Genomic DNA, 57,671 nt, shown 5'->3' on the forward strand with positions numbered 1-57,671 from the left:
GAAGGTGCCAGATCTGCCGAGCCGCCCATGAATTCAGGCAGGATTTTGCCGAAGGCTTCCAGCGCGTTCTGAGAAGCTTTACGGGAAGCGATGTTGGCCGGGTTGGCCTGCAGATCGGCAATGGTCTGGCTGGTTGCTTTTTCCCACTGTGCCGGCAGTTCACCGTTCACACGGCGTTTGAACTCCGCAGCCAGTTCCGGATGTGCAGCTTCATACGCGGCCAGTTTTTCATTCCATGCGGCTTCTTTGGCGGCACCTGCTTCTTTGGCGTCCCACTCAGCGTAAACGTCGGCAGGGACTTCGAACGGACCGTGCTGCCAGCCCAGGAATTCACGGGCTGCTGCGATTTCATCGTGACCCAGCGGGGCACCGTGGCAGTCGTGAGAACCGGCTTTATTCGGCGAACCGAAACCAATGATGGTTTTGGTACAAATCAGGGTTGGGCGTGGGTCGGCTTTTGCCGCTTCGATAGCCGCGTTGATGGCGGCCGCATCGTGGCCGTCAACCGCAGGGATCACGTGCCAGCCGTACGCTTCAAAACGTTTTGGCGTATCGTCGGAGAACCAGCCTTCCACGTGACCGTCAATTGAGATGCCGTTGTCATCCCAGAAGGCGATCAGCTTGCCCAGGCCTAGCGTACCGGCCAGCGAGCAGGCTTCGTGAGAAATACCTTCCATCAGGCAGCCGTCGCCCAGGAATGCATAGGTGTAGTGGTCAACCACATCGTGGCCGTCACGGTTAAACTGTGCGGCCAGTGATTTCTCAGCAATCGCCATACCTACAGCATTGGTGATGCCCTGACCCAGCGGGCCTGTGGTGGTTTCGATGCCCGGCGCGTAGCCGTACTCCGGGTGACCCGGTGTTTTTGAGTGCAGCTGACGGAAGTTTTTCAGATCGTCAATTGCCAGCTCGTAGCCGCTCAGGTGCAGCAGGGAGTAAATCAGCATAGAGCCGTGGCCGTTGGACAGCACGAAGCGGTCACGGTCAGCCCAGTTCGGGTTTTGCGGGTTGTGATTGAGGTGGTCGCGCCACAGCACTTCCGCGATGTCCGCCATCCCCATCGGGGCGCCCGGGTGGCCGGAGTTGGCCTGTTGTACACCGTCCATACTCAGGGCACGGATAGCATTCGCTAATACTTTACGATCCATAATAAATTCTTCTTACTCAATACAGGTTGGTCATAAAACGAGTGAGAGCAGCTCAGTTGCTGCTCTCAAATAGAAACGGGATTACAGACGCGCTTCGATCATGGTTTCCAGCTTACCCTGGTCGATCGCGAAGTTACGGATCCCTTCCGCCAGCTTCTCAATCGCCATTGGATCCTGGTTGTGATCCCACAGGAACTCCGCGTGGGTCATAGGCGCCGGACGCACTTCAGAAGCCACATCAGCAGAGAGCTTCTGTACCACTTCGCCTTGTGCTTCAGACAGCTCCTGCAGCAGCTGCGGGCTGATGGTCAGGCGGTCACAGCCGGCCAGCTCCAGGATTTCACCGGTGTTACGGAAGCTTGCGCCCATCACCACAGTGTTGTAGCCCAGGGCTTTGTAGTAGTTGTAGATAGCCGTGACTGACAGCACGCCCGGATCTTCAGACGCTTCGAAGTCACGGCCTTCTTTGGCTTTGTACCAGTCCATGATGCGGCCAACGAAAGGCGAAATCAGGAACACACCGGCTTCGGCACAGGCGCGGGCCTGAGCAAAAGAGAACAGCAGAGTCAGGTTACAGTTGATGCCTTCTTTTTCCAGCACTTCAGCCGCGCGGATCCCTTCCCAGGTCGAGGCCAGTTTGATCAGGATGCGGTCGTTGCTGATACCGGCATCATTGTACATTTTGATCAGCTTGTGGGCTTTGGCCACGCTGGCTTGGGTGTCGTAGGACAGACGAGCGTCCACTTCAGTGGAGATACGGCCCGGTACCACATTCAGGATTTCTTTACCGATGTTGACCGCCAGCTTGTCGCCCGCGTCTTGGATTTGTTGTGCTTTATCGTTGCTTTGTGCTTTGGCATACGCAATGGCATCGTCGATGAGCGGCGCATACTGTTCAATTTCAGCAGCTTTCAGGATCAGGGAAGGGTTGGTGGTGGCATCTTGCGGTTGATACTTCTTAATCGCTTCGATGTCGCCGGTATCGGCAACAACAGTAGTAAGCGCGCGCAGCTGTTCCAGTTTGGTGCTCATATCTCTTGTCCTTTGCTGTGTTTATGCAAACGTTAAGTTTGGCCTGTTGACTGTTCTTTTGAAGCCATGTCCGGTGCTCTGAACATATGGATCGAAGCAAAATATTTGATGTCCCGATGATTAAATTTTTCTGTGTCGATGTCAATCGCGAAGCCCAATTCGAGCGGTTTTGTCAAACATTTTTTCGGTCACTTAGCTCAAGGATAAAGCGAGCATAGAAATGTACGCTGTAGTGGCTCAAGAAAACAGGTGTGGGCATATGTTTCCCTGTCGTTTTGTTGCTTGTTTGCCCGCTGCGCAGGTGTGGTGAGAATGTGGCGATCATTCAGGATGAGACTGTAAGACTTTGATCAATATAAAGTCATTACTCGATATCGACAGTTTGCTGCTGGCGGCGAATTTCGTCACAAAGAGCAGATAAGGCTTGTGAAACCGCATCAAGCGCAGATTCTGATGGGATTTGCGCAGCTTTCAATTGCATTTCGATTATCTTGGCACTGTGGCTGACCTGCTTTGCACAAAGACTGGCGGAGGCCCCTTTCAGGGTATGACTGAGTAACATTGCCTGCTCCAAATCGTTTTCCTCGATGGCATTGCGGATCTTCTGGTCGTAGTCATGGTGATCATCTGCGAAAATGGTAAGAAAGTACGTAATCATTTCTTTATCTTGATCAAGCATTTCCAGCAGTTCTTCCATGTCAATTTGTGTGATCTGATTTAAATCGAATGCTGCATGACTTGACGGTAACTCAGCTTGGTTAAGAGATGATAAAGAGTCGTGCAGGATAGACTGATCCCGAAAATCGGGTTGTTTAAATGTGTGTTGGCGCAGATAGGCCATGTAGTCTATACGGTGGCGAAAGCGTTGAAGTGCATCCAGTAATTTTCGTTCGTCGAGAGGTTTGGTGATAACACAGTCGACCCCTGCATCCAGCATATTCTTCTGTGTTTCCTCAAACGCATCTGCGGTACAAGCGAAAATCGGGACAATGCAGAAAGGTTCGGGCAGGGAACGAATTCGCCGGGTCGATTCCAGGCCGTCCATCACCGGCATGTGATTATCCATAAGGATCAAATCGTAGGGTTGGCGCTGCATCATTTCCAATGCTTCCAGTCCGTTTTCCGCAGTGTGGGTATGAAATCCCCATTGTTGAAGAAAACTTTCCATGATCAGGACGTTGAGGTGGTTATCTTCAACAACCAGTACGTGCAGACCGGCAAAGGCTTCTCTGTCGATCTCGATGTTTTCGATTAACTCTTCCTGAGGGATCCCCGTATCAAGGCAGAGGTTGACGGTAACAGATGTTCCAGCGCCAGGCTCACTGCTAAGTTCGACATTGCCGCCCATTAATTCTGCCAGCTGTTTGACAATACTCAACCCGAGCCCGGTGCCGCCATAGCGCCGGCTGGTAGAGACTTCGGCCTGAGCAAATGGATCAAAGATGTGGGCCGTTCGCTCTGGCTCTATGCCAATGCCTGTATCTTCGGCCACAATCGTCAGTTGTTGTTGTTGCCCTCCGGTGAGCAGAGCCCGCCTCATACGCACTCTGACATGGCCTTTGTCTGTGAATTTAATGGCGTTGCTGATCAGGTTAAACAGAATCTGGCGAATACGGGATTTGTCGGCGTAGAACCAGGTTTCCTGATCAAAGCCACAATCAATATTGAAAGCCAGGCCTTTCTCTTTCGCCAACGAGTAATAGGTGCTTTCAATAGTGCCGACCAGATCAGTAAAGCAGAAATGAGTTTTATCCAGTTTCAGCTTGCCTTGCTCAATTTTAGAGAAATCCAGAATATCGTTCAGCAATGACATCATATGCTTACCTGAATCGAGCAGAGTGTTCAGGTGATGTTCTTGTTCTTCCGTTAATTTGGTTTTCAGCAACAGTTGCGACAACCCCAGCATCCCGTTCATGGGTGTGCGTATTTCATGGGACAAGTTAGCCAGAAAGGCAGACTTGGCTTTATCCGCCGATTTGGCTTTTTCCAGCGCCTGATTGAGCCGCTTGGTATCAGCTGAAATTTTATCAGCTCCTTGATTAAGCGCATCATTGAGTAACTGAAATTCATACGGACCCTCAAAGGAGGGATTGGGCTGATAATCCCCTAAACGGAACTGAGAGGCAAAGCGAGTCAGCTTTGCTATAGGCCCGGTAATGCGTTTGGTGAGGGCGATGGCAAGTAAGAGGATTAATACACTGATCATAGCCAGCGCAAGCAGGAAAAAATGGTGCAGTTCATCAATAGTACCGATGACGCTATCTTGTGAGGTCACAGTGATCAGCGACCAGACGGGCATGCCTTCAGCATCATTGATCTGCGATGGTACAACAGCTGCGATCATCGCTTTATCTTCATCATCGTTGTAATTGTTGATGCCGGATATGAACGGTGAGAAAGAGGACATTGCTCCTGATCCTGCAACTAAACTGGCTTTGTAGAATTGCCTGAAATGATGCAGAGACTGTTCAGTGGCATGACTGCTGAGTAGCAGCTTGCCATCAATATCGGTCAGATAAACATTGTCGGTTGGGGCGACTTCATTGCCCAGTTGTTTAAGCTGCTGTTTGATGTCATCCATTTTGTATTCGATCAGCAGGAATCCATCAGGCTGGTGTTCGATTTTTTTTGCCAGAAAGACAATGGCCTCACCATTTTTGATCTGGGGACGGGAGATGTAGGTATTATCCTTGGCCAGCGTTTTTTCGATATTCTCTAAAGCCGGGGTATCAATGTTATTAATGGTCAACCCTGCATCTGAGCTCGCATTAAGATAATAATGACCGCCTTTCTCACGCACCTGATGCATAGCTGCAAAGGAAGGGTCGGTTTGCCCGAAATTATGAAAAAACTGGCTAATTTGTTCAGGAGGACGGGAAAAAATAGGGGAGTGACTTAATAAATCCAGATTTTTCAGTCGCAGATTGTGTGTCTGATCCAGGCTCTGGGCCACGATATTATTGCGGGCATTAATGCCGGCTGCAATTCTGTCCAGCGCGACTTCATTGAGTTTTTCACTGCTGATCCAGCCATAGATGTAAGCAGGAAGAATACCGACCGCAAGCATGCTGACTAACAAAATGGGCTTGATTCGATTGGGGACTATCCTTATCACCACAATACCTCAGAGTTTTTATGTAACTTGTTAATAAAGATTACGTACTGAGATTATATGCCAAAGTGAGATGGGTGAGTGAAGCTGAGCTAACAAAAATGATCTTTTTGCATGGTCTGTTTGCCGTTTCAACAGAAAAAGCGGGCTGAGTTAGTTAAGCAATTGTTCCAGCGTTAATGGCGAAGCCATGATTCCCAGCTGTTGAGCGGGTGTTAAGCCATTGCGATCTTGTCGGCACAGGTTATGCCAAGCCCGGTAAATATCCAGCAAAGGAAGTAACCCCCCCGGCCGGGCTTTTCTTCTGGGTTCATCAACCAACTGCGCAAATTGCTGATAAAATCGCTGCTGATACTCATCCACTTCGCGGTGAGTCGCAAGTTGCAGCCATCTGGCTTCATTGTTTTTTTCGCCGCCTAAATGGCAGATACCTTTGCCGACCTGATCAAACCGGGTAAATGCCCACCGGTCTCGCCACCATCCCAGTAAAACGATGTCGATACGTCCTGCGGCATTGCCCTGCGGCCAATCCGGATCTTCTTCTACATAGACAGGCTCAATAGTGCCGGAGCGAATTCTGTTCAGAAACACAGACAGACAAGCTGAACGTAACAGAGGCTCTTGCGGCATGAACAGCATGAGCTGAGTGTTATCACTCACTTGTTCATTAAGCTGTAGAAAATGCGCGTAAACCGCATACTGAGGCCTGATCAGATTACCTTTGGCCGGGAAATGTTCAATGTTCTGGTCACTGCTTGGATCTTCCAAATGCGGCCTTGATAGCACTTCTCGGTATTTTGCATCGACTTTCGCCAGTAAGCCCTGAGGGGCAGCCTGCGCTGCTGTCGGTGCGCTATTTTCCTGTCTGGCTAGGAAGCGGGCATTAGGGCTGTAAGGATCATGCAGCGTATCGGGTGTGCCTGTCTGTTCCGGGTGATAGTTAATGTGCTGGCTGAGTACATAGCCGGAATTTGCTTCGCAACTGGCAATCCAGTAAACGCCATTAGCAGCATGTGGCTGAAGCGGGTTGAGTGTACAGGCCAATGCCAGTTGTGATTTGTGTTGTAACAAACGGGCATCAAACACCGAAAGTTGCCGACGGCAGCGGCTGGCAATGTGGTTCAGTTGGTCGTAAAACGTTTTTGGATTCATACCAAGCCGCCGGCAGATATCCCGAATGGGGTGACCGGTAAACAGCAGGGCGAGCAGCTTTTGCTGAATCTGGTGTTTGGGATTAAAGCCAGACCATCTGTCGACAAACGTCGTCTGACAATTTTTACAGCGATAACGCTGACGATCACCACTGTAGCCAAAGGCATGATAAAGGTGGCGATGTGTCAGTACGGGTAAACCCAGATTGTCACAGTCCAGATTATTGCAGGCAGGTAAGCCGTTACTTTGCTGTAATTTCAGGTAACGCCACTCTGCAATGACATTTTTATTGCTGATAAGGGGAGGAAAGGCGCCGCATTCTTTGCAAATGAATGCAGGACGGTTTGGATTCGTCCTCTGAATGATATAGTCGTCTGGGTTCCGGGAACCGAAGTTTTGGCAACGTACGGTTTTGCAATGATTCAACTGCCAGTGTCCGCTGGCTGGCGGCAAGGTTGCAGAGTGTTTTTGATTTGTCATCATGCTTGCCACCCTCCTCGTGTACGGACTATAGCGAAAACATGCCTGGAAAAAGGTGCCGAGTCATTACTGCATACGATGACCCGACACCCATTAGTTGGCCCAAACTGCCAGGTATAGCATTGCCGCCCGGGTAAACCCGCTTCAAATTGTGTAAGACGCCACATTTTACCAATTTTTGAGCTGCGACAGGCAAATTCCCTGATTGAGCTGACTAATCCTTTACTAAGGCGGAGCAATGGCGCCGGCCTTATAAGCGCAATCCGGCCTGTATATGACAAACCGGATCAGATGCATCAGATAGTGATCGCTGTTTCCAGCGCAACTTGCATCATGGAGTGGAATGATTTCTGACGATCTTCAGAACTCAGGTGCTCGCCACGGGTAATGTGGTCAGACACAGTCAGAATGGTCAGCGCTTTCGCACCCAGCTCTGCTGCAACACCGTAAATACCGGCGGCTTCCATGTCGACACCCAGAATATTCAGCTTGTTCATCTTGTCGAACAGGTCGGCTTCAGGGCTGTAGAACAAATCGGCAGAGAACACGTTGCCGACACGTACCGGCACGTTTTGCTCACGCGCCTGGTTTACCGCTGTTTCCAGCAGGTGGAAATCGGCAATGGCGGCAAAGTCATGGTTGTTAAAACGGATGCGGTTTACTTTGGAGTCGGTGGACGCACCCATAGCAATCACGATATCCATCAGTTTGATGTCATCGCTCACTGTACCGCAGCTGCCGATACGGATGACGTTCTTAACACCGAAGTCTTTAATGAGTTCGTGAACATAGATAGAGCAGGACGGGATACCCATACCATGGCCCATCACAGACACTTTCTTGCCTTTATAGGTGCCTGTGTATCCAAACATGTTGCGTACATTGCAGACTTCTTTGGCATCTTCCAGATACGTTTCTGCGATCAGTTTCGCACGCAGCGGGTCACCTGGCATCAGTACTGTTTCTGCGAAATCACCAAATTCGGCATTGATATGCGGGGTAGCCATAGCGGACTCCTGACAAGTTATTCGTTTTAAAAAATTATGAGAAGAAACGTTCAACCACTGCTTGGTATGCCATACCACCCAGATAAACACCCACAATCCCCATGATGCCAGACAGTACTGGCGGAGCGGGTAGTGGCAGTTTTACTGCACTGAAAAAGAGACCGACAACGACTCCTGCAATAGTTGCAAGCAGAATCTCGTTCATGTGTTTACCCTCTGTCTGTATGTCGTACTCAAGTGGTACGTCTTATCTGAAAAAACATCAGCACAGCAGTGGCAGAAACTCAATGAGAGCCAGTTAAGAACTGTTGCTGAATCAGGGGGCCAGTCTAGTGAAGTTACCAAGAGCAACTTTTGAAGTTAGTCACATTTTATTGATTGTTCAGCCATCGATCCAGAGTTATTTACCAAATCTGTTGAAAACAGGAGGTTAATCGTTTGCGTTTTATTGTGGCACTGAGTTATTCAACATGATGAATAAAACCGTATTTATTAGTATAAACATAGATGTAACAGCACCTTGAGTGAGTTTTTCTTACTTTTGAGGAGTAGGATAAGGTTGTTTAATTCATGAAACGGGTAAAAATGGATGTAATCGATATCATTGCTTTGCGTAATTATTTCAGGCGTGTGAGGCAGGAAAGAAATTCACAGGCAGAGATAACTATCTGCTTGTTTTTAAGATGTGTTTAGTTGGCGAAAATAAGGATATGGGCTATTGATTAATTGGGCACAGTCTGCAACGACAGTTTTCACTCTTTTGCTACGAAGGAACGTTAATATGAAGAAATTGATGCTATCAGCGGCGCTTGCATTGTTAAGCCTGCCAGCCAGCGCTGAAATTTTAGGTTTATCTGTCGGGGCCAATGCCGGTGCATCCCGCCTGGAGTATGACGGTAACTCTGATTATGGCTATGAATACGGGGTTAATGCGTCTTATCAGGTCACCAGTATTTTTAGTGTCAATGCCGGGTTAGCCATTGGTAGTGCGGAAGTGGATTCATCGTTGTCATCGGCAAAAAATGATATTGATTATACCTCTGTGCCGCTGACACTTCAGGCCGATATTCCACTGTTGGTGGGTAGTGTTTATGCCAGAGCCGGCACTAACTATTACGATGTTGATCGTAAATTGTCCGGTGTGACACACAAGGATGATGGCTGGGGATTTGCCGGCGGGGCCGGTTTCGTGTTGGGTATTATACCTTTGCTGGATTTGACACTCGGCTATGAATACCGGGATATGGGAGATGTTGACAGTAACGCTATCCTGTTGAGCGTAGGATTCGGATTGTAACCGTCATTGAGTGCTAAAAAAGCGCGAAAACAGTAGCGAGATCAACACCTGTTCAGCCCGCAACCCGTATGGTGTTCTGTTTATGGGGTTGTTTATCCGGGGAGCAGTCAGGATAAGCAACGCCCGATCGCGGTGGAGGCATTCATGACCAATTTTGAACGATATGAGAAAACCAGTCAGGCTGTTTTTCTGGCGCTGTCGGAATGTGGTCCGGTGCAGGATTACTGGCGAACTAATCAGGTACGGCCGGATTGCCAGGCGTTCATTTTGCGAGGTCTGTCCCGCTTGTTACCGCTGCGACAGAATGTTTTCAGAGATGCCATTGCTCCCTGGCTTGAAAATGCACAGCAGGCGCTGCAGTCTCCGGGCATGCCAGTTTCCCAATTATTGAAGAATGTCACTTATCCTTTTCCGTGCCGAGTCGACATTCAGGGTAATTTTCTGCCCTGCTGGGTGTGGGGAGAGTCAAAACATCTATTGGTGATCAGTATCATTGAACCCAGAACCGGGCAGTTTGGTTCTCCGCGAAATGTACCCGCTGAACGTTTAGTTGACAGACACAGATGGTTTGATGCCCAGGTGATAGACGGAGAGCAGGATTGTATCAGCGCAGGGCAAACCCATTTTCATCAGTTCGTTCAGCCTGACATGAAAAGCGATGAGCCAAGCGTCATCGATGCGATACGTCACCCCAATAGGCGTACCCTGAATCCGATCCTCAGTGTGACTTTAATCGCGATGATCGTTGTTGTATTTACCTGGGTGGTGACATCTCACCTTGGTTTTTGATCTGAGACAGGCAGATTTTCAGCGCCTTGAGGCTATCGGGGTAGCGTAAGCAGGACTTCACTTTAACGCTGAATTCGTTACTATGTCGCCAGATCGACAGACCCAAGCGTTTACTCCGTAATTGTAAGGAAAACCATGCATAATCTTTCTTTGTTATCGGCTTCCGAGAAAAACAGTATTGAACTTGATAAGCAGGCGGCTTACGCCGTTTGGCAGTTAAAAAACGGCAAAGCCGGGCCTGAAGTGTTCTTTAATCAGGCGGAAAGCATTTCCGATGATGACGAACGTGCTTTCTATGAAAAAGCCGTTGAGAAATACAAAAACCAGATGGGCATGGCCTGACAGCGCCTCAATTTAACGCATGGCTTTTTTCACTATCTTACTTTTGTTGATGGGGATCGGCATGACTTCGCTGGCCGTGAGCGCGCCGATCACAATCAACGCCATAGCGATCATTGTTTGCCCGGTGAGGGGTTCGGAAAAGAGTGGAATCGCCATCAGTGCTGCTAACACTGGCGTAAATGCCCCCAATGCGGCACTCATTTCCGCCCCCAGCCGTGAAATGGCTAGGGTATAACACAGGCTGGAAACTATCCCTACGCCGACTCCCTGAACCAGAAAATGGTACATCACTTCCTGAGAATCCACCGACAGCAAATTAAACGTCATTGTCTGGCTGAGAAAGCCTGTCAGTAGCAGACCACACCCTGATATTGCAATCACAGCCGCCCCTTCTGTTGCCGACAGGCCAGAGACGCGCATGGCTATAGTAAACCAGGCCCAGCTAAAACTCGCCAGTAACAAAATGGCATAGCCAATCAGCATGCCGGGCTGCCCGCCAGCCAGCGATTTGGCGACAAAGCACACCACCCCCAATGCGATAAACACTAAACCAGCCCGGCGCATAGGTGAGAGAGGTTCGCCAAAGCAGACGACGGCAATACCTGACACAAGAAGCGGTAAGATGCCCGGAATCAAAGAAGCACCATCCGCAACAGGAACATAATGTAAACCGTACCCGGCAAGAAGCAGGTAGGGTAGCCCGGCTCCCCAGCATATCAGCGCTAAGTATCGCTTTGGGGTCTGAAAAATGTGCCTGACTTTATGCCGGCACAACCAGCCAAACAGCAGGGCAGCAGGAACAAAGCGTATCAGGGCAATATCGGCAATCGTCAGATCTGACTGGCTGGAGGCCCGTAGTGAAATGAAAAAACCTGACCAGATCATTAAAGTGACCGTCATGGCTAACAGTCCGGTCAGCATAGCGGGCGTGTTCTTTTGCATCAGCGTAATCCTTGCGATTGAAGTGACTTCAGTATCCGCAAAAGCACGCGATAATAGTTGGCAAACTTAACTACCCATTTCTTCTATATTGGTTAATTTTTCCAATTTTATTTAAATTAGTGATTTATTTTACTAACTTGTTCTTAGTGATGAGTAACAAACAGACGGGATGCGGGCGTGATGGATAAAAAAGATAAGCAGATTCTGACTGAAATACAGCGCGATGCACGTCAAAGCACCGCTGAGATCGCCGATAAGGTTGGCCTGTCGGTGTCACCTTGTGCCAGACGGATAAAGAAGCTGGAATCCGATGGCATTATCGCGGGATACCAGGCCACCCTCAACAGACAGAAGCTGGGACTGATGATGACTTTTTTTGTCAATGTCAGCCTGAATAATCACAGGGATCAACCCATTGATGAGTTTGAACTGGTGATGTCCGGTATGCCTGAAGTGATCAGCGCGCATGTTATATCCGGAGCACACGATTATCTGTTAGAAGTGGTCGCCAGAGATTTACCCCATTACGAAGCTTTCATTCGCAAACTGCAGACCCTGACCATGGTTAAAGATATCCATACCAACCTGGCTATCCGAACAGTCAAAACCGGTCAGCAACTACCGATCTAGCAGCGCTTTTCAGTCAATAATGTCAATCTTTTGTACGAATTTCTTAAGTTTTCCTTAAGAAACGCGAGTCATATTGTATCTTTAAACTTGATGTAAAGGTTTTTTCTGAATTGGTGATGACAAAAAAGTGCTTAACCTCACAGATTGAAATACTTGATCGCTTGTAAGCGGAAGCAACATCATAACTGGGTTTTTGCAGATTGTAGGCAGAGCAATATTTCACTATTTTCGGCCGTCTTAATGACTAAGCAAGGAACACTATGAAACCGGGTAACACTGGGTTGGTGCGCATCGTGAAAGCGGCGGGCTATTCGGTACAGGGACTGAAAGCCGCCTGGCAGCATGAAGCGGCTATCAGACAGGAAATTATTTTGCTTGTTGTCTTAACAACCATTTCATTTTTCCTGCCTGTCACTTTTATCGAGCACATTTTGCTCGTTGCCAGTTTATTTCTGGTTGTGATCGTTGAGCTGCTGAATTCAGCGATTGAGGCTGTGGTAGACCGAATTGGCAGTGAAATTCATGAGTTAAGTGGCCGCGCTAAAGACATAGGCTCTGCGGCGGTATTTATTTCTTTGCTGCTGGCCGGCGGCATCTGGCTGGCGATCATCCTCAAGCTGTTTTGGTAATCCTTTGGTGATACCAAATATTTGGATCTCTTTGTAATGCAAAAACTTAAACCTATAACCGGGGTGATGTTTCCCATCGCCCTGTTTGCTCTGCTGTCACTTATTCTGCTCAGTGTGTCCCGCGTTGTGCTCACCCTCTGGCAAATTGACCACATTACCGGTTGGCAAGACTGGGCTTCGATCCTGTTACAAGGCGTCAGAGTGGATGTCTCTACGCTTTGCTGGTTGTTGATTCTTCCTTCGCTGTTATTGGCACTGTTGCCAACCCAAGGCTTTCTGGGCCAGATATGGTTGTTCATTCTCCGGCTATGGCTGGTGGCGGGCTTGTGGATTCTGGTTTATATGGAACTGGCGACCCCAAGTTTTATTAGCGAATATAATTTGCGCCCGAACCGCCTGTTCATTGAGTATCTGGTTTATCCGAAAGAAGTCTTCAGCATGTTGTGGGTGGGTTATAAGCTGGAGCTGGCTGTCGGGCTGATTGGTTCGGTATTAACCCTGTACCTTGGTTGGTTGCTCAGCGGCTATGCTGTGCGTGATCTGGATGCTCCCCGCTGGTACTGGCGTCCAGTGCTGGCTATTTCTGTCGTGGCCCTTGGTGTGATGGGCGCGCGTTCAACATTCCAGCACCGGCCGCTGAATCCGGCCATGGTGGCGTTTTCTACCGATCCGCTGTTGAACGATCTGACACTGAATTCTTCTTATTCTGTTATTTTTGCTGCCAAGAACATGGCCTCTGAAAAGAACGCGGAAGCGTTTTACGGAACAATGCCGTTGGATGACATTATTGAAACCGTGCGTGCGTCTTCTGGTCGTCCGGAAAGTTTCATGCCCGGCGATATTCTCACTCTCAATACCAATGCGCCAACCGTTGAAGGTAAGAAAAATCTGGTGATCCTGCTTCAGGAAAGCCTGGGGGCACGTTTTGTCGGCGGTTTAGGCGGCCTGCCGCTCACGCCGAATCTGGATGCCCTGATGCAAGAAGGCTGGAACTTCACTCAGGTGTATGCCACAGGAACACGCTCAGTACGTGGTATTGAAGCCATGACAACCGGTTTTACGCCAACGCCTTCCCGTGCCGTTGTGAAGTTAAGTAAAAGCCAGACCGGGTTTTATACCATCGCAGGGTTGCTGGGCCGCCAGGGATACCACACCCAGTTTATTTATGGCGGGGAAAGTCATTTTGACAATATGAAGTCTTTCTTCCTGGGCAATGGTTTTGAAGATATTGTTGATTTACCTGATTTCGTCAATCCTAAGTTCGTGGGCTCCTGGGGCGCGTCGGATCAGGATTTGTATCAGATGGCAGATAAACAGTTTACTAAGCTGCATCAAACCGGTCAGCCTTTCTTCAGCCTGGTATTCACCAGTAGTAATCACTCACCGTACGAATTCCCCGATGGTGAAATCGAGCTGTATGAACAACCTGAACATACCCGTAATAATGCGGTGAAGTATTCCGATAAAGCCTTAGGTGAGTTTTTCGCCAAAGCCAGGCAATCTGAATACTGGAAAGACACGGTTTTCATTGTCATTGCCGACCATGATGCCCGTGCTGAAGGTAATGTACCGGTTCCGGTTGACCGCTTCCACATTCCGGCGGTCATTCTGGGCGAGGATATTCAGCCTCGTCAGGACGATCGCCTGGCCAGCAATATTGATATGGCCCCTACTTTGTTGTCGCTGATCGGTGCTGATAACACATCACCTATGATTGGTCATGATTTGACCAAAGAGGTCGCGCCGGAATATCAGCGGGCAATGATGCAGTTTGATAAGAACTTCGGCTATCTGACCAGAGACAAACTGGTCGTGCTGCAGCCGGGCAAAGCCGCCATCGGCTACCAGTACGATTTTAGCCGGCAGACACTAACGCCATCGGGCATTTCTGAGCAGGAATCTCAGCGTGCGCTGGCCCATGCCTTGTTGGGTGGCAAGCTCTACAGGGAAGGGCGTTATCGTCTGCCGCCGCAGACGGATCAACAGCAAGCGATGGCAGTGAGCCACTAAATGACTGAGCCGCCTTTGAACAGGCGGCTTTTTCTTTTTGGTGATTGTGTGTCACAAGGAGTAGATTGGACACTACGGCTGAGCATCAAATTGGTGCTACGCTGAACCTGAAATGCGATTATCGGCATTAAGATAAGGGAGTATTTATGACAGCGGTTTGGATTATCGCCATCATTTTTGGTGCGCTTATTGTCCAGCAATACCTTCGCCTTCAGGCGAAACAGAAGGACAGGGATCGACTGGCCAGCCAGGAAGCGGAAGCCTTGAGAGCGGAAATGACTGAACTCAGAGAACGGCTATCCGTACTGGAAAAAATAGTGACCGACAAGGGTTATCAGATTAAAGAAGACATAGAAAAACTGCCTTAGCAGATTAAATGATCACGTGCGCCCCGACCATGGACTGGCTCAGGTTATGTTCCAGTTTGTCCAGTAACGGGCCGGATCGCATCAATATCAACTCCGCTTCTTCCGAGTGAACAAATTGCCCCTGAGATGCAGCGTTGCCTAGCTTAACGATCTCGAGCAAGGCATCGGCTAAGTGTTGATTGATAACGTTTTCTTTTGCCAGCCTGTGCAGCCGCGCGGTCAGAGAATAACGGCTTGAGCGCAGATCTGGCTGATACCTGCGAACGATTTTTTCTATTTCTACCCGTAAGGCGGTAAAGGCAAGGGCTGCATCCACACCCTGATACCCACTGGGTTGCTCTGAGTCATCTATTTCCGCGGCAGCCTGCTCAACTTTTTCCAGCACGTTTTTCATTTCAACTTTGATTCCCCCCGGCAGTTCCAGCGATTTCAGGTAAGGAAATACCCAGGGCAGAGTGGCTAATACCATGAGTACAATCGTGATGGCATCGACATCGACGGTGTCGACAAACACATGGGTATATGCCAGAACCAGAAAGACGAGGGAAAACGCGGATGCAATGATCATAACAGCCTTCCTTGCTAATAAAGTTCTCACTATCTAGTGGTTTATCACCACGTTAAATGAATGGATAGGGTGAGAAAAGGTGTAAATTGGTCAGCGATGTTTACAAATGTAGCAGGAAAAGGCTCATTACACGTGTTTCATATAACGGCCGGGTGTGATGCCCATTGCACTTTTGAAATGGCGGTGAAAATGGCTCTGGTCGTGAAATCCAGCCTCTGCGGCGGCATCTTTAATCGAGAGTCCGCGTTTGAGCATGTGTCTGGCCAGTCTGAGCCTGGCCTGTATCTGATAGGCGTGCGGCGGTAAACCAAATTGGCGTTTGAAGGCCCGTACCAGACTGAAAGGCGTCATGCAGGCCAGCGCCGCCAGTTCTGTCAGGCTGATCGGCCATTGCGGGTACTCATCCAGAAATTCTTTCACCAGATACAACGATTGTGCTGAACTTTTGGCAGGTTGGATATTCAGCCGGGAACCGCCATGTTTGAGTACCAGTTGCGTCAGTGTGGTGTAGATCAGGGTTTCTCTGAGCAGGGTATCCTCAGAATGGTCCAGCGTATTGAACAAATGACGTAAACTGGCGGCTAATTTATCGTCTTTCACCACAGACTGCCGAAAGTAAGGCGCGCCGTATTCAGGTTGCCCTAAATCCTGACTGATTTGCTCAAAATGCTGGGGTAACGGATACAGGGCGCGATAACTCCAGCCCGTTTCTGTGGCGGAATAGCCAGTGTGGATCTCGTCTGCGTTCACCAGAATAATGGTGTTTTGTGGGGCCAGATGCTCGGCGCCGTTGTGGTAAAAACCTTGGGCACCTTCGCTGATCACACCGATACAATACCCTTCGTGAGAATGGCGGGAGAAAGTCTGCTCAATATAATCAGCGTTCAGATATTCCAGGCCATCCAGTTCATCCACCTGCCCGTATGTGATCTTCGCTTTCTGCCTGCCCATTATTCTGTCCTTGAATACCCCATGTTACCCGGCACTTTATCTCAATTGCCCGCTGAGTGTTTTGTACGAAATTGTCTTTTTCCTTATCAGCTGGTGTGAGCAAGGCTGCCTAAACTCTGTCTACCGCTATGCCTTTTTCGGCGAAATCATGCAGGCTGCTTTCTGACAGGGCTTTGTCAGTGATGACTTTGTCAAAGCTGCTGATGTCGAGTGCATGGAAGGTCGCGACTTTACCGTATTTTGACGCGTCTGTGACCAGATAATTGATTTTGGCTGTCGCGACGATAGCCCGTTTCACCGTCACTTTATCTTCATTGGGGGTCGATATCCCGCGTTGATTCCAGGATGACGATGAGATGAAGGCCATATCCACATTCATTTCCCTTAACAGGGACACCGCTTTGTCTCCCACACAGGATTGGTTATGGCGATCCACTTTGCCGCCGGTGTGATAAAGCATGCAATCTGAGTGCGCCATCAGATACGCGGCGATGGCGAAATCATTGGTGATCACGGTCAGATCATCCCCGTGGTTCAACTGGTGCGCGATTTCCAGCGTTGTGGTTCCAGCATCCAGATAGATTGTACTGTGTGGCTTGATATAGCTGGCCGCATGCTGTCCGATTCTGGCTTTCTCATCCCGTTGCCGGGCAATTTTATCGTCGTGGGGCAGCTCGATGTGAATCGACTCTGACAACTGTACGCCACCAGAGACTGACATTACCCGGCCATCGGCCTCCAGTTTGGCAATATCACGACGGATGGTCATGTGAGACACATCCAGTTGTTGGGTCAGCTCACTGATGCTGATGACTTGTTGGTTTCCTAATAAGGCCAGGATGGCGCGTTGACGTTCAGCAGGAATCATAGGGGTTTTTCGCTCACACTGATCAATAACGGCATCAAGTCTAACACGTTAACGTGTTACTGATGTGAATTTTTGTTAGGCATGGTGAGAATGTGTGAAACATAACATGCTGATTCTTATGAGGTAGGTGTGAAATTACTGATTTTTTCACCTGGAAGATCAGATCGGAGGTGTTTGTTGGTGTTAATTTTTGTGACAAGCTTGGCAGAATGATCCTGGGTCAGCACCTAGAATCACAAACATGAACATTAATTCACAAAATATAACAAAAGGGCCTGCACAATGAGCGAAATGCATTCTGTTGCGGTTATCGGACTGGGTTCTATGGGGATGGGCGTTGCAAAGTCCTGTATCCGGGCCGGTTTTGATGTTTACGGTATTGATCTGAGTGATGCGGCCCGTCAGGCACTGGCTGATGCGGGTGCAAAGGGCACGTCTCATCAATGCACCGATTTTGCAGCTCAGCTTGATGCTGTGATTGTGCTGGTGGTCAATGCAAAGCAGGTGAAATCTGTGTTGTTTGATTCGGGTCTGGCTGTAAGGTTAAAAGCCGGTACGCCTGTGATGGTGTGCGCCACTATCTCTGCCGATGACGCAAAAGCTATCGAAGCCGGACTGGCGCAATACGACTTACGCATGCTGGATGCGCCTGTGTCGGGCGGTGCTGTGAAAGCGGCCAGCGGGGATCTGACCGTGATGGCATCCGGTGAAGCGGGTGTGTTTGACCAACTGGAACCTGTGCTGAATGCGGTTGCGGCCAGGGTCTACAACGTGGGGCCGGAGATTGGTAAAGGCTCGACGGTGAAAATTATTCATCAGCTGTTGGCTGGCGTTCACATTGCGGTGGGCGCCGAAGCCATGGCCATGGCGGCCCGTGCTGATATTCCGCTGGATATGATGTATGACGTGGTCACCAATGCAGCCGGCAATTCCTGGATGTTCGAAAACCGCATGAAGCATGTGGTGGAGGGGGATTACACCCCGACTTCTATGGTTGATATTTTTGTCAAAGACCTGGGTTTGGTGGCCGACAGCGCGAAAGCGATGCACTTCCCGCTGCCGCTTGCCAGTACCGCGCTCAATATGTTTACCGAGGCCAGCAATGCCGGCTTTGGTAAAGAAGACGACAGCGCCGTCATCAAGATTTTCTCGGGCATCGAACTGCCGAAAAAGGAGCGTTAATTATGTTACTCGGAGTCATCGCCGACGATTTTACCGGCGCCACCGACATCGCAGGTTTTCTGGTTGCCAATGGCATGAAGACCATTCAGCTCAACGGCGTGCCTGCCGACTTGCTGAGTGCAGACGCTGATGCTGTGGTCATCAGCCTGAAATCTCGTTCTTGCCCTGTGGATCAGGCCGTCAGCGATTCTGTGGCGGCATTACGCTGGCTGCAGGCCGCAGGTTGTCAGCAGTTTTACTTTAAATACTGTTCCACCTTTGACAGCACAGCCGAGGGCAATATCGGGCCGGTCACCGATGCGTTACTGGCGGAACTGAATGAATCTTTTACTGTGATTTGCCCATCGCTTCCGGTTAATGGCCGTACCGTCTGCCATGGCAACCTGTTTGTCAACGGAGAGTTGCTGAGCGAATCCGGCATGCGTCACCACCCTGTGACCCCTATGACGGATGCCAACCTGGTGCGTCTGATGAATGCCCAGGCGCAGGGCGTGAGCGGCCTGGTGGATTACCAGACCCTGGATCAAGGGACAGACGCTGTAGTGACGGCCTTTGACCAGCTGCGTGCTCAGGGCGTGCAGTACGCCGTGCTTGATACGCTCAACGATCAGCATCTGGTGACTATCGGCGAGGCATGCAAAAACCTCAAGCTGGTCACTGGTGGCTCAGGGCTGGCGGTCGGCATCGCCCGAAACTGGGTGACTGCGCAGGCTAAGCAGGCCGAAGCATTGTCAGCCGGTCATCCGAAAGCCGGTAAAACGGTTGTGCTGTCGGGATCGTGTTCTGTAATGACTAACAAGCAGGTGGGGCAGTATCAGCGTGTTGCGCCGCACTTTGCTTTGGATGTCAAGGCTTGCCTGACCGATGACAATTACGGCAACGTCGTGTGTGACTGGGTGATGGAGAACCTGGAAAGCAGCTTCGCACCTATGGTGTTTGCGACCGCTAATCCAGAGATGCTGAAAGTCATACAGGCTGAATACGGTGCGCAGGCATCCAGCCAGGCCGTTGAACAGTTCTTCAGCCAACTGGCACACCGGTTGCGCGAGCAGGGTGTCCGTAATTTCATTGTGGCTGGCGGCGAAACATCCGGGGTTGTGACCCAGAGTCTCGGCGTGAAAGGTTTCCATATCGGCCCGCAAATCGCACCGGGTGTGCCTTGGGTAACAGCGATCGATCAGGATCTGTCGCTGGCACTGAAATCCGGCAACTTTGGTGACGAATCATTTTTTACGACTGCACAAGGATTTTTCCATGACTGAACAAGCGTTAAGAGAAGAAATGGTGACGCTTGCCCGCTCGATGTTTGAGCGGGGCTATGCCACCGGTGGGGCAGGTAATCTGTCTCTAAAACTCCCTGACGGCAATTTTCTGACCACGCCAACAGGCTCTTCCTTCGGACGTTTGGTGGCTGAACGTTTGTCGGTGGTGGATATCGACGGCAATCATTTGTCGGGTGATCGCCCTTCAAAAGAGATTGCGTTCCATCTGGCGATTTACCGTAACAGCCCGGATTGTAACGCCATTGTGCACTTACACTCCACATACCTGACGGCCCTGTCGTGCCTGGAAGGACTGGACTCAGACAATGCGATTAAGCCCTTCACACCGTATTACGTGATGCGGGTCGGTCAGCTGCCGGTGATCCCGTATCTGCGTCCGGGCGATCCGCAAATTGCGACTGAACTGGCCAATCGTGCGGCCGACTACCGCGCGTTCCTGCTGGCCAATCACGGCCCGGTCATTACCGGTACAGACCTGCGTGATGCGGTTGATAACGCCGAAGAGCTGGAAGAAACCGCCAAACTGGCATTGATGCTCGATGGCAAAGCCATTCGTTACCTGACAGATGCAGAAGTCAGCGACCTGGAAGGGAGAGGAAAATAATGGCCAGATTTGCAGCCAACCTCACCATGCTGTTCACTGAAGTGCCTTTTATTGAGCGCTTCGGTCAGGCCAGCAAAGCCGGTTTCAAAGCGGTCGAGTTTCTGTTTCCTTATGACTATGAAGCCGGTCTGCTGGCAGAGCAGCTTAGTTCACACCAGCTTGAACAGGCGCTCTTTAATATGCCGCCGGGCGACTGGGCGGCCGGCGAGCGCGGTATTGCGGCCCTGCCGGATCGTATTGAAGAGTTTGAGCAAAGCGTTGACGTCGCCCTTCACTACGCGCAGGCACTGAGCTGTAAGAAGGTGCATGCCATGGCAGGTATTCTCAGCCCCGACTTCTCGGTTGAGGCGCACAGAGAAACCTTTATCCGTAATTTGCGCTATGCCGCTGATCGCTTTGCTGTACACGGTATCTGCGTGATGATTGAACCGCTGAACAGCCGTGATGTGCCGAATTATTTCGTGGCCCATCAGCGTGACGCTGTTGAGCTGATCAAAGCCATCGACCGACCGAATGTGAAACTGCAGTTCGATGTGTATCACGCGCAAATCATGGACGGAGATCTGTCTGTCCTGATCAAAGAGGTCGCGGATTACATCGGCCATGTGCAGATAGCATCTGTTCCCAGCCGTCATGAACCCTGTGAGGGAGAAGTGAATTATCCCTTCCTGTTCGGCGAGCTGGACAAGTCAGGCTATCAGGACTGGATTGGGTGCGAGTACAACCCGCAGCAAGGCACACTAGAAGGCCTGGGCTGGGTAACACCTTATTTGTAAACGGCGCCATATATAAACGGACCTGTTTGTAAACGGAAGCAGACATCGACAATTTCGTCAACAGACTTAAGACAAGATAGAAGAGAGCAAGGACATCCCCTATGAAAATTATTATTACAGGTGGGGCAGGCTTTTTAGGAGCCATGCTTACCGACACCCTGCTACAACGTTATGACAACATCGAGCGCATCAAGATAGTTGATCGTATCGCCCCGGATATGAGTCAGTTCGACAGCCGTGTCAGCGCGGTTGTGGGCGACATTACTCACCCGGCTGATATCGATTCGCTGATCGATGCCGACACCACTCATGTTTTCCATTTGGCGGCGATTGTGTCGAGCCATGCCGAAGAAGATTTTGATCTCGGCATGAAAGTGAATTTGCTGGCCACCCAGTTGTTGCTGGAAAAATGCCGTCAGGTGAATCCGGCGATCCGCTTCGTGTTCTCCAGTTCGCTGGCGGTGTTCGGTGGCGAACTGCCGGATCTGATCGAGCCTATGACAGCCACTCAGCCGAGTTCTTCTTACGGTACGCAAAAAGCCATCGGTGAGCTGCTGGTCAATGATTACGGCCGCAAAGGGTTTGTGGATGCCATCACTGTGCGTCTGCCGACCATCTGTATTCGCCCTGGCGCGCCGAACAAAGCCGCGTCGTCTTTTGTCAGCGGGATCATCCGTGAGCCGCTGAAAGGCGAAACGTCAAACTGTACGGTTGAGCCAACGCTGCCGCTGTGGATTTCCAGTCCGGAAACAGTGATCGATAACATTATCCATGCCAGCCAGTTACCGGCTGAGGCCATCAAGGGTTATCGCACCTTTAATCTGCCCGGCATTCAGGTGACACCTGCTGAGATGATCGCTGCAATGACAGAGACAGTGGGGGCAGGGTTTGCTGAGCGAGTGAGCTACGACGAGGATGCTGCGGTTGCCCGTATCGTCAGCAGCTGGCCGAAAGCGTTCAATAATGCGTCAGAACTGACGCTGGGATTTAAAGCGGATAAGGATTTCCAGTCGGTACTTAAGGCGTATTTAGCTAAGTATCCGGTACGCGAAGAGGAGGCGATCTAATGTTACCCATTTCTGTTATAGGCTTAATTATTGCGGTTTTTGTACTGATCTTCCTGGTACTGAGAACCCGTGTTCATGTCTTGATTGCGATGCTGGCTGCGGCCTGTATTGCCGGTTTGATCGGCGGACTGAGTGTGGATGACACCATGTCGGCGATCAGCAAGGGCTTCGGCGGTACGCTGGGCGGTATTGGGATCGTGATTGGTCTGGGTGTCATGATGGGCGCCATTCTGGAAACTTCCGGTGCCGGTGAGTCCATTGCCTATCACTTCATCAAGTGGCTGGGCAAGAAGAAAGAAGAGATGGCACTGGCAATTACCGGTTATATCGTCAGTATCCCTGTGTTCGTCGACAGCGCACTGATCATCCTGTATCCGATTGCTAAGTCACTGTCTAAAACCTCTGGCCGTTCCATTCTGACACTGACTGTTGCTCTGGCTGGTGGTCTGGTGGTGGCGCACCACTGTATTCCGCCGACACCCGGCCCGCTGGGCGTCGCCAGTATTTTCGGTGTTGATATTGCCTCTATGCTGGGTTTGGGTCTGGTGATTGCACTGCCGTCTATCTACGGTATTGTGATGTACGCCCGCTGGTTAGAAAAGCATTTCCCGGAATACGCGACACCTGTCTCTCTGCCGCAGGAATCTGATGATCTTAAGAAAGTGCATGACGAGTACATGGCGTCTAAAGCCACCAAAAATCTCCCTTCACTGACCAAGTCCATCATGCCGATAGCGGTGCCGATTCTGCTGATTCTGGTGAAATCGCTGGCCAGCCTGCTGGAAAAACAGCTGGGATTTGAAGGACTGTCGGAAAGCGCGCTGGGCGCGGTGATCAACTTTGTCGGGCACCCTGTGATTGCCTTGTCTATCAGTACGCTGCTGGCGGTGTATACCCTGACACCTTACCTGGACAAAGAAACCACTACCCGCAAGCTGGAAGAAGGGATTTCCACCTCAGGAATTATCCTGCTGGTGACAGGTGCAGGTGGTGCACTGGGCAGTGTACTGCGTGAGTCTGGCGCGGGTACTGAAATCGCCAACCAGATTGCGGCACTGTCCATCTCACCTATCATGATCCCCTTCATCATCGCGACACTGGTACGTGTGATTCAGGGCAGCGGCACAGTTTCAATGATTACCGCAGCGTCTATCTCTGCACCGGTACTGGCTGAAATGGAAGGCATCAACATGCTGTTTGCCGCATCTGCTGCGACCATGGGTAGCTTGTTTGCCGGTTACTTCAACGACAGCCTGTTCCACATAGTGAACCGTCTGATGGGTGTTACCGAAGTGCGTAAACAACTGGTGATCTGGACGGTACCGACTACTATCGCCTGGTCAATCGGCGGCTCACTGGTGATGATCCTGAACCTGATCTTTGGTAGCCAGGGAAGCGTGTTCGACCCGGTTATGCCACTACTGTTCCTGGCAGGTTGCATCTACTTCGTAAAGTCGCAAAGTAAACCTGCAGCAGAGGTCGCTGCTGGTCACTGATCATCAATTATATGATGTGTTTTTTTGACGTATCTCTTTACGTGCTACAGCCCCCGGTTCCGGGGGCTTTTTTGTTACCTCCAAAACCACCGCCTAAAGAGGGGGGGAGGCTATTTGTTGGCTTCAACCATTGTGATGATCTTCCCGGCTTTCTCAAAGTGATCCAGTTTATGGGTTTGTATCCACCAGGTTGCCGCTTCCATCAGTAGCTCAGGGTCATCGTTTTTATTGGCAAAGAAGGCATAAAAAGACACGCCGACATTGTCACCCTTCTGAGCGATTTTTTTGTGGCAGATCTGAATGATTTTTTGTCGCAGCGATTCGCGCATAGGGTTGTCCTTAAACTGGGTTATTTTTGATGTTAAGTAATTTATCAGCCAGAGACGGCTGCTGACGAAATTGTCTTGGTGTCATGCCTGACCAGGTTTTGAAGCGAGTGCTGAAATTGGCCGGAATGGGGTAACCAACAATTTCCCCGATCTGTTGCACCGACCATTCAGACGAGCGCAACAGTCGGGCCGCGTATTCCATCCGCATCCGGGTTAAATGTGCAATTGGGCTGCGTCCCATGTACTGTTGGCATAATCGATGAAAATGTGGTTCAGAGCAGGGATAGAGCGCAGCCAGCTGGCGAACATCCCATTCTTTATGCAACTGGCGCTGGACGCGGTCGAAGACCCTTTTTAACCGAACCTGATGACGCGGTTGGCTAGTGATGTCCGGCGTGCGAAGCAGCAAGTCAATTTGCTGCACGCTGTGTGCGATAACGGCACCACTTAAATCAATCTGAAGAGATAGGCTTCTGAGCAGTGTCTGAATACAGGCGTACATAACCTCGGCCGTTGGCGTCAGAAGGTAGCTGATCTCATCAGTAACCAAAGCGGACCAATCCTTAGCCGTATCCAGAAACAGCCAGGCAATTTGCCAGCCTTCCTCTGCAATACCAAATCCGTTCTCAGCACCTGCAGGCACAATGATCATCGATCCTGGCTCCAGCAGCCAACGGCGTCCTTCACTTTCCAGCCACCCCTTGCCGCTCACCGTGTATATCAGCATGTGTTTTTGCGGATGTTTCCTGAACACCGAAAACTGTTCACGGCAGTGTGCTATCCCACATTGCACCAGGCCATGCTCTTCCAGCAGCAAGACTTTGGTTTGGTCCAGAAACTCCTGCTGCGTTTTCTCTGAGATCAGAAACCGCTCTTGCTTGTCGTTCATCTTGATAGTCTGGCAAATGTTTTAGATGAGCTGAAAGAATACGGCATTCAATCAGAGATTTACACTGTGCGCATAATCACCGGGGGAGAATTGTGATGTTGCTTTCAGCTCAGTACATTGATCGTGCATTTTGGCAGAAATTGCTGAAAATAGGTTTGCCTGTCTCGCTACAAGCGATGTTGTTTTCATTGCTGGGCGTTGTCGATATTTTCATGGTCAGCCAGCTGGGTGAGCAGGCAACGGCTGCCGTCGGCGTGGGCAACCGGATATTCTTCTTCAATCTGATCATGGTGGTTGGCGCCAGTGGTGCGGTAAATGTACTAGCTTCGCAATACTTTGGTGCCGGTAATATGGAAGGCGTTCGCCGCACGCTGGCCCAGTCATGGATGCTGTCCGGGCTGGTGGTCCTGCCCTTCGTTGTGCTGTATCTGTTGATCCCGCAGCCTTTGGTGGCACTGGTCGCTTCCGAGCCGCATTATGTGCAGTTGGCAACGGATTATCTTTGGATCACCGGGCCGAGCATTCTCTTTACGGCATTGGTGGTGCCACTGGAATCGGCGTTGCGCTCCATAGGGGACGCCAGATTGCCCACTATCATCAGCATCTTTGCGATAGCCATTAATGCCTTATTGAACGCCTTGCTGATTTTCGGTCTGTGGGGACTGCCTGAACTGGGTGTGCTGGGCGCAGGTATCGGCACAATCATTTCCCGGTTACTGCAAACCGCGCTGCTTTTCTGGGTGGTGGCTCGCCGCTATCCGCATCTGCTGCCTGAGCGTTTTCACTGGGTTGACGCTGTTAAACGTCATCATTTACGACGCTATTTCAAGGTGGCGATGCCAATGTTTGTTCATGACACGGGCTGGGCGGGCGGGCTGCTGGTCTATAACGTGCTGGTGGGCCAGTTAGGGGTCAGTGAGCTGGCGATTATCTCGCTGCTGTCACCGGTTGAAAGCGTGCTCATCTCGGCGTTTCTGGGCTTTGCGGTGGCCGCGTCAATCATTTTAGGTAATGACATAGGTGCGGATAACTACCAAAGGGTCGAAGGCACCGCCTGGTGGTATGTGCTCATCAGTTGCAGTTTCGCGTTATTGCTGGCCATAGCCTGCTGGCTGGCTCAGCCAGTGATTGTTTTTTTGATCGGATTAAGTCCGGTCGAACAGAAAGATCTGGCCGTGAATGTGACGCTGGTGATGGCATTTGGCATGGTGCTGAAAGTCTTCAATATGGTGGGGATCGGCGGCGTCATGCGCAGCGGCGGCGACATCAACTACAGTATCTTTATCGATTTGTTTGCCCAGTGGGCGGTAGGCATTCCGCTGGCTTATTACACAGGCCTGGTGCTGGGCTGGTCATTGGACTGGGTACTGGCGGTAATATTACTGGAAGAAGTGGTCAAGATAGGGCTGACAACACAGCGTATTCAGTCGAAAAAGTGGATCAATAATCTGATTCGGGAAACCGGTCCTGTTCCAGAACTCTGAAGTGGGCACAGATAGACAGTTTTTGTGCTCTTGTGGCTGATTATGGTTGGTTCCTCCAAACGATAAAGCGGTTTGATAGACTTCAAAGTCAACTTTTTTGGTATTGTCATTGCTGTCATGAGTAAGGCAAAAGCCATCTGACACTCTCGTTTTCAGCCAGTTATCAGTATAGCTGCCTGTCGCATTGTATTCTTTCATCAAAACAGTGCTAATCGCTGTTTGTGAAACCTTCTGAATTTTTGGTCAATTTATCTCTTGGCTTGCTTTGTACCATAGGGTTGGTGGTTTTTCTTGTCTTGCTCTCTTGGACTTATCTTTGATGTCGGTGTAAACAAAAGCTGGCCTTACAGAGAAACACCTTAGGCTTAGTCTCATAGGTTGTTTCTCCCTTTCATCCATCATAAGTATTTTCTGCTGTTAAAAAAATGATTAGTAAACAAAAAGCCTAGTAAATTGTAATATTATAGATATCTATATTGATGGATGTGTAGATATAGACATTTATGAAAAAAATATGGAAATATTTAGAAACATGTTGTTACAATGTGTTTCAGTTAGCGTGGTTGCATATTCAATGGTTATGTATCCATATTTCATTAAGGATTTTTAATAGACGATAATTCCGCACCAAAATTAACTGTATTCATTGCGACGAGAGACTGGCTCATTTCTTATGAATTCTGAGTCAGTAATTCATACTATTTGATAATTCAATTGATTAATTAAGCAGGGTTAGCTCATGAAGCCATTTTATATTTTTTCAGATAATGAGAAAAAGATTTTATTTGATTTGTTAAATAAAATTTCTGTTAGCCCATATGATAGTTATTCAGAGTTTAAGAATAAAATTCAATCCATGGTGAGAAATGGATGTATTCCATGGTTTTACGTTGATATCTGTAAGAACATTCTTGAAGAAAGAAAGAATGGTATTTGTGAAGTTCATGTACTCAGAAATTGCCCTATTGATGGAGAAATTCCGGAGTTAGACTTAAATGACCCTGTTAAAGATAAATATATTAAAAAGAGAACGTTTATTTCAGAATCATTATTGGAACTTACTGCGATATTAACTGAGACACCTTTATTGTCATATTGCGATCGAAATGATGGTTGCTTTTTTACTGATGTAGTTGCCAGAAATAAATATAAAGGAAAGCTCACCGGATATAGTGATAGTGAACTTGTTTATCATAATGATAGAACAGCCCATAAAGTACGAGCAGACTATGTCACACTACTTGGTTTAAGGTGTCCTGATGGCGAAGTGACATACACAGGATTTGTTCATTATAAAGATATATTTTCTTTACTATCAGAAAACATTATAAAAATATTAAAGAAAGATTACTTCGTTACCGACTTTGACATCTTCTCTAAAGAGACTAACCAGAAGAACATAAGCTCAGAAAAACACCCCATTATTCTAGATGATAACTCTATCCGTTATATGGATACAATGACTTCTGTTGCAGAGGATAGCCCTGAAGAAGCGAAAGATGCATTAATTGCCTTTATTCATGCATTGACCCGAGCCGATAAAGTAAAGCACCGCATAGTTGAAGGTGATTTGCTGACTTTTTCAAATCAATATGGTTTGCATAGCCGTGAAAAGTTTGAAGTGAATGAAAATGAATCTGTCAGCAGTCGATGGCTGCAGAAAACTTATGCTTTCAAGGATAAAACTGTTGCAGATAAGTTTTCAGACTATTGGGTCAATGATACATATGGTCTTGTTGCAGATTAACTAAGTGACATTCGAGAGAAAGTAAATAATGAGTATTCAGTTATCGAATCGTATTCGTACAATTCAAAGATCTGCAACTTATGAGATTCTAGATAAAGTTTGTATTTTAAAATCTCAAGGCAAAGATATATTGGATTTTGGTGGTGGAGAACCTAATTTTTCAACACCTGAACATATTTCTAAAAAAGCAATTGATCATATTAAATGTGGCGACACACATTATACACCAAGCAGAGGAAAAAAAGAGCTTCTTTCAGCAATTGCTAAAAAGCTTTTTGAAGAGAATAATATCAGAGTTGATCCTGATAAAGAGCTGATAGCCACACCGTCTGCAAAGCATGCATTATTTATTTCTTTAATGGCAACTTTAGATTATGGGGATGAAATTATCATACCAACACCAAGTTGGGTTAGTTATCAGGAGATGGCGAGATTGATTGGTGCAACCCCTGTCTCCTTGCCATTGCAAAAGTCGAATAAGTTCACCATTACCTCTCAAGCATTAGAAGAGAAGTACAGTGATAAAACAAAAGCTATTCTGATTAATAGTCCTAATAACCCATTGGGTAAAATGCTATCAGAGACAGAAATTCGTGATATTGTTTCATTTGCAATAGATAAAAATATTATCCTGATTGTAGATGAAATTTATGAAAAAGTGATTTATGACAATCATCAGCATTTTAGTATCGCTGCTTATCCGGGGGCATTTGAAAGAACAATTACAGTGAATGGTTTTTCTAAGGCATATGCTATGACAGGCTGGCGGCTTGGTTATGTAGCTGGTCCAGAATTAATCATTTCTGAGATTTTGAAAATACAACAACATACTGTCGGTTGTGCGGGATCATTCATTCAGCAAGGAGGCATTGAGGCTTTAACGGGAAATCAAGCGCCTATTACTGAGATGTTAGCTGAATACCAGACACGCAGAAGACTCATTGTAGAAGGCTTAAATCAGATTCCTGGAATTGAATGTGATTACCCTGATGGTGCGCTGTATGTATTCCCAAATATTGAGGGAGTGCGAGTTGGAAAGTCGACTGAATTTGCACATTGGTTGTTACTGACAGCCGGAGTTGCGGTGACCCCGGGGGTGGCATTCGGTGAAGGTGGAGAGGGCTATGTTCGTCTGTCTTTTGCTACATCCCGCGATGCCATAGAGCAGGCACTGGAGCGAATTCACCGGGCCGTTGCAGCAATTTAATTCGGAGGAAGCAGTTCATGAAACAGCAAGAGAAAAGTTTAAAGGTTGGGATTGTTGGTACAGGTCCAAGAGGCTTATCAATTTTGGAGCGACTAGCTGCCCGCTTAATCTCTGAACCAGCTGGGAAAGTACAAGTGTATTTGATTGATAATTATGAAGTAGGTTGTGGCCGTATCTGGCGCACAACACAGGCTGAACATTATCTGATGAATACACCCGCAAACGAAGTTTCTGCTTTTTCCGGACAGCTAACAGAGGGTGAAGCAAGACCCGGTGCTGGTCCTTCATTAGAAGAATGGTGGGAACAAACGCAGAATGATTATCCAGGACCTAAGCATTATGCGCCACGGAGACTTTATGGCGAGTATATGCAATTTGTTCTTCAATCCATTAAGAAAGGTCTGAATCCTGATGTTGAGCTGATTGAGGTAAATGACGAAGTCATAAAACTGAATAAAGAAGACGGACGCTCTGAGTTAGTCCTGCAGTCAGGAAAACAGATTGTTGTTGATTCTGTCGTACTGACAACGGGTCATGCTTTACCACAATTAACGGGTAAGGCTCTGGAGCTGGCCTCATTTTCACTCCTGAGGAGTGGTTTAAAATATATTCAGGGCGATTCTGCTGCAGATATGAAGCTTGATCGTGTAGCTGCACATGAAACAGTCGGTATCATTGGGCTGGGACTGTCATTTTATGATGTGCTGGCTGAATTTACGACTGGTCGGGGAGGGAAGTTCATCGAAAGGAATGACGGTGGCCTCGACTATATTTGCTCTGGTCGTGAACCTCAAATGTTTGCAGGCTCAAGAAGCGGTGTTCCCATTCCTTCCCGTGGCCTTAACCAAAAAGAGGGAAATAAAAAATATCAACCAGCATTTTTTACAAATGAGTGGGCGAAAGAACTCAGGAAAAAAGGAAAGATTGATTTCATACAGGATGCTCTTCCTGTGTTAATGGCGGAGGTTCACCTTGTTTATTTCGCAACGGCAATCCGACACCATCGTAATGAGAAAAGTGCTCAAATATTTACAGACATCGTGGCTAAGACTAAATTTCCGACTTTTTCAGAAATGTCCAGGATTGCAAAAGATTTTGGTATAAATGACTTGCCAGAACTTGATGTAGAAGTACTAGCAAGACCATTTAAAAATAAAAAATTTTTGAATGAAAAACAATTTCATGAATCACTTTTAAATTACCTTGAAGATGACCTCTTCAATGCAGAACAAGGAAATGTAAACTCTCCATTGAAGGCAGCATTGGATACGATTCGTGACACACGATCTATTATTATGACTTTGGTGAATTTCGGCGGACTGACTCCTGAATCTCATGAGAATGACTTTTTAAACTGGTATGTTCCAAGAAGTATGTTCTTAACTGCAGGGCCACCTCTGGAAAGGACGAAGCAGTTAATTGCGCTGATTAAATCTGGTGTTTTAAAAATAGTTGGACCAAATATGCAAATTCAAGGATCCGATGAGCATAATAAATTTCTGATGAAGTCTGATTCTATTCAAGGCTCTGAATATTTAATTACTACAGTCATTGACGCTAGAATCCCTACAACTAACATAAAACTGGATAGATCTGAACTAACAAAAAATCTTATTCGGGATAACATTTGGACTAATTATATCAATGAAGGAGAGAGTAGCTTCTTTGTAACCGGAGGGGTTTCCATATCACCAGCGCCATTTCATCCCGTCAATCGAAATAATCAAGTGATCAAAGATGTATATGTCATTGGTATTCCCACGGAACACACTCGTTGGCTAATGCAAGCCGGTAGTAGTAGGCCTGGATTTTGGACTGACTTTGTTCAGGATGCTGATGCTATCGCTGAAAATATCCTGTCAAGAGACATGAAAACAACTGCTGTTGATTTTTTGTCAGTGTCACAGGAAGTCGCAGTATTTGAACTTTAAATCAGTTGGGTAATTAAGATGATGATGAAAAGTGGTCAGGCATTACTTGTCCTGGATGTTATTAATGAGATCGTTCACCCTGATGGTAAATATGCGAAAGAGGGTTATTTTACGCAGGTAGAAAGAACAAGGTTGATCGAAAATACCCAAAAGCTCATTCATGCTGCCAGAGAGAATGATATTCCTATTATTTATGTTGTTGTTGGATTTTCTCAAAACTATGTTGAGTGTCCTGAATCATCATCAGTTTTTTCTTTAGCAAAAAGAAATGAACTGTTGAAAATAAACACCTGGGGCACTCAAGTCTATGCGGATATTTCACCTCGCGACGGTGATATTATTCTTGTAAAGAATCGAGTCAGTCCATTTTATCAAACGAACCTAGATTTGATTTTGAGGCAGTTAAATATCAAATCTCTGTTGCTTACCGGCGTATCAACAGAGTTTGTTGTTCTCTCTACAGCAGCAGATGCGCATGACAGGGACTATTCCAGTTTTGTTTTTGAAGATGCGACTGCAGCCGTCGACGAAGAAACACATCTGGCAGCACTGAAGCTTTTAGCGAACAAAGCAACAGTACTCTCTGTAGAGAATTTTCTGACATCTGAATAAGTAAATAATGAAAGTAGGTTTCTATTTATGGAAAAAGTTAGTGTGAATAAAGTAAAGCCTTCCCACCGATGGAAGGTTCTGTTGGTTGGTATTGCTGCAAATATTAGCTTTTCAATGGTCGTTGGTGGTATTCCTGCCAGCGCGATTTTCATGAGAGCCAGTTATGAGCTGTCGACGATTCATTTAGGCTGGGTCATGGCAATGATTGGCCTTGGTGCCGCATTGAGTGAGTTGCCATGGGGAGTGCTGACCGATCGCTTGGGAGATCGTGCTGTTTTAGTCTCCGGGTTACTTTCAACGTCTGTGATCCTTCTTTTGATGACTCTTTTTGTTGTACCTGACGGGGATTTCATACCAAGCTTACCCCTGTTGGCAACGAGTATCTTTTTTATTGGCTTGCTGGGGAGTTGTGTAAATGGTGCAAGCGGGCGTGCGATCATGTCCTGGTTTCAGGAAGGTGAACGTGGACTGGCAATGAGTATGCGACAGTCTGCTGTACCTGCCGGTTACGGTATCGGGGCTCTCCTATTTCCTTTTCTGGCCCTGAATTATGGATTTGATGTTATTTACAGCGTATCTGCAATTCTCTGTATTTTATGTGCTGTCTATTCCTGGCTTTGGCTATATGAACCTCAGTCTGAAAAGACTGATACGCAACAAACAAAAATAGAATCACCAGCCCAGCAAGTTAAAAGCCCCCTCAAAAGAGCTGATGTTTGGCGTGTGGTGTTAGCGATTGGAATCTTGTGTACGCCACAGTTTGCGATCCTCACTTTCGCCACCGTTTTCTTACATGACTATGGAAAAGTAGGTGTTACGATAATTTCTGCCAGCCTGGCCTTAATTCAGGTGGGAGCTATCGTTTCACGCATCTGGGCGGGTCGTTGGACAGACAAACGTAAGAACAGAAAAGAGTTTTTGCGGACGTGTTGTTTATTGAGCCTGGCAACTTTTCTGCTATTGGCTTTGGAGGTTTCTGTGCTGCCGCAGGATGCACTTTCACAACCACTCGTGATGATGAGTCTTGTTGCGCTGATTACGGTATCAGGCATTTTTGTTTCAGCATGGCATGGGGTGGCTTATACGGAGCTCGCTGTGATTGCCGGGGTTGAGCGGACAGGCACTGCCCTCGCAATGGGCAATACTGTTGTCTATGGTATTTTTTGTATTACCCCAGTGTTGATTCCTGTGCTGGTGACATTCCATGGCTGGGATATTGTGTGGCTCATCTCTGGATTGAGTACCTTACTTGCGCTGTATTTGTTTCCCAAACCCGAGAAGCAAGTTCTTGTAATGAATGAAAACAGGAATAACTAAATGAACTTACCATTAGTCGTTAATTTTGATGCTCTGATTAACAATCCGGACCTGATCTCGTGGGAAAAGCACAATACCCTTGGGCGTAGCGGTGCAAGAATTTCAACACTATTTCAGTGTGATAAGACAGACCAAAAGATATCAATTGTTCATTGTCAGCCCGGAGCAAAGGCAGATTGCCATATCCATGACGGTCATGAAACATTTCTAATACTGGATGGCAGTTTTATGGATGATTTTGGAACATATAGTAAAGGTGATTTTGTGATTTATGAACCAGGTAGTAAACATGCCTGGTCGTCTGATGAAGGCGCATTGATCTGTGCGATTTGGGGTGGGAAGACGCGTTCGCCATAATTTTAATGTTCACCAACCCGCTTACTTAACGCTTGATTCGCTCAGTGTAGTGTCTCAATCCATGTGTATGACAGAAGGTACTTTCATGTTACCCATGAAACCAAATGTATTATTTCTGACAAAAGATCCTAAGCAAATAGAACGTCAGCTGGCAGGCGAGAAACTCGACCTGGAGACAATAGGTGAGCTTCGTGATGATATTTCAACCGATGAAATTACCCCGATTCCAGCCTTGTCATATTATAACAGTGTTTTAGGGGAGCATCCCTATACAGGTTTAAAGTGTGGTCAAGTTTTACCCATCGGTGTGGGGGTAATCAAAAAAGCCGGGATACAAGTGATTGTCGCAGGGAACCGATATGGAAAAGGTTCTTCAAGGGAGCATAGCCCAGCCGCAGAGAAGTACGCTGGAATACAGCTTGTTTTTGCCAAAAGCTTTGAACGGATATATCGACAGAATGCAGATAACCTCGGACTGTTAACTTCAACTGATTTTTCATTACTTGAAAGAATAGTGAAAGGAGAGGCGATTCAGATTGAGGACATTATCCAGGATCGAGATGATTTATCGGCAAAAATTATTCAGTCGGGTGGGTTGCTAAATTTTGGAAAAAAATATTTGTTATCTGATAAAAGAGTTGATGAATTAGATAGTAATCATCTACAAGGTCCGAAAACACTTTTTCAGAAAATCATTCAGAGAAATCTGGTATCGACTGAGGTTACCAGTATCAACGCGACCGTAAACAAAGGGGTATTTGTTCAGGCTGACTGGCGTTTTTTTCATGAATATTATACTGGAATGTGCTCAAACCTTTTACATGAGGCATTTTCTGATACGCTTTCACTGCATCAGAAAGAGAGCATTGTCGCTTTTGAAGATCATCTTTCCTATATGCATAAAAGCGTCATTCATGTAACACATGGGCTGGTTAATCAACTGCAGGGGCTCTCTGCTGTTCATCGTAAATTCACGGATAAACATGGTTTGATTTCTCATGGGTATCTGCCTCAGTCCGAAGGTTCTGAAGGTATTTCTCATGCCATCATGGCCGAACGCTATGCGTTACCCGGACAAGTTGTGGCTGGAACAGATTCCCATACATGTCACAGTGGTGCTTTAGGTTGTGTTGCTTTTGGCGTAGGGTCCACTGAAATGGCAAACTGTCTTGTTACTGGACTCATTCGCTTAACAATGCCTGAATCTATTCTGATTGAACTTAATGGCGAACTGCTGGCAGGTGTGTCTGCAAAGGATATTGCATTATATTTGCTTGCGCTTCCTGAAATAAAAGGTGGGGCTGGGGTAGGGAAAGTATTTGAATTCTGTGGAGGTACCATTGCAGCGCTGTCAATTGATGAACGCGCGACTCTCACAAATATGTGTGCGGAACTTGGTGGTTTCACAGGAATTGTAGCACCCGATGCAGAAACAATCCGATTTCTGAAAGAAAGACGGAATGTTGATTTCACGATTGAACCATGGATGAAAAGTGATCCTGAAGCACATTACATTGCTCATTTAGAGATCGACTGTAGCCAGATTCAACCAATGTTGGCATCTCCGGGTGATCCTGGAAACGGAATTAGTATTGATGTCTTATCTGATAACGTTGAGATTGATATTGCTTATGGCGGCTCGTGCACTGCAGGGAAACGTGAAGACTTTGACGCATATCATCATGTGCTTGCTTGGGCAGTCAATCAGGGGATGAAACTACCAGATAGGGTGACGTTGTATTTGCAGTTTGGCACGGTTGATGTTCGGGATTACTGTCTTGAGCAGGGCTACCTGGACACCTTTGAGAAAATTGGAGCAATTGTATTAGAGCCGGCATGCGGGGCATGTGCGAACTGCGGGCCAGGTTCTTCAACTGATGCATCACAAGTAACAATTAGTGCCATTAATAGAAACTTTCCCGGTCGCTCTGGTCCGGGTTCAGTGTGGCTGGCCAGTCCGGAGACAGTTGTAGCGAGTGCGGTTGCAGGCAGAATTATTTCATTTGGTGAACTGAAAAATTCTGCTGTATTAAAAGATGCATTAAATAGTTATTGAGAAAGATATTGTGTAATTTCTTGGATGGTTTATTGAATGATCCAAGAAATTTATTCAAGAAATAATGTGAATGATAAAAAGGTTAGGAAGGGAAATGTCTGAGCAAATTATAATATTTGACACCACTTTGCGAGATGGTGAGCAAGCTCTTTTATCAAGTCTTTCAGTGAATGAAAAACTTCAAATTGCGCTGGCACTTGAGCGACTCGGAGTCGATGTGATGGAAGTTGGATTTCCTGTCTCATCACCGGGTGATTTTCAGTCAGTGCAGACGATTGCACAGCAAATTAAGAATAGTCGTGTATGCGCACTGGCCCGTGCTGTAGTGAGTGATATTGATACGGCAGCACAAGCGCTGAAAGTTGCAGATCAATTTCGGTTGCATACTTTTATTTCAACCTCGACAATTCATATTGAACATAAGTTACGGAGCAATTTCGACAGTGTTTTGCAAAGGGCTGTCAGAGCGATTCAACATGCAAGAAAATATACGGATGATGTGGAGTTTTCCTGTGAAGATGCTGGCCGGACACCACTAGATAATTTGTGTCGCATGGTCGAGTCTGCTATTTCAGCAGGGGCGAGAACAATCAACATACCAGATACGGTAGGATACACAACTCCGGATGAATTTGGTGGAATCATTAAAAACATATTCAACCGTGTGCCTAATATCGATCAGGCTGTCATTTCCGTTCATTGTCACAACGATTTAGGTTTGGCTGTTGCGAATTCTATTTCTGCGATTCAGCATGGTGCGCGTCAGATTGAATGTACCATGAATGGTATTGGAGAGCGTGCTGGGAATTGTTCTCTGGAAGAGATCGCTATGATTCTGAAAAATAAAGAACCTACTCTTGGTTTTTTGACAAAAATTGAATCAACAGAGATCTACCGCACAAGTCAGTTGGTGAGTCAGTTATGTGATATGCCAGTGCAGCCAAACAAAGCCATTGTTGGAGCAAATGCTTTCTCTCATTCTTCGGGAATTCATCAGGATGGTGTTCTGAAAGGGAAGAATACTTATGAGATCATGACTCCTGAAAGTGTTGGACTAAATAAAAATAATTTAAATTTAACTTCACGTTCAGGCCGTCATGTGATTAAACATCGATTATCAGAAATGGGATATTCTGAAAAAGAATACAACCTTGAAAATATATACCAGAAATTCTTAGAAATTGCTGATAGGAAAGGTCAGGTATTTGATTATGATCTTGAAGCGCTATTATTTCAGAATAAAAAAGTTGGATTTGTTCACGAACCATATCAGATTGATTTTTTTAATATTATTACGGGACTAAATGACAAAGTGACGGCAACTGTGAGCTTGCTTGTTAAATCTGTGATGAATCAATATGGCAACCAAGTTATTGAAACTGCAACCGGAAATAGCTCAATTGATGCTATCGTTAAGTGTATAAAGCAGGCTTGTGGTTACGCGTTTGAAATGGATGATTATAATGTAAGCACAAAAGGTTTTGATTCATCAAAGAAGAGTCAAGTCAATATTTCTGGTTATTACCATGGACGCAAGTTTTATGGTGTGGGGAAAAATGAAGATGTTGTCACTGCATCTGTGTTGGCAATGATACAAATCATGAATAGTGTGAATCATACACATACTATACTCAATTTACGTAAACCTAAGTCAGTCGTTGAGTATTCTTGAGATAAAAACCCCATCATAGGATCTATCCCTATGGGGTATGAAATATAAGTTCTCAATTTATCATTCTTCTTAATAAATGATAATTACTAATTAAACCATGAAGCATTTAAATTAATGTTTACTAATTATTAAAATAATAATTCTGGATTATATATATGAAACTTTCAAGCTTTGGTCAGAAATTTAACCAATATTCAGGCATTACTCAGCTTATGGATGATTTAAATGACGGGCTACGCACACCAGGTGCAATTATGCTGGGTGGAGGAAACCCTGCAGCCATTCCTGAAGTTGTTGATTATTTCTATGGCATTAATCATGAAATGCTGAAAAATGGTGAGTTGATTTCAGCAATGATGAATTATGATGGGCCGCAAGGAAAAGATAGCTTCTTGAAATCACTTGCTTTGCTGATGAAGAAGACTTATCAGTGGAATATTACTGAAAAAAATATTACACTCACAAATGGTAGCCAGAGTAGTTTCTTCTACCTTTTTAATATATTGGCAGGTAAACAGCCTGATGGTTCTAAAAAGAGAATTCTTTTCCCTATGGCTCCGGAGTATATTGGTTATGCTGATGCTGGTATTGAAGAGGATATTTTTGTTTCTTACTTTCCTGAAATAGAAATGTTGAGTGATCGACAGTTTAAATACCATATAAATTTTGATGCAGTTCGTGTAGGTGATGATATCGGTGCAATTTGTGTTTCTCGCCCGACGAATCCGACAGGTAATGTATTGACAAATGAAGAAATTAACAAGCTAGATCAAATTGCAAGGGATAAAAAAATTCCTTTGATTATCGATAACGCTTATGGACTCCCTTTTCCTAACATCATATTTGAAGATGTGGTGCCTTTTTGGAATGATAATACGATTCTATGCATGAGTCTTTCTAAAATGGGTTTACCTGGTTTGAGATGTGGGATAATCATTGCCAGTGAGGAAATGACACAGGTTTTAACTAATCTTAACGGTATCATTAGCCTGGCGCCAAGTAGTATGGGGCCTGCGATTGCGAACCATATTTTAAATAAGAATGAACTTTTCAAACTGAGTGAATCAGTAATCAAACCCTATTATGCTAAAAAAGCACAATTTGCCATGGAGTTATTATTGAATTCAATTAAGGATTCAAGGTTTCGTATCCATAAACCGCAAGGTGCTATTTTTCTGTGGTTATGGTTTGATGAACTGCCTATTTCTACAATGAGCTTGTATAAAAAATTAAAAGATCGTGGAGTGCTCGTTGTTCCGGGAGAGTATTTTTTCTTCGGGCAAAGTGAGTTCCCTCTGCATGCCAGCCAATGTCTGCGACTGAGCTATGTACAATCTGAAGATGTCATGAAGAAAGGTATTGAAATCATAAAAGAAGAAGTCATGAAAGCCTACCAAGCGTGTTAGTTTAATCTTTTGTGCAAAGAAATGAGCTTCATAACCTTATTATGGAGCTCTTTATTTGAGTGAAATTTCGATGTATCCGAAAGATGTAGGCATAAAAATGCCTTTATAAATAAGGTTGAAACTTCATCAAGCTTTGGCTGATTCTGGCGAAAGCTCTACTTTGTTGTTGATGCTACACCCATCAAACCAGTTATGCACCACACTTATTGCCAAGCAGAAGCAACTGTGCAGTGATGCCATGTTGTTTCGCAAAATTTACTGTTGAGTAAAATCGATCCCAGGTAATGATGCACAGCTGTGCTATTGAGCGATTCAATGAAGGTACTGAGACATATTACATTAGACTTGCTAAAACGGATGAGGTATCAATTGCACGTCGTGGCAGAGCCGAAGAGCAAAACATGTAGCTTGATCGACTGGGTTCTTCAATAAAACATCAGTCCATTTCAGACCGTAAAACTTCCCCGTAATTAGCATTTCGTACGAAAGGTAATTTTTAGTAATGGCAGATATACGAACAATGTGGTGAAATAATCAGCGCTAGATTGCACTAAATTAGTGCTCGCTGTACAAGCTTGGTGAACAGCTCACAAATATAGCCATTAATAAGACATTTTATTGGCCTTATGTTCGCTTGGAAGCGTCGTTTTTGGCTGAATCACATGAAATCCGCCTGATTAAATTACTTATTTTCCTGTCATTCTGACGGTTTAGGCTGTCATTGTGATTTTATAATTTGTTGTTTTTACTGGATTGTTTTGAGTCTTGTACTGCATATAATAATGCGCTATTGATCAATTATTCAGTGTGGCTAACGTGTTCAGACAAATTGTTTTATTGTTGCTTTTTGTACTCCTGTCGGCTTGTGGCAGTGAAGAAACTTATCCTGAGTATCCGAAAGATCGCCAGCAAGGTATTCTCAGCGGCGTCGTATTTGATGCTGCGGTTTCTAATGCAAGAGTCAGTGTTTACGAATTCAGCAATGGTAAAGCAGGTCGTTTATTAGCTGCCACCAACACCAACCCGGATGGGCGTTTTTCTATCGCGCTCACGGCCGGGACCACGCCGTTGTATATTGAAGCTAACGGTGGCGGATATTTGGATCCGCATTCAAAAAATGTCGTGACAGTGAATGACAGAGGCCCGCTGAAGTTCCGGGCTTATGTCAATTTTGTGGAAGGTCAAAACCGGAATGTCATGTTGACTCCGCTGACCAATATTGCCGCGGGTCTGGCTGAATATAATTTTCAGCGTTTAGGTCAACAGACTGCGGCAGCCATTGAATCCGCAAACGCAGCCGTGAACAGCCAGTATGGATTTGATGTCTTTTCGGTTCAGCCACTGGATATTTCTGTCGGTAACTACAGCGCTGTTGCCACACAAGGTCATCAGTATGGCGCATTCTTGCTGGCATACTCTTCAGCAGCTTATGAGCTGCTGGAAAAATCAGGCGGCAGTGACAAAGAAAAGCTCATTTATACCTCTTACAATCTGGTTGATTTGCAATATCGTGATATTCAGGCAACCGGACAATTGGATGGCTGGTCACTGGATGAAGTCTCGGCTTTGCCGGTGGCGCTGTCGTTTGGTCTGCAAAAACTGAATGTTGAGTATTACACCAACACATTAGCCCAGCATTTGCTCCGGGTGGTAAATAACCCGGACATCAATATTTCTTCGACTCCAGCCAGTGATTACACTCCGCTGGTGAATCGTCTGAACAATGCTTCTGGCGGGATTTATGCCCCGCGAGCACCAGTTTCCATTGATGAAGATGCGCCGGAAGTGGTGCGTTTCGGGAATGAAACCTTGTCCGGCTCTGGATTGGTTTCAGTCAAAGTCACCGACTTTATCGGGATTGAGTACGCAGAAGTTTTCTTGCAGACCAAAACCGCAGAAAGCGGCTGGGGCGAACTGGAAAACTGTAAAAACGGTATTTCTTCACTCTGTAGTGTGCAGTCTGAGGCTTTCGACAGTGGTGTGCGTGAAACGCTGGTGGTCACCAAGGTCAATACGCTGGAAATTGATAAGTTATCGGCTGAACCCGTTGAGGGACGTCTGGTTCTGAAAGTGGCTGATGTGCTCGGAAATGCCGATGATGCGCAATCTGTTTCTTTCCGGTGGGATAACCTCGCGCCAGTGATCAATATCACGTCGCCGAAGACCTTTAACCCGGTCAATAAGGCATTCTATACCCTGACCGGAACCATCAAAGATGCCGGGTCAGAGATTGCCAGCGCAACCATTGCAGTGAACGCCGGTGCGCCGGACGTACTGAACTGTACCATGCAAAAAGATCCTGACACTCAGGAAGATGTGTGTGCGTTTACCCAGAATTTCGACCGTGGTCTGTTTATTGGCGGACAGACCACCTTCTTTCTCACTGCAACGGATGGTAACGGCAACAAAAGTCAGACACAGTATCTGATCCTGTCGGATACCACAGCGCCGACGCAAAGCGTCGCGTTTCCTGAAGTCGCGATGAAGTTCTTCGACGCAGATACCGGCGAATATCAGGACAACCTGACGCAAGAATATTTCCAGGATCTGTACGGAAAACAGTATCTTAACCTGAATTATGCTTATGCCCTGCAAGGGCTGAAAGGCGTTCATCCGGAAGTCGATTTTGCAGACTTTACCACCCTGGTGCTTGATCAGAATCAGGTGCCGTATCTGACTCTGAGTGTTTCAGACGCCACGGGCAGCTCTGAAGTGACCAGTTCCTCGGCAGAGGAACTCAATGTCATTGTCACTTATGAAGCGGGGAAAATCGGTGAGCCGGTCGCGATCACCCGGACAGTGAAAAGTAATCTGGGCCAGCTTCCCCATGAAGTGTTCCCGGCACCCGACAGCGAAGGTTATATCAGCGAAGCACGTTATTTCATTCCCTTTGTCCGGGAAATCTTCGGGGCAGACTTTACTCGTGTAGATGAAAGCTACGCGCAAACCATCACCATTGTGACTGAGGATGGTTCAGGCAACTTATCTGTGCCTTATAAGTTTCAGTTCAAATCTACTTTTAACCTACCTTCAATCAAGGTGACGTCGCCCTATATTGGCGCGAGTGCAACCATTGAACGTTTAAACGCCTCCGGCCAGTGGGCGTCGATTGCGTCGTGTAAGATGCTTGCTGAGCCGTCGAAAACAGGCGGTGGCACGCTAAAAGACACGGCTAGCTGTCAGACGCATTCTCAGTTTGCCGGTGAGATCCACCGGGTAACGGTGACGGGGTCTACCCAGTTCTACAAATGGAGTCAGAATGCACTGACTGAATTTGACCTGACCGAAGAACACGGCCTGCGCAGCTACGGCATGGTAGGCGGTGAATCCGGGGATCGTGAGTTTATCATCACGGAACTGTCGGTTTTCCAGTCCGGGTTCTTTGATTACCTGTTTGATAAATCGAATAAAACACAAGGCACGGCTCAGGGCATTCTCTCGGATGTGAATGCCATGTTCGGGGAGCAGACCAGCCAGTTCTTCGGCTTCAACCCGACCACAACTTATTACGCGAATAATGATGAGTTGCTGACGATTCCAAATCCGCCGTCCAGTAAATATCTGTACCGCTTCCTGCTGGAAGCCATGGGTGATATTGCCAATGCGAGTGCGGTACAAAACAGTACGGATCTGGCAAAACTGTATTACACGGATATCGTTGGAGACGGAAAACCGGATGGAAAGAATGCCGCCGGTCAGCAACTGTATTTTGCCAATGATCCGCTGGGTGAAAATTATTACCGCGAGAAACTGGGCGAACATTTCTACGACTTTGTGAAAACAAAATTTACCGGCAAAGTCGATGACAAAGTGGCGATGTATTACGCCAACCGCTTTGCGAAATCGGATCCGACGCTGCAAAGCCAGAAGGTCTTTAACACGCCTGCGGAAGCAGTCGATCAGGAGCCGCCAGCAGTCAGTCTGGATCCGCTGGCCAGTAATGCCATTCAGTTATTCAACAAGTGGTATGTGAGCGGGGATCTGAGCGCAATTGTAAATGTGACTGACCCGTCGGGTCTGGATAAAAGCGCGCAGCCGACCAAGCTGGAATTGTTCTGGGGTGTGGACACCGAGAGCAATGCGACCACGGCAACGGGGATCTTGGCCAATAAAATCGATAACGATGCCTATGCAGAGAAGCATCAGTTTGGATTGGATACGGCCAACGACTATCCGGGTATCGCCCGTTTGGATCTGCTGTTGAGTGCAACTGACCGTGAAGGCAACAGCCATGGTTATAACGGCCAGGCCAAAAAAGCGACCATCTTTATTGTTGATAACGATCCGCCGAAATATACCTTCGTTCCGCCGTTTAAAGCCGACAGTCTGCCGGATACCACGTATATCAACACCAACTTCAAACAAACACTGAAATTTGAAGTGGATGAGCGAGTCGGTGAGGATCCGGCCAAGCGTCGATTCATTTTCCGCAACGGCACCAAAGAACGTGTGGTGACGCAGGAAGAATCCAAATCAGAGAGCAACATCGTGACCCTGTATCTGTGTCTGGATACCCAGTGTGCCGCTGATCTGGAAATTCCGAAACCGGTTCATCTGGATGCCGGTTCATGGACGCTGATCACCGAAGGTGCGGATAAACTGGGGAACTTCATTCCTGCCACCGATCCGAATGTCGGTCGTTTCCGGGTGAATGTCGATTTTCAGGCACCGGAAGTGCTGGATTCTGACGTGGAACTGCTGGGCGGTAACAGCCAATGGTCGCCACTCGCGGTGCTGAATAATGGGATCGGAAATGTCAGTGCGCTGGGCGATATTGAACTCAAACTGCATACCGGCGCAGGACTGATTGATCTGGCGCCGTGCGGCCCGGATTGCTCAACAGTACCAGCGTATCTGCTGGGCGATAAAGCCAACACCAAAATGCAGCTGGTCGCGGCGAATCTGGATCATGGTAAAACCTACACGCTCTATATCACCGCGCGGGATACAGCTTATCCGCCGAATGAAGGGGAAGGCACCTTTGCATTCAAGATTGATAAAATAGGGCCAGCGATCGCGACACCGACGCTGAAAGACGGTACAGCACCTGAGTTATCCGGCAATATTATGGGGACCAAATTCATTGCCAATATTGCCAGCATTACGGATGACTCCAGTGTTGAAAATATCAGCTTCTGGCAGGAACTGAGCGCCAGTGAAGTCAAGCTGGTGGAGCCGTTCAAGCCGGAGGGGCTGACCAACATTAATATTGATCTGCAAAAGGCGAATACGTCGCTGATCAATACCAGCGAAGGCCATCAGATCAAAGTGTTTGTCAAAGCGACAGATAAATATGGCTTCGAGAGCCGCTCAAATGCGGTCTCAACTTACTTCGATAATGAAGGCCCGACAATCACGTTAAATAACTTTGATGAAGTGAATGACTTCGTTGAGCCGGGTTATGTGTTCAGTATCTCGGTTCAGGACGAGGGCACAGATCCGATCAAACCGGGTTCAGTGGTTTACTGGACTTACACCGGCACAACCCCACCGCCGGGCGTAGCTGGGACACAGCCAACCAATCCGAACGAGATTGAAACCAATATGCAGCAGAAGTTCACCCTGAAAATCAATGCTGAGGATATTCGTGGCAATCTGCAGGATAAAACGACCTTTGCCATTCAGGTGGATACCACACCGCCTGATGCCTCACTAACAGCGCGTTATCAGAGTAATAACCTTGAAATTAGTCCGGCCCAGACGATCACTGAAGTGGGAACCGTCGACCTCTATCTGAATGCGGTCGATCCTGAAAGTGGCATTGATAAGGTGGAAGCAACCCTGTTCCGTGTCGGTACCGAGCAGGGCGAGACCATTGTCTTTAGTCCGGTACCGGGCAACGAAACGCAACGTAAAGCAACATTGAATACCCAGATTGCCAACGACGGTAAATACAACCTGGTGGTTGATGTCTATAACAAAACCAAGGTTAACCAAGGGAGCCCGCGTCAGAAAACAACCGTAGTACGTCCGCTGACCGTTCAGCGTGAAGGCTACAGCCTGACCGTTCTGAACCCGGCAAACTTCGGGACATTCACTTTTGGCCAGAGCCTGCGTGCTGAATTCGGCATTCAGAACGCGGAAGGTGCCGTCCTGAATAAACTCGAATGTTGGCTGCGCGAAGATTACACCGGTGACGGCGCGCCGGATAACGATACGTCGGGCTACTACAAGGTCTACACCAACACTGCCTCGCCTGTGTGCCAGTTCGACAACATTGACCGCAATATGGCGAATAATCCGGTGCTGATCACCCGAACAACTGCAAGCAATGACGCCAAAGTTGACCAGATCTTCTCGTTCAACATGGTCGATATCGATGCGCCAGTGATCACGAATAAAGACAACTTCAAACTGAAGCAAGGTGATGTTGATACGGTTGGAGACGTGAAGAAACTAACAGTACGAGTGACTGTAGATGACGTGCTCTCCGGTATGGACAGCAACGCTGAAGTGAAGTTGCATAAAGGTCTGACGGAATACGAACCTACTAATATTCAGCCAAGCAATGGTAATAAAACGATTACCTATGCCTTTACAGGAAATTATAACGATTTCATTCGTAGTAATGATGTGGAGCACTTTGTGAAAGTTTCTGGCCTGAAAGATAAAGCTGGAAACATTGTACTGGATTCTGATTCAACGATTCAGCTTCAGGTACCTAATGTCAAACCAAGTGTTGAAGTGATTGGAATTAAAGAAGGGGACTATATTAATTCTAAAACGGTCGATTTTGCTTTGAAGATTGGTGTTGGCCAAGAAGCAACGCTTGATAACGTTGAAGTTGACCTAGGTTTGAACCGATTCAATTTAACTTCTCACGCTCAAGAAAATTTTGATGGTGGTGCGAAGCCTTGTTTGGATGAACCTGAATTGATGTGTGTGAGTTTTCGAGGAGAGGTTGCACCTGATCATACGGGGGATAATGTCGATGTGCTTGTGAAAGTTTACGATAAATGGGGTAATTCGACGGCACATAAAACAATCAATTTAGGTATTGATCAGGCACCACCAGTGATTGCAGATGTTTATAGCATTGGCTCTGATGAGAATGGCAATGTGCTGATGAACTTCGATATTTCAGATGAAGCCAGTGGCCTGAGTCGCGTTAAATATATCGTGAAAGATTTAGGTGACAGTTTTACTATTGACAAATCTTCTGCAGATGATGCTATCCATCAACTGACATTTGAGTCTGCAAAACTTGGGAGTAAGAATAGTTTCAGGGTGTATATTGAAGCAGAAGATAATGTTGGTATGAATGATAAGACAGAATTCACTGTCAATATCCTCAAGCCACAGGCAACTCTGGAACTGCTGGGTGCGCAGAAGAAAGATTCGAATATTGTGCTGGCGAACAATACACAGACGTTCAATATCAGTACAGTGACGGATCCGAATTCACGTGCAGAAGTGAAAGGCTATGTGGTGACACTGGAACCACAGGCTGCGGGTCTGAGCCCAATTACGCTGACTGGAGATTTCAACGGTCTGACAACAGCGACTGAGATTGCAACTCTGACTGAAAGTATGCAGGGTCCGTATCACCTGAAACTGTCGATTCTGGATAATCTGGGCCGTTCACTGCCGAGCTATACCCTGAAAGGGGAAGGCTCTCCGGTGACCATCTCGCCACTGATTATTGATATGGCAAGCCCGAATATTCTGGATGTTCAGGCAGTGCAAGCGCCTGTCATGCCGACTGTGGATGGCAAATACACCATTCGCTTAACGGCCAACATTCAGGATGCGAACCTGAACAGTACCAAGGTAGTGGCAACATTGAACGGTGGCACGAACCCGTCCGATTACACTAAGCCGGCGGAAGCGAGTGGTGTATACACCTTCGACTTTAAAGCAGCCGTGGGAACACATAACCTGACGATTAAAGCCACTGACTATGCAGGAAATGAAGTCACGTATCCGGTTGCCAATGTTGTTGTGGAGCCGTGGACAGTACCAGAAGTTAATATTTCACTTTATGACGATAAACAAACTGAAGTTGGCGGGAGTAAGGTTGTTTGGCTTGACCTTAATTTCACTGAAGCTGTCGAAGAATTGTCTAAGGAAGATTTGATGATTACCTCCTCGGCTGGAGGAGATGTAGGATATATTGAGCAATTTAATCGAAAGAATGGCACGCATTGGGAAGTGAAATATATTTCGCCAACAGGTGTTGATGCAGATATCAATTTTAGTTTACCCGAAGGGAGCTACATTGCAGCGGATGACGGTATGGTTGGTAAACCTGATAGCCTTGGAATTAAAGTCTTTGGCACGCCATTAGTCACCCAGATTACATTCCCGGATGGTAGCTCAACGGTTAAACAAGGGCAGACGTTGAGAGTGAAATTTACATTTAATCGACCTATACCTGATGATATTGAATTGACCCCCAAAAATGGTTGGACCACTTATTGGAGTGCAGCCCAAATAAACTCAGAACGTACGGAGTTTACTTATGGCTTGTATTCTGATCAGTTAAATAAAGGCACTCAGAGCATTGGTGTTCAGGCTGGTTATGAAGATAAATATGGGAATTACGGCCAAGGAAAAACAGCCAATATATACGTTCAGTAAGCACTAAAAATCACCGCCGTTCGGCGGTGATTTTTTATCTCCCCCAACGACACCTCGAATCTCTCTTCAATTAATCCATCATTCTCGTAGGATGTTTTTCGGCGGTCCCGAGCACTCAATAGTACTCTTCAGTCAATGATAACTACATACATAAATACATATCGTGATGTATTGCATTCAAGTAAATGTATACACTAATGCTTATATTAGTTTTACCTATTTGAAGAGATGATAAATTAATAAAAAACGCTGTTCTTCTCACTTTTTATGACATTTTTTGGCAATGGTAATTATTTTTAGCTGGTTTTATCCGGTGAGTTGAGTGCTGCGTCAGGCTATTCGAACGTTGCATCAGGGGAAGCCAGTACGGCTTTGGAAATATTACCAAAGCTATCTGTGACCACAATAGACTGCAGGGTGAGAGCACGTATGTTTACTTTTTGAACGCACGTAAGTTCTCTCGGGCTGGTTGAGTAATAATTAGACACCTCATGCATTTCACACCAGTGGCAGGCGGTTAAAAATCACTCTTTTTGTAGATCCCAACATGCTTTTTATATGGTGATTTTACAACTTGTTAACTCATGCTCTCACCCTGCAATAGACTGGGCTTTACTGAAGCATCTGACGTGGGTGATAGAAAGTGAAATAAATCAAATGAATTGAACGAATAATTAATGGAGATTATGTTGGCGGGGTAATGCTTAGGTTGGCTATGTAAGGATTCTCCCTCAATCCAGAGGGAGAAACGTGCAGGCTAAGGCAAGATCTCATACTTCTTGATTTTATGATTGAGCGTACTCACAGGGACAGCCAGCGATTCAGCGGCTTTTCGAGTCTGCCAATTAAAACGCTCCAGAGTTTTGATAATGACATCCCGCTCGTACTGATTGACCGAATCTTTTAATGATCCGGCGTCAATCTCGGGTAATTCAACCTCAAAAATCGTTTCTTCGGGGATATCAGCAGGAATAAAGGTATCCATTTCACCCAGTTCCAGTGCGTCTACCGTTTCAAAATCCGACAGCAGCACCGCTCGCTCTATGACATTTCTCAGCTCCCTGACATTACCCGGAAAGCCGTACTCCAGCAGTTGCTTGCGGGCTTTTTTGCTCAACACCGGCTCGCTGTCCAGCTGCATTTTCTGGCTGGTATGCGTAATAAAGTGCTCTGCCAGTGGCAGAATGTCATCCTGACGTTCACGCAGTGGCGGCAGATTAATCGGAAAGACATTCAGACGGTAAAACAGGTCGGCGCGAAACTCGGCTTTCTGGATTTTATCCATCAGATTACAGTGCGTTGCCGCAACCACACGAACATCAATACTGCGCTCTTCACTGCTGCCAATGGCACGGAATTTACGTTCTTGTAATACACGCAGTAACTTGGCCTGGAGCAGCAGTGGCATATCACCGATTTCATCAAGAAAAAGCGTGCCGCCATCGGCAGCTTCAAACAGACCAATTTTGTCTTTATCAGCGCCGGTAAAAGCGCCTTTTTTATGACCAAACAGCTCCGACTCGAGCAATTGCTCCGGGATAGCCGCGCAGTTCTGCGCGATAAAGGGTTTATCTGAGCGATTGGAATTGTCGTGAATATAGCGGGCAATCACTTCCTTGCCAGCGCCGGTTTCGCCTCGCAGCAACACATCAACCGGTAAGGTAAGAATGCGTTGCAGCCGTTCCAGTACCTGACGCATTGGTTCGCTTTCCGCAATCGGCCCATCATAGTTGGGCTTTTTGCGGGCTTTCAGCTGCTGATTTTCGCGGTTAAGCGCGGCATTGTCGGCTTCTAAATTGCGCAGGCTGGTGTGGTAAGTGTCCAGCAGGGTGGCTTGACGAATACTGGTGCCAGCCAGTTTGGTAAAGACAGACAGTGACTGTTCATCATCGATCAGGCATAAGTCGAACAACACCAGTAATCCAACGGTGAGGTTCTGGTGATCTTTCAGCGGCCAGGCCAGCAGGTTGGCACTGTGCAGACCCATAGCTGCTTCGTTCTGATAAATCAGGTCACAGTTATAGCCGGAGTAGGTGTACAGATCGTTGATCAGGACGATCTCGCCAGAAGTGATGGCATAACCCAAAGGGTCATTATCTTTTAGCATATCAAGCTGCATTGGCAGCCAGGTATGGTCAATAATGGCTTGCTCATGCTTGTGTACGCTGAGGGGAACTAATGCCTGTCCGGTTTGATCCAGCACGTACATGATGCCGTGCTTCGCCTGAGTCAGTTGTCGTGCCGCAGCCAGAATGGCGTCCATAGTGGACGCCAGCTGTGTACGGTCTGACAATGTCTGACTGATTGCCAGTAGCAGGTTATTGAGTTCTCCAGAATTAACTGAAGGCATACTCGATCGATCCTTGTTCATCAACAGAAACTGTCAGTGTGGTGTGAACACTTTCTTCACCCTGATGCCCCAACAGTTCATTGGAGAGCTGAGGCAGAAGCTGACGGTTGATCACGGCATCGATATTACGTGCACCGGTTTCGCTCAGTCGGCAGTGGCCCAGCACAAAGTCGACCAGATCCTGTTCAAAGGCCAGCGTCAGGTCGTGATTGGCTTTCAGGCGGGCGCCGAGTTTGCCCAGCTTGTGCTGAATAATGTCGGTCATCGCGTCATCGGCCAGGGGCAGATAAGGAATCACGTTCATTCGGGCCAGCAGTGCCGGTTTGAAATAGCGGTTCAGTGTCGGACGAATGGCATCAGCAATCTGCGGCGCGGTGATGTCGCCGCTTTGCTGAGTCAGCGCTTCGATTTCTTGCGTCGCCAGGTTACTGGTCATCAGGATCAGGGTGTTTTTGAAGTCAATTGCCCGGCCTTCGCCGTCGTTCAGTGTGCCCTTGTCGAAGACCTGATAAAACAGGTTCATCACTTCCGGATCGGCTTTTTCCACTTCATCCAGCAGCACCACAGAATACGGGCGCTGACGCACGGCTTCAGTCAGCATGCCACCTTCACCGTAACCCACGTAACCCGGCGGTGAACCGATCAGGCGCGAAACGGTGTGCTTCTCCTGGAACTCAGACATGTTGATGGTCGTCATAAAGCGGTCGCCACCGAACAGCTGATCAGCAATGACGCGGGCCGTTTCCGTTTTACCTACACCACTCGGGCCAACCAGCAGGAAGACACCCATAGGGGCATCCGGATTCATCAATCCGGCTTTGGCGGCGCGGATGCCTTCACTGAGCGAGCTGATCGCAAACGGCTGGCCCTTGATCACGCTTCCCAGTGACTCATCTAATTGCAGCACCGAGGAAGACTCGTCTTTTAATACTTTACCGACTGGTACGCCGGTCCAGTCTGCGATGACCTGGCTGATTTCTTCGGGGCCAACTTCAAAGTGAACCAGCACTTCGTTTGTACGGCAGGCATCCAGTGCTTCCTGACAGCGCAGAATGGCAGCACGAATTGAGGCTTCATCCATATCTGTTGCGTTGTCATCCGCTTCGTCTTCAGCAGAGGCTGTCTCTGTGGCTTCGCCAGTGGCAATATGCAGCTTCTGGCGCAGGCTGATCATTTCATCAATCAGAGACTTTTCTTGATGCCATTGGGCTGTCAGTGCTGTCAGTTCATGGTTCAAGTCAGTGATCTGGTTTTCAATCTGCGGGATAAGGGACGCATTTTTCTTATCGCCGGTTTGCTGCAGCTCGTCGCGCTTCAGGCCTTCCAGTTCCCGATTAAGCGAGGCAATCTGTTGTTGCAGGCTTTCAACCGGAGCGGGTGTCGCTCTCAGGCTGATATTGACGCGGGCACACGCGGTATCCAGCACATCAATGGCTTTATCCGGCAGCTGACGACCGGAGATATAGCGAGAAGACAGCTCTGCCGCATAGGCGATAGCATCATCCCGCACATAGATATTGTGGGCTTTTTCATAAGCCGGACGCAGGCCGCGAATAATCAGGGCAGCCTCTTTCGGTGAAGGCTCGTCTAACTTCACCAATTGGAAGCGGCGGGCCAGCGCCGGATCTTTTTCGAAGTATTTTTTGTATTCCGACCAGGTGGTCGCCGCGATGGTTTTCACTTCACCCCGTGCCAGCGCGGGTTTGAGCAGGTTAGCGGCGTCACTGCCACCGGCCTGATTACCGCCGCCAACCAGCGTATGGGCTTCATCAATGAAAAGAATAATAGGCGTCGGTGAGTTTTTGACTTCATCAAGGACGCCATTCAGGCGTTTTTCGAACTCGCCTTTTACACTGGCACCGGCTTGCAACAAACCCATATCCAGGCCGAACAGTTCGACGCCTTTGAGGATATCCGGCACATCGCCTTCAACAATTTTCAGCGCCAGGCCTTCTACCACGGCGGTTTTGCCGACACCCGGTTCACCGACTGCAATGGGATTATTCTTACGGCGACGGGCGAGAATATCGATGATCTGGCGAATTTCCCGGTCGCGGCAGAACACAGGGTCGATCTTACCTTCACGTGCTTTACCGGTGAAATCTATGGTGAATTTACTCAAAGCAGTGCCTTCCTGGCGCGGATCGCTGCTCTCGGTATTGGCAACCTGCGCTTCAATGGAATCTGCGGTGAACTGATCAAAGTTTCGTTTCAGGGTTTCGCTGTTGATTGGTTCGAACAAGCTCTGAATGTCATGCTGGCCGTAACGTACCGGGTTTTTAACCAGTGTCAGCAGTAATGCCCCGGTTCGGATTTGTTGCTGCCCTAAGTCGATGGATGACATCAGCCAGGTTTCCTGCAGCCATTCAATCAACAGGGCAGAAAAGACAGGTTTACCACCGGCCGATTTATCACTGCGCTGCAGCGAAGCATTCAGTGACTGGCGAATTAAATTTTCGGAGCAGTCAAAACTTGCCAGAATTAAGTCGAAATCACTATTTGGGCGTTCAAGCAGACTAAGCAAATAATGCTCAATCGATACTTCCGTTGAACGTTCAGAAACAGCGAGTGCGGCTGCATCTTCCAGTGCGACTTTCGCAATAGGATGCAGGCGTTGAATCAGAGAAGCTAAATTTACGTTAATCATAGGCCCATCAAATTCGAATCAGGTAAAGCCCGGATTATAATCAGATTTTAAAAAGGCCGATGGCCGAATCCAGTGCGATAAGTCGCTGTATTAGTAACTATTTTAATACTTGGTGGCAATTAGCATGGATGCATGGTGGTAAGGGGTTTCACTATGAGCTTTTTAATAGGAAAAAGCACTGCAAAGGCAGGCAATTTAACGGATGTCGAAAAATGTGGCAGAGGTTTAAGATTTCACTAAATAAGCGAGAGCTGGCCAGATAAATTGGCGTTTATATAAAAAGAAGAAAGACAGTTAAAAGGAAAATATGGATGTGAAAATGGTTGCTGCAAATTTCGGGTTAAAAAAACAAAAAATTAGAAAATTTCCCAAAAAGTTGGCAATAAAAATGAGTTAAAAATTAACGAAAAGTTGTAAGACGCTGTTTTTAAATGAAATTAAAAGCTGGCACGGTGATTGCATTTTATTAATCATCGCAAAGAGCAGCGTTATGCTCTACTTATCTAAATGATTAAAATTTAAGGGAAAGTGATTATGCCAACTCCAGCTTATATGTCTATTCATGGTGAAACTCAGGGTCACATTACTAAAGATGCTTACACGGCAGATTCTGTTGGTAACACTTGGCAGGAAGCACACGTTGACGAATTCCTGGTTCAGGAACTGGACCATGTTCTGACTGTTCCTCGTGACCCACAAAGCGGTCAGCCAACAGGTCAGCGTGTTCATCGTCCAATTATTGTGACTAAGCAGCAAGACCGTACTTCGCCATTGCTGTTCAACGCATTGGTCAGCGGTGAGAAGCTGCCAGAAGCTTACATCAACTTCTACCGCACTTCGACTCAAGGCAAGCAAGAGCATTACTACACCATCAAACTGATTGATGCACTGCTGGTTGATATGCAAACCCGTATGGCGCACTGCCAGGATGCAGCTACCTCTGACCGTGTGGTTGAAGAAGTACTGAAACTGACTTACCGCGCCATTGAAGTGACCCACGAAGTCTGTGGTACTGCAGGTAACGACGACTGGCGTACGCCGCGCGAAGCGTAATAACGCCGATTCATGGGGGCCGGCTCCGGCCCCTTTTGTCATAGTTGTATCAGGTAAAAGTAATGAGTAATCCGGTTCAATTTTCCTTCTCTATCGAAGAAACAGAACACGAATTTCGTGTTGAAGAATTTAAGATCACCGAGCGTCTGTTTCAACCTTTTGAAATTAACGTCACATTGCTTTCACGTGATGCAGATATTGCTTTTGAGGACGTTATCCGTAAGGCAGGGGTGCTGCAACTGTTTGGTCAGGGGAGCGGTGTATCCCGTGTTTTCCATGGCACAGTCAGTGAAGCCCGCTTCCTGGGCACAGGTCGCCAGTTCAGCCGCTATGAATTAAAGCTGGTGCCCGATCTCTGGTTTCTGACCCAGCGGCAGGACTGCCGTATTTTTCAGGATCAAACGATCAATGACATCATCGAAGCCGTGCTGGAAGAAGCTGGCGTAACCGCGGTACGTATGCTTGCCGATGCAGGCGAGAAGCAGGAGTATATTCTGCAGTACCACGAGACCGATCTGGCATTTATCCATCGTCTGATGTCTCAGCATGGCCTGTGGTACTACTTCGATCATACCCACAGCGGCCATGAACTGGTGATTGTTGATAAGAATGAACTGGTCAACGCGCTGCCCAGCACTGCCGAAAATGCCACCTTGATCCCCGGCGCCGAGCAAACGCCCATCCTGTATCATGCCGACTCGGGCGGGGTGCCGGATCGCGAACATATCTTTGACGCCGATTTTGCCACCCGCGTGCACACCGGTGCGGTTTCACAAAACGACTATAACTACTTAACGCCTAAAACCCGTCTGATGGCGGACGTGCCGGAATCGGATGAAGCCGAGGTCTATACCGATCTGGCCGTGTACCGTTATCCGGGACGTTACGGCCAGCAACCTCAGGGTAAGGTACAGTCTGATTACCGCTTGTCAGCCCATAAGGTGTCCGGCACTGAGCTGAAAGCGACAACTTGTGTCATGCGGTTGATCCCCGGTTACAGCTTCCTGATAGAACGCCATCCGCGCCAGTCTCTGAACCGTGATTTCATCCTGCTGGAAGTGAAGCACGAAGGGAGCGATCCGCAGGCTCACGCGGAAGAAGCCGGGGATGAACCCACCACCTATCACAACAAAGTGATCGCATTCCCGGCCGATATGACTTACCGGGCATCGGCCTTGCCGGCACCTGTTGTGGAAGGCCCGCAAACCGCTGTGGTGGTCGGTCCGGCGAATGAAGAAATCTATACCGACAACCTGGGCCGCATCAAGATTCAGTTCCATTGGGACAGATTGGGTGCGTCGGATGAACATTCAAGCTGCTGGGTACGCGTCAGCCAGAGCCTGGCCGGTCCGAACTGGGGCGCAGTTTTCCTGCCGCGTATCGGGCACGAAGTGGTCGTCAGCTTTCTGGAAGGCGATCCGGATCAACCTTTAGTCACAGGGTCGGTTTATAACGGTCTGCATCTTCCGCCTTATGATTTGCCGCTTAAGAAAACCCGCACTACCTTGCGTTCTAAAACGCATAAAGGAGAAGGGTACAACGAGATCAGTCTGGATGATGAAACCAATCATGAAGAGCTGTATCTGCGCGCGCAGAAAGATATGAACACGCTGGTACTGCATGACCGCTTCAGCCATATCGGACAGGATGACGAACTGAAGGTTGTACAGCACCGTGAAATTGCAGTGCAGGGAGATCGGAAAGAACTGATTCACGGGAATAAAACGTCACTCAACGAAAAGACATTGATCGAACAGGTCGATCAGGATGTCACGGTGAATTATCAGGCCAACGAAGTTGTCAGTGTCGCTGGCAACCAGCACCGTCAGTTGGAAGCACACCGGCGGGTTCAGATTGGTCAAAACGACACGCTGGAGATTGGTGCGGATCTGACCACGGTGATCCTCGCGTCCCGCACCACTTCAGTCGGGGGGAGCGATCAACTGACGGTCGGGGGCGATTTTCATATCGAAACCCAAGGCGATACTTCAATCCGTGCAGAAGGAGAAGCTGCGGTTGTTTCTGCTGATGAAATCAGAGTGGAAGTCGGGGCTGCCGGATTGGTGCTGAAAAGCAGCGGTGTGATCGAATTTTACGGCACGGCCATTACGCTCAACGGCGTGAGTGACGTGGCACTGCAAGGGGCTAAGGTCGACATTAATCCTGGCGCCGCCGCTGGCAGCAATCAAGGGGTGAACTCCCTCAGCCCGATCGGACTATCGATTGCACGATTAAAGCCACCCGTGATCACGTCTGCTGTCTATCAGAGCATGATAGAAGAAGGCGCGCTAATGATGGAACTTTGTGAATGCGGAAGAGGGAAAACATGTCAATTGCACCGTTAAAACCGGAATGGCAGATTCAGCAAGCCAACCCCATTTTACCTGCTTCAGATCAAAACGCCTATGTGCTGTTTGAGCCCTTGTTATGGCCAGACTGGCAGACGATGTTCTCTGAAGACGAAGTGGTATCACTTTTTTCCAAGACGCGTTTTTCGCATTTGGATAATGGACCGCTACTGGTTCCTTTGACAAAAAAACTGCCATTATGGCAAAGACTGATGGCTCAACTCGAGTCGACCCCTTGCGGTTGTTTGCTGGTGGTACCAGACACAGTTTCATTTTCAGAACTGACGGAGTCATTGCGGGAAAGGTTGATTGTGTCACGTGGTCGGGCTGATGCAGTCATCCGGTATTATGAGCCCCGCAAGTTATTGATGTTGGTTGGTTCAATGTCTTCTGAACAGCGACAACAGTTTTTCCCCAAACTCCATCGAATTCACTGGTTTGATCAATATTGGCTTTTGGCAGATTGGCACAGCCATGCGGTGAGTACTGCCTCAGGTGAGGGATGGGTTATGTCAGATGATCAAATAAACACCATGATGTCTATCGCGGAACAATGGCAAGGAGAAACAGCCTGATGAGTCGAAGTTATACCGTCAAACCGAATGATACCCTGCTGCAAATTGCCATTGATGAGAAAGTTGATTTTAGCACCCTGCTGGAGCTGAACCCTCAGTATCAGAGAAATCCGGATTTTATTCGGGTCGGTGAACAGGTTCGGTTACCCGACGATAGCCAGATTGAGCCAGCTGAGCCTACTTATTCTGTGGCCCCCGTGTCTGACCTGCGGCCGCTGGAGGCCACGGGTCCACTGATTTCTCCGCCCTTGTGCCAGCCAAGTGAGGTGCACGATGTAGTGTTTGTGACCGGAGACGGTCCGCTGGAATATTGGATTCTGGATGAAACTGCTTCGAAATTGCTGGAAGAAGAAACCAAAATTACAGATCGCTTATTACAGGATTACAAGGCTTTAATTGAGCGCGCGCCACAAGGTGAAGGTGTGACGCGTGAGCAGTTGGAACTGCATGCCCAGGCCAGAGAAGCTTGGCTGGAAGATGCAAGATACGCCGGAATTTTTGCAACAGAAGACAAAAAGCCCAATCGTGCTACACGCAGAGCGGCACAGGTGAAGGCCCGTCGTCCGCAGCCCAATCCAAATCAGGAGCGGGTGAAGGCGATGCTGAAATCACTCGAAAATCGTCGCCGTTTTGTAACACAATATCGGGATGATTGGTTTGGTGAAAGCTCGATTGAAACACTCAGAGCGGAAATTCTGAGCCAGATTCAAAAAGAAATCGATTATTACAAGACGCTCGAGATGAAAGCCGTCACACCTCAGTCGACCACAAAGTCGGGGGTGGAGATGGATAAAATGAATAAGACAAAGAAAAAATATACGACTCAGCATATTCGTGAACATATCGTGGAAGTTTATTCCATTAATCAAACACGTCATGTATATATCCGTTCTCGGTTTCACGAGCGTGAAGTCAGGCGCTGGAAACGCGTGGCCCGAAATAGTCATGCGATGAATGCCTTGGAGCAAAGAGATTATAAGGGCTTCGGCAGTGCGATTCGAGACGATATTAAGGCTGAACAAAAGAATTTAAAAGTTGAAGGTAAGCTTGTTGAGTGGAAAGCGGATGGCGATAAATTTAAAGAATGGAAAGCGACTCAGCCTTACCTGGATGAAGATGGAGATACGGTTTTTGCGGTAAGCGCTGAAGCACAGTTGTTTCGTTGGGGGGCGCAAGCCAGTGTTTCTACAACATTTGAACCTACGAAAGGAAAAATTGATTTAGGGATTGGCGGGGAAGCCAGCTTTTCACTGGCCGAAGCCAAAACAGAAGCGAGTTTATTCTTACCTTCTGAAACTGGATTTCCAGTGAAGCTGCACTATAAGGACAGTAATGGGCGCGATGCCACCTACTCATTTGGCTGCTTTCGCCTTCAGGG

42 protein-coding genes (1 of these 42 running past the window's edge) are annotated in these 57,671 nt (G+C 47.5%); 28 read left to right on the top strand and 14 right to left on the bottom strand.

Annotated features, from left to right (window positions below; all coding sequences use genetic code 11):
- The 6 genes from IFO68_RS13115 to IFO68_RS13140 form a co-directional block, all read right to left on the bottom strand.
- The coding region (locus IFO68_RS13115) for a transketolase family protein (RefSeq protein WP_272872730.1) at window positions 1-1,148 on the bottom strand (1,148 nt) is incomplete at its 3' end.
- Between the two features lie 81 nt (window positions 1,149-1,229).
- A complete protein-coding gene (gene tal / locus IFO68_RS13120; RefSeq protein WP_192016313.1) occupies window positions 1,230-2,180 on the bottom strand; it encodes a transaldolase in 951 nt (316 codons plus the stop codon).
- A gap of 364 nt (window positions 2,181-2,544) precedes the next feature.
- Complete coding sequence (locus tag IFO68_RS13125) at window positions 2,545-5,295, bottom strand: ATP-binding protein (RefSeq protein WP_336510276.1); 2,751 nt, start codon at window positions 5,293-5,295, stop codon at window positions 2,545-2,547.
- A gap of 150 nt (window positions 5,296-5,445) precedes the next feature.
- Window positions 5,446-6,927, bottom strand: a complete 1,482-nt coding sequence (locus IFO68_RS13130) for a lactate dehydrogenase (protein WP_225445222.1) — start codon at window positions 6,925-6,927, stop codon at window positions 5,446-5,448.
- 293 nt (window positions 6,928-7,220) lie between these two features.
- Window positions 7,221-7,931 carry a purine-nucleoside phosphorylase gene (gene deoD, locus IFO68_RS13135; RefSeq protein ID WP_027254273.1) on the bottom strand — a complete coding sequence of 237 codons (711 nt, stop codon included), beginning with the start codon at window positions 7,929-7,931 and terminating at the stop codon, window positions 7,221-7,223.
- 34 nt (window positions 7,932-7,965) lie between these two features.
- Window positions 7,966-8,136: a XapX domain-containing protein gene (locus tag IFO68_RS13140; protein WP_036760236.1), complete on the bottom strand. Its 171-nt coding sequence runs from the start codon at window positions 8,134-8,136 to the stop codon at window positions 7,966-7,968.
- Between the two features lie 576 nt (window positions 8,137-8,712).
- Between IFO68_RS13140 and IFO68_RS13145 the strand changes: the two genes are divergently transcribed.
- The 3 genes from IFO68_RS13145 (at window position 8,713) to IFO68_RS13155 (ending at window position 10,359) form a co-directional block, all read left to right on the top strand.
- Window positions 8,713-9,228 (top strand): outer membrane beta-barrel protein, encoded by a 516-nt coding sequence (locus tag IFO68_RS13145; protein WP_192016314.1) that lies wholly within the window; start codon window positions 8,713-8,715, stop codon window positions 9,226-9,228.
- Between the two features lie 144 nt (window positions 9,229-9,372).
- Window positions 9,373-10,017 (top strand): hypothetical protein, encoded by a 645-nt coding sequence (locus IFO68_RS13150; RefSeq protein WP_192016315.1) that lies wholly within the window; start codon window positions 9,373-9,375, stop codon window positions 10,015-10,017.
- A gap of 135 nt (window positions 10,018-10,152) precedes the next feature.
- Window positions 10,153-10,359, top strand: coding sequence for a DUF3283 family protein (locus IFO68_RS13155; protein WP_192016316.1), 207 nt, complete (start codon window positions 10,153-10,155; stop codon window positions 10,357-10,359).
- A gap of 12 nt (window positions 10,360-10,371) precedes the next feature.
- Here the strand turns inward: IFO68_RS13155 and IFO68_RS13160 are convergent, their stop codons facing one another.
- Window positions 10,372-11,301 (bottom strand): DMT family transporter, encoded by a 930-nt coding sequence (locus tag IFO68_RS13160; RefSeq protein WP_225445223.1) that lies wholly within the window; start codon window positions 11,299-11,301, stop codon window positions 10,372-10,374.
- Window positions 11,302-11,481: 180 nt separating this feature from the next.
- On the opposite strand from IFO68_RS13160, the gene IFO68_RS13165 reads away from it, so the two are divergent.
- The 4 genes from IFO68_RS13165 (at window position 11,482) to IFO68_RS13180 (ending at window position 14,938) form a co-directional block, all read left to right on the top strand.
- Window positions 11,482-11,931 (top strand): Lrp/AsnC family transcriptional regulator, encoded by a 450-nt coding sequence (locus IFO68_RS13165; RefSeq protein WP_192016317.1) that lies wholly within the window; start codon window positions 11,482-11,484, stop codon window positions 11,929-11,931.
- A 260-nt stretch (window positions 11,932-12,191) separates the two neighbouring features.
- On the top strand, window positions 12,192-12,560 hold the full coding sequence (locus tag IFO68_RS13170) for a diacylglycerol kinase (protein ID WP_192016318.1): 369 nt from the start codon (window positions 12,192-12,194) through the stop codon (window positions 12,558-12,560).
- Between the two features lie 36 nt (window positions 12,561-12,596).
- Entirely contained in the window at window positions 12,597-14,570 is a 1,974-nt protein-coding gene (locus IFO68_RS13175) for an LTA synthase family protein (protein WP_192016319.1), read from the top strand.
- Window positions 14,571-14,716: 146 nt separating this feature from the next.
- Window positions 14,717-14,938 (top strand): hypothetical protein, encoded by a 222-nt coding sequence (locus tag IFO68_RS13180; RefSeq protein ID WP_192016320.1) that lies wholly within the window; start codon window positions 14,717-14,719, stop codon window positions 14,936-14,938.
- A gap of 4 nt (window positions 14,939-14,942) precedes the next feature.
- On the opposite strand, the gene IFO68_RS13185 is transcribed toward IFO68_RS13180, so the two are convergent.
- The 3 genes from IFO68_RS13185 to IFO68_RS13195 form a co-directional block, all read right to left on the bottom strand.
- Complete coding sequence (locus IFO68_RS13185; protein WP_192016321.1) at window positions 14,943-15,506, bottom strand: DUF4145 domain-containing protein; 564 nt, start codon at window positions 15,504-15,506, stop codon at window positions 14,943-14,945.
- 126 nt (window positions 15,507-15,632) lie between these two features.
- Window positions 15,633-16,457 carry a helix-turn-helix transcriptional regulator gene (locus tag IFO68_RS13190; protein ID WP_192016322.1) on the bottom strand — a complete coding sequence of 275 codons (825 nt, stop codon included), beginning with the start codon at window positions 16,455-16,457 and terminating at the stop codon, window positions 15,633-15,635.
- 109 nt (window positions 16,458-16,566) lie between these two features.
- Window positions 16,567-17,325, bottom strand: coding sequence for a DeoR/GlpR family DNA-binding transcription regulator (locus tag IFO68_RS13195; RefSeq protein WP_192016323.1), 759 nt, complete (start codon window positions 17,323-17,325; stop codon window positions 16,567-16,569).
- A 282-nt stretch (window positions 17,326-17,607) separates the two neighbouring features.
- Here IFO68_RS13195 and ltnD point away from each other — a divergent pair, with 282 nt between their 5' ends.
- From ltnD to IFO68_RS13225, 6 genes are all read left to right on the top strand, one after another.
- Complete coding sequence (gene ltnD / locus IFO68_RS13200) at window positions 17,608-18,507, top strand: L-threonate dehydrogenase (protein ID WP_192016324.1); 900 nt, start codon at window positions 17,608-17,610, stop codon at window positions 18,505-18,507.
- 2 nt (window positions 18,508-18,509) lie between these two features.
- Complete coding sequence (gene otnK, locus IFO68_RS13205; RefSeq protein WP_192016325.1) at window positions 18,510-19,769, top strand: 3-oxo-tetronate kinase; 1,260 nt, start codon at window positions 18,510-18,512, stop codon at window positions 19,767-19,769.
- A complete protein-coding gene (otnC, locus tag IFO68_RS13210; RefSeq protein ID WP_192016326.1) occupies window positions 19,762-20,394 on the top strand; it encodes a 3-oxo-tetronate 4-phosphate decarboxylase in 633 nt (210 codons plus the stop codon). The genes otnK and otnC overlap by 8 nt, the downstream gene beginning before the upstream one ends.
- On the top strand, window positions 20,394-21,170 hold the full coding sequence (gene otnI, locus IFO68_RS13215; protein ID WP_192016327.1) for a 2-oxo-tetronate isomerase: 777 nt from the start codon (window positions 20,394-20,396) through the stop codon (window positions 21,168-21,170). Before otnC ends, otnI begins: the two co-directional genes overlap by 1 nt.
- A gap of 101 nt (window positions 21,171-21,271) precedes the next feature.
- Window positions 21,272-22,237 carry a D-erythronate dehydrogenase gene (gene denD / locus IFO68_RS13220; protein ID WP_192016328.1) on the top strand — a complete coding sequence of 322 codons (966 nt, stop codon included), beginning with the start codon at window positions 21,272-21,274 and terminating at the stop codon, window positions 22,235-22,237.
- On the top strand, window positions 22,237-23,733 hold the full coding sequence (locus IFO68_RS13225; RefSeq protein WP_192016329.1) for a GntP family permease: 1,497 nt from the start codon (window positions 22,237-22,239) through the stop codon (window positions 23,731-23,733). Before denD ends, IFO68_RS13225 begins: the two co-directional genes overlap by 1 nt.
- A 110-nt stretch (window positions 23,734-23,843) precedes the next feature.
- On the opposite strand, the gene IFO68_RS13230 is transcribed toward IFO68_RS13225, so the two are convergent.
- Complete coding sequence (locus tag IFO68_RS13230; RefSeq protein ID WP_192016330.1) at window positions 23,844-24,062, bottom strand: DUF6500 family protein; 219 nt, start codon at window positions 24,060-24,062, stop codon at window positions 23,844-23,846.
- Between the two features lie 10 nt (window positions 24,063-24,072).
- On the bottom strand, window positions 24,073-24,951 hold the full coding sequence (locus IFO68_RS13235; protein WP_192016331.1) for an AraC family transcriptional regulator: 879 nt from the start codon (window positions 24,949-24,951) through the stop codon (window positions 24,073-24,075).
- 95 nt (window positions 24,952-25,046) lie between these two features.
- Here IFO68_RS13235 and IFO68_RS13240 point away from each other — a divergent pair, with 95 nt between their 5' ends.
- The 11 genes from IFO68_RS13240 to IFO68_RS13290 all read left to right on the top strand — a co-directional run bounded on the left by IFO68_RS13240 (window position 25,047) and on the right by IFO68_RS13290 (window position 47,320).
- On the top strand, window positions 25,047-26,435 hold the full coding sequence (locus IFO68_RS13240) for an MATE family efflux transporter (protein WP_192016332.1): 1,389 nt from the start codon (window positions 25,047-25,049) through the stop codon (window positions 26,433-26,435).
- A gap of 739 nt (window positions 26,436-27,174) precedes the next feature.
- Entirely contained in the window at window positions 27,175-28,182 is a 1,008-nt protein-coding gene (locus IFO68_RS13245; protein ID WP_192016333.1) for a TauD/TfdA family dioxygenase, read from the top strand.
- A gap of 28 nt (window positions 28,183-28,210) precedes the next feature.
- Entirely contained in the window at window positions 28,211-29,389 is a 1,179-nt protein-coding gene (locus tag IFO68_RS13250) for a pyridoxal phosphate-dependent aminotransferase (RefSeq protein WP_192016334.1), read from the top strand.
- Between the two features lie 17 nt (window positions 29,390-29,406).
- Window positions 29,407-31,320 (top strand): FAD/NAD(P)-binding protein, encoded by a 1,914-nt coding sequence (locus IFO68_RS13255; protein WP_192016335.1) that lies wholly within the window; start codon window positions 29,407-29,409, stop codon window positions 31,318-31,320.
- Between the two features lie 18 nt (window positions 31,321-31,338).
- Entirely contained in the window at window positions 31,339-31,932 is a 594-nt protein-coding gene (locus tag IFO68_RS13260) for a cysteine hydrolase family protein (RefSeq protein ID WP_192016336.1), read from the top strand.
- 27 nt (window positions 31,933-31,959) lie between these two features.
- On the top strand, window positions 31,960-33,249 hold the full coding sequence (locus IFO68_RS13265; RefSeq protein ID WP_192016337.1) for an MFS transporter: 1,290 nt from the start codon (window positions 31,960-31,962) through the stop codon (window positions 33,247-33,249).
- Window positions 33,250-33,606 carry a cupin domain-containing protein gene (locus IFO68_RS13270; RefSeq protein WP_192016338.1) on the top strand — a complete coding sequence of 119 codons (357 nt, stop codon included), beginning with the start codon at window positions 33,250-33,252 and terminating at the stop codon, window positions 33,604-33,606. It begins immediately after the preceding gene.
- A gap of 85 nt (window positions 33,607-33,691) precedes the next feature.
- Window positions 33,692-35,662 (top strand): aconitase family protein, encoded by a 1,971-nt coding sequence (locus tag IFO68_RS13275; protein WP_192016339.1) that lies wholly within the window; start codon window positions 33,692-33,694, stop codon window positions 35,660-35,662.
- Window positions 35,663-35,756: 94 nt separating this feature from the next.
- Window positions 35,757-37,334 carry a 2-isopropylmalate synthase gene (gene leuA / locus IFO68_RS13280; RefSeq protein WP_192016340.1) on the top strand — a complete coding sequence of 526 codons (1,578 nt, stop codon included), beginning with the start codon at window positions 35,757-35,759 and terminating at the stop codon, window positions 37,332-37,334.
- Between the two features lie 155 nt (window positions 37,335-37,489).
- On the top strand, window positions 37,490-38,740 hold the full coding sequence (locus tag IFO68_RS13285) for a valine--pyruvate transaminase (protein ID WP_192016341.1): 1,251 nt from the start codon (window positions 37,490-37,492) through the stop codon (window positions 38,738-38,740).
- 816 nt (window positions 38,741-39,556) lie between these two features.
- On the top strand, window positions 39,557-47,320 hold the full coding sequence (locus IFO68_RS13290) for a carboxypeptidase regulatory-like domain-containing protein (protein WP_192016342.1): 7,764 nt from the start codon (window positions 39,557-39,559) through the stop codon (window positions 47,318-47,320).
- 757 nt (window positions 47,321-48,077) lie between these two features.
- Here the strand turns inward: IFO68_RS13290 and IFO68_RS13295 are convergent.
- Entirely contained in the window at window positions 48,078-49,670 is a 1,593-nt protein-coding gene (locus tag IFO68_RS13295; RefSeq protein ID WP_192016343.1) for a sigma 54-interacting transcriptional regulator, read from the bottom strand.
- Window positions 49,657-52,317, bottom strand: a complete 2,661-nt coding sequence (gene tssH / locus IFO68_RS13300; protein ID WP_192016344.1) for a type VI secretion system ATPase TssH — start codon at window positions 52,315-52,317, stop codon at window positions 49,657-49,659. Before tssH ends, IFO68_RS13295 begins: the two co-directional genes overlap by 14 nt.
- Before the next feature lie 534 nt (window positions 52,318-52,851).
- Between tssH and IFO68_RS13305 the strand changes: the two genes are divergently transcribed.
- The 4 genes from IFO68_RS13305 to IFO68_RS13320 all read left to right on the top strand — a co-directional run.
- Window positions 52,852-53,370 carry an Hcp family type VI secretion system effector gene (locus IFO68_RS13305; RefSeq protein WP_192016345.1) on the top strand — a complete coding sequence of 173 codons (519 nt, stop codon included), beginning with the start codon at window positions 52,852-52,854 and terminating at the stop codon, window positions 53,368-53,370.
- 62 nt (window positions 53,371-53,432) lie between these two features.
- Entirely contained in the window at window positions 53,433-55,715 is a 2,283-nt protein-coding gene (locus tag IFO68_RS13310; RefSeq protein ID WP_192016346.1) for a type VI secretion system Vgr family protein, read from the top strand.
- Window positions 55,697-56,293 carry a DUF4123 domain-containing protein gene (locus tag IFO68_RS13315; RefSeq protein WP_192016347.1) on the top strand — a complete coding sequence of 199 codons (597 nt, stop codon included), beginning with the start codon at window positions 55,697-55,699 and terminating at the stop codon, window positions 56,291-56,293. Before IFO68_RS13310 ends, IFO68_RS13315 begins: the two co-directional genes overlap by 19 nt.
- Window positions 56,293-57,671, top strand: partial view of a LysM peptidoglycan-binding domain-containing protein gene (locus IFO68_RS13320; RefSeq protein WP_192016348.1) — the 5' portion only. Its footprint extends 1,111 nt past the window's final position; only the first 1,379 of its 2,490 coding nucleotides appear in the window; it begins with the start codon at window positions 56,293-56,295; its stop codon lies beyond the right edge, outside the window. Before IFO68_RS13315 ends, IFO68_RS13320 begins: the two co-directional genes overlap by 1 nt.

It is taken from the genome of Photobacterium arenosum (assembly GCF_014841115.1).
In the GTDB taxonomy this organism is placed as follows: Bacteria; Pseudomonadota; Gammaproteobacteria; order Enterobacterales; family Vibrionaceae; genus Photobacterium; species Photobacterium arenosum.

Excerpts from the sequence above, each read along its gene's own strand:
- IFO68_RS13315 (WP_192016347.1), top strand. The coding sequence starts at position 55,697 with ATGTCAATTGCACCGTTAAAACCGGAATGGCAGATTCAGCAAGCCAAC.
- otnI (WP_192016327.1), top strand. The coding sequence starts at position 20,394 with ATGGCCAGATTTGCAGCCAACCTCACCATGCTGTTCACTGAAGTGCCT.
- IFO68_RS13140 (WP_036760236.1), bottom strand. The coding sequence starts at position 8,136 with ATGAACGAGATTCTGCTTGCAACTATTGCAGGAGTCGTTGTCGGTCTC.
- IFO68_RS13145 (WP_192016314.1), top strand. The coding sequence starts at position 8,713 with ATGAAGAAATTGATGCTATCAGCGGCGCTTGCATTGTTAAGCCTGCCA.
- IFO68_RS13170 (WP_192016318.1), top strand. The coding sequence starts at position 12,192 with ATGAAACCGGGTAACACTGGGTTGGTGCGCATCGTGAAAGCGGCGGGC.
- IFO68_RS13255 (WP_192016335.1), top strand. The coding sequence starts at position 29,407 with ATGAAACAGCAAGAGAAAAGTTTAAAGGTTGGGATTGTTGGTACAGGT.
- IFO68_RS13185 (WP_192016321.1), bottom strand. The coding sequence starts at position 15,506 with ATGATCATTGCATCCGCGTTTTCCCTCGTCTTTCTGGTTCTGGCATAT.
- otnK (WP_192016325.1), top strand. The coding sequence starts at position 18,510 with ATGTTACTCGGAGTCATCGCCGACGATTTTACCGGCGCCACCGACATC.
- IFO68_RS13240 (WP_192016332.1), top strand. The coding sequence starts at position 25,047 with ATGTTGCTTTCAGCTCAGTACATTGATCGTGCATTTTGGCAGAAATTG.
- IFO68_RS13285 (WP_192016341.1), top strand. The coding sequence starts at position 37,490 with ATGAAACTTTCAAGCTTTGGTCAGAAATTTAACCAATATTCAGGCATT.
- IFO68_RS13235 (WP_192016331.1), bottom strand. The coding sequence starts at position 24,951 with ATGAACGACAAGCAAGAGCGGTTTCTGATCTCAGAGAAAACGCAGCAG.
- leuA (WP_192016340.1), top strand. The coding sequence starts at position 35,757 with ATGTCTGAGCAAATTATAATATTTGACACCACTTTGCGAGATGGTGAG.
- IFO68_RS13295 (WP_192016343.1), bottom strand. The coding sequence starts at position 49,670 with ATGCCTTCAGTTAATTCTGGAGAACTCAATAACCTGCTACTGGCAATC.
- IFO68_RS13160 (WP_225445223.1), bottom strand. The coding sequence starts at position 11,301 with ATGCAAAAGAACACGCCCGCTATGCTGACCGGACTGTTAGCCATGACG.
- IFO68_RS13305 (WP_192016345.1), top strand. The coding sequence starts at position 52,852 with ATGCCAACTCCAGCTTATATGTCTATTCATGGTGAAACTCAGGGTCAC.
- IFO68_RS13150 (WP_192016315.1), top strand. The coding sequence starts at position 9,373 with ATGACCAATTTTGAACGATATGAGAAAACCAGTCAGGCTGTTTTTCTG.
- IFO68_RS13190 (WP_192016322.1), bottom strand. The coding sequence starts at position 16,457 with ATGGGCAGGCAGAAAGCGAAGATCACATACGGGCAGGTGGATGAACTG.
- IFO68_RS13265 (WP_192016337.1), top strand. The coding sequence starts at position 31,960 with ATGGAAAAAGTTAGTGTGAATAAAGTAAAGCCTTCCCACCGATGGAAG.
- IFO68_RS13225 (WP_192016329.1), top strand. The coding sequence starts at position 22,237 with ATGTTACCCATTTCTGTTATAGGCTTAATTATTGCGGTTTTTGTACTG.
- IFO68_RS13165 (WP_192016317.1), top strand. The coding sequence starts at position 11,482 with ATGGATAAAAAAGATAAGCAGATTCTGACTGAAATACAGCGCGATGCA.
- IFO68_RS13180 (WP_192016320.1), top strand. The coding sequence starts at position 14,717 with ATGACAGCGGTTTGGATTATCGCCATCATTTTTGGTGCGCTTATTGTC.
- tal (WP_192016313.1), bottom strand. The coding sequence starts at position 2,180 with ATGAGCACCAAACTGGAACAGCTGCGCGCGCTTACTACTGTTGTTGCC.
- denD (WP_192016328.1), top strand. The coding sequence starts at position 21,272 with ATGAAAATTATTATTACAGGTGGGGCAGGCTTTTTAGGAGCCATGCTT.
- IFO68_RS13230 (WP_192016330.1), bottom strand. The coding sequence starts at position 24,062 with ATGCGCGAATCGCTGCGACAAAAAATCATTCAGATCTGCCACAAAAAA.
- IFO68_RS13130 (WP_225445222.1), bottom strand. The coding sequence starts at position 6,927 with ATGATGACAAATCAAAAACACTCTGCAACCTTGCCGCCAGCCAGCGGA.
- ltnD (WP_192016324.1), top strand. The coding sequence starts at position 17,608 with ATGAGCGAAATGCATTCTGTTGCGGTTATCGGACTGGGTTCTATGGGG.
- IFO68_RS13195 (WP_192016323.1), bottom strand. The coding sequence starts at position 17,325 with ATGATTCCTGCTGAACGTCAACGCGCCATCCTGGCCTTATTAGGAAAC.
- IFO68_RS13260 (WP_192016336.1), top strand. The coding sequence starts at position 31,339 with ATGATGATGAAAAGTGGTCAGGCATTACTTGTCCTGGATGTTATTAAT.
- IFO68_RS13275 (WP_192016339.1), top strand. The coding sequence starts at position 33,692 with ATGTTACCCATGAAACCAAATGTATTATTTCTGACAAAAGATCCTAAG.
- IFO68_RS13250 (WP_192016334.1), top strand. The coding sequence starts at position 28,211 with ATGAGTATTCAGTTATCGAATCGTATTCGTACAATTCAAAGATCTGCA.
- tssH (WP_192016344.1), bottom strand. The coding sequence starts at position 52,317 with ATGATTAACGTAAATTTAGCTTCTCTGATTCAACGCCTGCATCCTATT.
- IFO68_RS13155 (WP_192016316.1), top strand. The coding sequence starts at position 10,153 with ATGCATAATCTTTCTTTGTTATCGGCTTCCGAGAAAAACAGTATTGAA.
- otnC (WP_192016326.1), top strand. The coding sequence starts at position 19,762 with ATGACTGAACAAGCGTTAAGAGAAGAAATGGTGACGCTTGCCCGCTCG.
- IFO68_RS13245 (WP_192016333.1), top strand. The coding sequence starts at position 27,175 with ATGAAGCCATTTTATATTTTTTCAGATAATGAGAAAAAGATTTTATTT.
- IFO68_RS13270 (WP_192016338.1), top strand. The coding sequence starts at position 33,250 with ATGAACTTACCATTAGTCGTTAATTTTGATGCTCTGATTAACAATCCG.
- IFO68_RS13175 (WP_192016319.1), top strand. The coding sequence starts at position 12,597 with ATGCAAAAACTTAAACCTATAACCGGGGTGATGTTTCCCATCGCCCTG.
- deoD (WP_027254273.1), bottom strand. The coding sequence starts at position 7,931 with ATGGCTACCCCGCATATCAATGCCGAATTTGGTGATTTCGCAGAAACA.
- IFO68_RS13310 (WP_192016346.1), top strand. The coding sequence starts at position 53,433 with ATGAGTAATCCGGTTCAATTTTCCTTCTCTATCGAAGAAACAGAACAC.